Annotated in this window: 56 protein-coding genes and 1 pseudogene (2 of these 57 only partly in view); 24 read left to right on the top strand and 33 right to left on the bottom strand. The window is 73.9% G+C overall.

Going from position 1 to position 54,266, the window contains the following annotated elements; translation table 11 throughout:
* Together ACZ6ZT_RS02885 and ACZ6ZT_RS02880 are read right to left on the bottom strand one after the other, a co-directional pair.
* Positions 1-2,004, bottom strand: partial view of a hypothetical protein gene (locus tag ACZ6ZT_RS02885; protein ID WP_469714888.1) — the 5' portion only. It extends 153 nt beyond the left edge of the window; only the first 2,004 of its 2,157 coding nucleotides appear in the window; the start codon lies at positions 2,002-2,004; its stop codon lies off the left edge, out of view.
* A 409-nt stretch (positions 2,005-2,413) separates the two neighbouring features.
* On the bottom strand, positions 2,414-2,938 hold the full coding sequence (locus ACZ6ZT_RS02880; RefSeq protein ID WP_469714887.1) for a hypothetical protein: 525 nt from the start codon (positions 2,936-2,938) through the stop codon (positions 2,414-2,416).
* A gap of 394 nt (positions 2,939-3,332) precedes the next feature.
* On the opposite strand from ACZ6ZT_RS02880, the gene ACZ6ZT_RS02875 reads away from it, so the two are divergent.
* Genes ACZ6ZT_RS02875 through ACZ6ZT_RS02865 form a run of 3 tightly spaced genes read left to right on the top strand, consistent with a single transcriptional unit; the run spans position 3,333 to position 7,536 of the window.
* Positions 3,333-3,620 (top strand): hypothetical protein, encoded by a 288-nt coding sequence (locus ACZ6ZT_RS02875; RefSeq protein WP_469714885.1) that lies wholly within the window; start codon positions 3,333-3,335, stop codon positions 3,618-3,620.
* Positions 3,617-6,175, top strand: a complete 2,559-nt coding sequence (locus tag ACZ6ZT_RS02870) for an ATP-grasp domain-containing protein (RefSeq protein ID WP_469714884.1) — start codon at positions 3,617-3,619, stop codon at positions 6,173-6,175. The genes ACZ6ZT_RS02875 and ACZ6ZT_RS02870 overlap by 4 nt, the downstream gene beginning before the upstream one ends.
* Positions 6,172-7,536, top strand: a complete 1,365-nt coding sequence (locus ACZ6ZT_RS02865) for an MFS transporter (protein ID WP_469714883.1) — start codon at positions 6,172-6,174, stop codon at positions 7,534-7,536. The genes ACZ6ZT_RS02870 and ACZ6ZT_RS02865 overlap by 4 nt, the downstream gene beginning before the upstream one ends.
* Positions 7,537-7,688: 152 nt before the next feature.
* Here ACZ6ZT_RS02865 and ACZ6ZT_RS02860 read toward each other — a convergent pair whose 3' ends face one another.
* From ACZ6ZT_RS02860 to ACZ6ZT_RS02850, 3 genes are all read right to left on the bottom strand, one after another.
* Positions 7,689-8,822 (bottom strand): DUF7847 domain-containing protein, encoded by a 1,134-nt coding sequence (locus tag ACZ6ZT_RS02860; RefSeq protein ID WP_469714882.1) that lies wholly within the window; start codon positions 8,820-8,822, stop codon positions 7,689-7,691.
* A gap of 227 nt (positions 8,823-9,049) precedes the next feature.
* On the bottom strand, positions 9,050-9,898 hold the full coding sequence (locus ACZ6ZT_RS02855; protein ID WP_469714880.1) for an aldo/keto reductase: 849 nt from the start codon (positions 9,896-9,898) through the stop codon (positions 9,050-9,052).
* Positions 9,899-10,017: 119 nt separating this feature from the next.
* Positions 10,018-10,422, bottom strand: coding sequence for a MerR family transcriptional regulator (locus tag ACZ6ZT_RS02850; RefSeq protein ID WP_469714878.1), 405 nt, complete (start codon positions 10,420-10,422; stop codon positions 10,018-10,020).
* 135 nt (positions 10,423-10,557) lie between these two features.
* Here ACZ6ZT_RS02850 and ACZ6ZT_RS02845 point away from each other — a divergent pair, with 135 nt between their 5' ends.
* Entirely contained in the window at positions 10,558-11,223 is a 666-nt protein-coding gene (locus ACZ6ZT_RS02845; protein ID WP_469714876.1) for a class II aldolase/adducin family protein, read from the top strand.
* Positions 11,220-11,627 carry a carboxymuconolactone decarboxylase family protein gene (locus ACZ6ZT_RS02840; RefSeq protein WP_469714874.1) on the top strand — a complete coding sequence of 136 codons (408 nt, stop codon included), beginning with the start codon at positions 11,220-11,222 and terminating at the stop codon, positions 11,625-11,627. Before ACZ6ZT_RS02845 ends, ACZ6ZT_RS02840 begins: the two co-directional genes overlap by 4 nt.
* Positions 11,628-11,655: 28 nt before the next feature.
* Here the strand turns inward: ACZ6ZT_RS02840 and ACZ6ZT_RS02835 are convergent, their stop codons facing one another.
* Positions 11,656-12,630, bottom strand: a complete 975-nt coding sequence (locus ACZ6ZT_RS02835) for an LLM class flavin-dependent oxidoreductase (protein ID WP_469714873.1) — start codon at positions 12,628-12,630, stop codon at positions 11,656-11,658.
* Positions 12,631-12,827: 197 nt separating this feature from the next.
* Between ACZ6ZT_RS02835 and ACZ6ZT_RS02830 the strand changes: the two genes are divergently transcribed.
* A complete protein-coding gene (locus tag ACZ6ZT_RS02830) occupies positions 12,828-13,565 on the top strand; it encodes a dioxygenase family protein (protein WP_469714871.1) in 738 nt (245 codons plus the stop codon).
* A 9-nt stretch (positions 13,566-13,574) separates the two neighbouring features.
* On the opposite strand, the gene ACZ6ZT_RS02825 is transcribed toward ACZ6ZT_RS02830, so the two are convergent.
* Together ACZ6ZT_RS02825 and ACZ6ZT_RS02820 are read right to left on the bottom strand one after the other, a co-directional pair.
* On the bottom strand, positions 13,575-14,561 hold the full coding sequence (locus ACZ6ZT_RS02825) for an aldo/keto reductase (protein WP_469714869.1): 987 nt from the start codon (positions 14,559-14,561) through the stop codon (positions 13,575-13,577).
* Between the two features lie 62 nt (positions 14,562-14,623).
* A complete protein-coding gene (locus tag ACZ6ZT_RS02820; RefSeq protein WP_469714868.1) occupies positions 14,624-16,849 on the bottom strand; it encodes a PE-PGRS family protein in 2,226 nt (741 codons plus the stop codon).
* A 153-nt stretch (positions 16,850-17,002) separates the two neighbouring features.
* On the opposite strand from ACZ6ZT_RS02820, the gene ACZ6ZT_RS02815 reads away from it, so the two are divergent.
* Positions 17,003-17,542 (top strand): hypothetical protein, encoded by a 540-nt coding sequence (locus ACZ6ZT_RS02815; protein ID WP_469714867.1) that lies wholly within the window; start codon positions 17,003-17,005, stop codon positions 17,540-17,542.
* 45 nt (positions 17,543-17,587) lie between these two features.
* Here ACZ6ZT_RS02815 and ACZ6ZT_RS02810 read toward each other — a convergent pair whose 3' ends face one another.
* From ACZ6ZT_RS02810 to ACZ6ZT_RS02800, 3 genes are all read right to left on the bottom strand, one after another.
* The gene (locus ACZ6ZT_RS02810; protein WP_469714866.1) at positions 17,588-18,166 is read right to left on the bottom strand and encodes a toxin-antitoxin system, toxin component; all 579 of its coding nucleotides are present in this window, start codon (positions 18,164-18,166) and stop codon (positions 17,588-17,590) included.
* 233 nt (positions 18,167-18,399) lie between these two features.
* Positions 18,400-19,410, bottom strand: coding sequence for a chitinase (locus tag ACZ6ZT_RS02805; RefSeq protein WP_469715032.1), 1,011 nt, complete (start codon positions 19,408-19,410; stop codon positions 18,400-18,402).
* A gap of 234 nt (positions 19,411-19,644) precedes the next feature.
* Complete coding sequence (locus ACZ6ZT_RS02800; RefSeq protein WP_469714865.1) at positions 19,645-20,658, bottom strand: SCO4651 family lipoprotein; 1,014 nt, start codon at positions 20,656-20,658, stop codon at positions 19,645-19,647.
* A 14-nt stretch (positions 20,659-20,672) separates the two neighbouring features.
* Between ACZ6ZT_RS02800 and thpR the strand changes: the two genes are divergently transcribed.
* The 3 genes and pseudogenes from thpR to ACZ6ZT_RS02785 all read left to right on the top strand — a co-directional run bounded on the left by thpR (position 20,673) and on the right by ACZ6ZT_RS02785 (position 22,300).
* The gene (thpR, locus tag ACZ6ZT_RS02795; protein ID WP_469714864.1) at positions 20,673-21,296 is read left to right on the top strand and encodes an RNA 2',3'-cyclic phosphodiesterase; all 624 of its coding nucleotides are present in this window, start codon (positions 20,673-20,675) and stop codon (positions 21,294-21,296) included.
* 73 nt (positions 21,297-21,369) lie between these two features.
* Positions 21,370-21,963: pseudogene (locus ACZ6ZT_RS02790) on the top strand (class I SAM-dependent methyltransferase); the annotation flags it as partial.
* A 10-nt stretch (positions 21,964-21,973) separates the two neighbouring features.
* Complete coding sequence (locus tag ACZ6ZT_RS02785) at positions 21,974-22,300, top strand: hypothetical protein (protein ID WP_469714863.1); 327 nt, start codon at positions 21,974-21,976, stop codon at positions 22,298-22,300.
* Between the two features lie 37 nt (positions 22,301-22,337).
* Here ACZ6ZT_RS02785 and ACZ6ZT_RS02780 read toward each other — a convergent pair whose 3' ends face one another.
* The gene (locus ACZ6ZT_RS02780; RefSeq protein WP_469714861.1) at positions 22,338-22,811 is read right to left on the bottom strand and encodes a hypothetical protein; all 474 of its coding nucleotides are present in this window, start codon (positions 22,809-22,811) and stop codon (positions 22,338-22,340) included.
* Between the two features lie 721 nt (positions 22,812-23,532).
* On the opposite strand from ACZ6ZT_RS02780, the gene ACZ6ZT_RS02775 reads away from it, so the two are divergent.
* Both ACZ6ZT_RS02775 and ACZ6ZT_RS02770 read left to right on the top strand, forming a co-directional pair.
* Positions 23,533-23,979, top strand: a complete 447-nt coding sequence (locus ACZ6ZT_RS02775) for a helix-turn-helix domain-containing protein (protein ID WP_469714859.1) — start codon at positions 23,533-23,535, stop codon at positions 23,977-23,979.
* A 44-nt stretch (positions 23,980-24,023) separates the two neighbouring features.
* Positions 24,024-24,392 (top strand): DUF4180 domain-containing protein, encoded by a 369-nt coding sequence (locus tag ACZ6ZT_RS02770; protein ID WP_469714858.1) that lies wholly within the window; start codon positions 24,024-24,026, stop codon positions 24,390-24,392.
* A gap of 74 nt (positions 24,393-24,466) precedes the next feature.
* Here ACZ6ZT_RS02770 and bla read toward each other — a convergent pair whose 3' ends face one another.
* From bla to ACZ6ZT_RS02755, 3 genes are all read right to left on the bottom strand, one after another.
* Entirely contained in the window at positions 24,467-25,390 is a 924-nt protein-coding gene (bla, locus tag ACZ6ZT_RS02765) for a class A beta-lactamase (RefSeq protein WP_469714857.1), read from the bottom strand.
* Between the two features lie 142 nt (positions 25,391-25,532).
* Positions 25,533-26,246 (bottom strand): S1 family peptidase, encoded by a 714-nt coding sequence (locus tag ACZ6ZT_RS02760; protein WP_469714855.1) that lies wholly within the window; start codon positions 26,244-26,246, stop codon positions 25,533-25,535.
* Positions 26,247-26,575: 329 nt separating this feature from the next.
* Positions 26,576-27,037, bottom strand: coding sequence for a DUF6194 family protein (locus tag ACZ6ZT_RS02755; protein ID WP_469715031.1), 462 nt, complete (start codon positions 27,035-27,037; stop codon positions 26,576-26,578).
* 61 nt (positions 27,038-27,098) lie between these two features.
* Between ACZ6ZT_RS02755 and ACZ6ZT_RS02750 the strand changes: the two genes are divergently transcribed.
* Positions 27,099-27,911 carry a MerR family transcriptional regulator gene (locus tag ACZ6ZT_RS02750; protein ID WP_469714853.1) on the top strand — a complete coding sequence of 271 codons (813 nt, stop codon included), beginning with the start codon at positions 27,099-27,101 and terminating at the stop codon, positions 27,909-27,911.
* A 429-nt stretch (positions 27,912-28,340) separates the two neighbouring features.
* Here the strand turns inward: ACZ6ZT_RS02750 and ACZ6ZT_RS02745 are convergent, their stop codons facing one another.
* A complete protein-coding gene (locus ACZ6ZT_RS02745; RefSeq protein ID WP_469714851.1) occupies positions 28,341-28,817 on the bottom strand; it encodes a hypothetical protein in 477 nt (158 codons plus the stop codon).
* A gap of 367 nt (positions 28,818-29,184) precedes the next feature.
* Here ACZ6ZT_RS02745 and ACZ6ZT_RS02740 point away from each other — a divergent pair, with 367 nt between their 5' ends.
* Together ACZ6ZT_RS02740 and ACZ6ZT_RS02735 are read left to right on the top strand one after the other, a co-directional pair.
* Positions 29,185-31,068, top strand: coding sequence for a M1 family metallopeptidase (locus tag ACZ6ZT_RS02740; protein WP_469714849.1), 1,884 nt, complete (start codon positions 29,185-29,187; stop codon positions 31,066-31,068).
* A gap of 129 nt (positions 31,069-31,197) precedes the next feature.
* A complete protein-coding gene (locus ACZ6ZT_RS02735; protein WP_469714848.1) occupies positions 31,198-31,932 on the top strand; it encodes a hypothetical protein in 735 nt (244 codons plus the stop codon).
* Between the two features lie 30 nt (positions 31,933-31,962).
* On the opposite strand, the gene ACZ6ZT_RS02730 is transcribed toward ACZ6ZT_RS02735, so the two are convergent.
* The 6 genes from ACZ6ZT_RS02730 to ACZ6ZT_RS02705 all read right to left on the bottom strand — a co-directional run bounded on the left by ACZ6ZT_RS02730 (position 31,963) and on the right by ACZ6ZT_RS02705 (position 38,669).
* The gene (locus ACZ6ZT_RS02730) at positions 31,963-32,658 is read right to left on the bottom strand and encodes a peptidoglycan recognition protein family protein (protein WP_469714846.1); all 696 of its coding nucleotides are present in this window, start codon (positions 32,656-32,658) and stop codon (positions 31,963-31,965) included.
* Positions 32,659-32,705: 47 nt separating this feature from the next.
* Complete coding sequence (locus ACZ6ZT_RS02725; RefSeq protein WP_469714844.1) at positions 32,706-34,130, bottom strand: GH1 family beta-glucosidase; 1,425 nt, start codon at positions 34,128-34,130, stop codon at positions 32,706-32,708.
* A 54-nt stretch (positions 34,131-34,184) separates the two neighbouring features.
* On the bottom strand, positions 34,185-35,096 hold the full coding sequence (locus tag ACZ6ZT_RS02720) for a carbohydrate ABC transporter permease (RefSeq protein ID WP_469714843.1): 912 nt from the start codon (positions 35,094-35,096) through the stop codon (positions 34,185-34,187).
* The gene (locus ACZ6ZT_RS02715) at positions 35,093-36,055 is read right to left on the bottom strand and encodes a carbohydrate ABC transporter permease (protein ID WP_469714841.1); all 963 of its coding nucleotides are present in this window, start codon (positions 36,053-36,055) and stop codon (positions 35,093-35,095) included. The genes ACZ6ZT_RS02720 and ACZ6ZT_RS02715 overlap by 4 nt, the downstream gene beginning before the upstream one ends.
* Before the next feature lie 69 nt (positions 36,056-36,124).
* Positions 36,125-37,435, bottom strand: a complete 1,311-nt coding sequence (locus ACZ6ZT_RS02710; RefSeq protein WP_469714840.1) for an ABC transporter substrate-binding protein — start codon at positions 37,433-37,435, stop codon at positions 36,125-36,127.
* A gap of 190 nt (positions 37,436-37,625) precedes the next feature.
* Positions 37,626-38,669, bottom strand: a complete 1,044-nt coding sequence (locus tag ACZ6ZT_RS02705; protein ID WP_469714838.1) for a LacI family DNA-binding transcriptional regulator — start codon at positions 38,667-38,669, stop codon at positions 37,626-37,628.
* Positions 38,670-39,163: 494 nt separating this feature from the next.
* On the opposite strand from ACZ6ZT_RS02705, the gene ACZ6ZT_RS02700 reads away from it, so the two are divergent.
* A complete protein-coding gene (locus ACZ6ZT_RS02700) occupies positions 39,164-39,535 on the top strand; it encodes a VOC family protein (protein ID WP_469714836.1) in 372 nt (123 codons plus the stop codon).
* A 28-nt stretch (positions 39,536-39,563) separates the two neighbouring features.
* On the opposite strand, the gene ACZ6ZT_RS02695 is transcribed toward ACZ6ZT_RS02700, so the two are convergent.
* The gene (locus tag ACZ6ZT_RS02695; RefSeq protein ID WP_469714834.1) at positions 39,564-39,974 is read right to left on the bottom strand and encodes a guanyl-specific ribonuclease; all 411 of its coding nucleotides are present in this window, start codon (positions 39,972-39,974) and stop codon (positions 39,564-39,566) included.
* A gap of 208 nt (positions 39,975-40,182) precedes the next feature.
* Between ACZ6ZT_RS02695 and ACZ6ZT_RS02690 the strand changes: the two genes are divergently transcribed.
* Positions 40,183-40,437, top strand: a complete 255-nt coding sequence (locus ACZ6ZT_RS02690; protein ID WP_469714833.1) for a hypothetical protein — start codon at positions 40,183-40,185, stop codon at positions 40,435-40,437.
* Positions 40,438-40,486: 49 nt separating this feature from the next.
* Here ACZ6ZT_RS02690 and ACZ6ZT_RS02685 read toward each other — a convergent pair whose 3' ends face one another.
* On the bottom strand, positions 40,487-40,876 hold the full coding sequence (locus tag ACZ6ZT_RS02685) for a VOC family protein (RefSeq protein ID WP_469714831.1): 390 nt from the start codon (positions 40,874-40,876) through the stop codon (positions 40,487-40,489).
* Positions 40,877-40,948: 72 nt separating this feature from the next.
* On the bottom strand, positions 40,949-41,116 hold the full coding sequence (locus ACZ6ZT_RS02680; protein WP_469714829.1) for a hypothetical protein: 168 nt from the start codon (positions 41,114-41,116) through the stop codon (positions 40,949-40,951).
* Positions 41,117-41,277: 161 nt separating this feature from the next.
* Here ACZ6ZT_RS02680 and ACZ6ZT_RS02675 point away from each other — a divergent pair, with 161 nt between their 5' ends.
* On the top strand, positions 41,278-42,003 hold the full coding sequence (locus ACZ6ZT_RS02675) for a ribonuclease H family protein (protein WP_469714827.1): 726 nt from the start codon (positions 41,278-41,280) through the stop codon (positions 42,001-42,003).
* 57 nt (positions 42,004-42,060) lie between these two features.
* Here ACZ6ZT_RS02675 and ACZ6ZT_RS02670 read toward each other — a convergent pair whose 3' ends face one another.
* The 3 genes from ACZ6ZT_RS02670 to ACZ6ZT_RS02660 all read right to left on the bottom strand — a co-directional run bounded on the left by ACZ6ZT_RS02670 (position 42,061) and on the right by ACZ6ZT_RS02660 (position 44,310).
* Positions 42,061-42,423 (bottom strand): STAS domain-containing protein, encoded by a 363-nt coding sequence (locus ACZ6ZT_RS02670; protein WP_469714825.1) that lies wholly within the window; start codon positions 42,421-42,423, stop codon positions 42,061-42,063.
* A gap of 149 nt (positions 42,424-42,572) precedes the next feature.
* Positions 42,573-43,184, bottom strand: a complete 612-nt coding sequence (locus tag ACZ6ZT_RS02665; RefSeq protein WP_469714823.1) for a nucleoside/nucleotide kinase family protein — start codon at positions 43,182-43,184, stop codon at positions 42,573-42,575.
* 67 nt (positions 43,185-43,251) lie between these two features.
* Positions 43,252-44,310, bottom strand: coding sequence for an NAD(P)-dependent oxidoreductase (locus tag ACZ6ZT_RS02660; protein ID WP_469714821.1), 1,059 nt, complete (start codon positions 44,308-44,310; stop codon positions 43,252-43,254).
* Between the two features lie 204 nt (positions 44,311-44,514).
* Between ACZ6ZT_RS02660 and ACZ6ZT_RS02655 the strand changes: the two genes are divergently transcribed.
* On the top strand, positions 44,515-45,369 hold the full coding sequence (locus tag ACZ6ZT_RS02655; RefSeq protein ID WP_469714819.1) for a GNAT family N-acetyltransferase: 855 nt from the start codon (positions 44,515-44,517) through the stop codon (positions 45,367-45,369).
* Between the two features lie 27 nt (positions 45,370-45,396).
* On the opposite strand, the gene ACZ6ZT_RS02650 is transcribed toward ACZ6ZT_RS02655, so the two are convergent.
* Complete coding sequence (locus ACZ6ZT_RS02650; RefSeq protein WP_469714818.1) at positions 45,397-46,281, bottom strand: MBL fold metallo-hydrolase; 885 nt, start codon at positions 46,279-46,281, stop codon at positions 45,397-45,399.
* A gap of 94 nt (positions 46,282-46,375) precedes the next feature.
* On the opposite strand from ACZ6ZT_RS02650, the gene ACZ6ZT_RS02645 reads away from it, so the two are divergent.
* Together ACZ6ZT_RS02645 and ACZ6ZT_RS02640 are read left to right on the top strand one after the other, a co-directional pair.
* Entirely contained in the window at positions 46,376-46,525 is a 150-nt protein-coding gene (locus tag ACZ6ZT_RS02645; protein ID WP_469714816.1) for a hypothetical protein, read from the top strand.
* Positions 46,526-46,644: 119 nt separating this feature from the next.
* The gene (locus tag ACZ6ZT_RS02640) at positions 46,645-46,959 is read left to right on the top strand and encodes an SHOCT domain-containing protein (protein WP_469714814.1); all 315 of its coding nucleotides are present in this window, start codon (positions 46,645-46,647) and stop codon (positions 46,957-46,959) included.
* 109 nt (positions 46,960-47,068) lie between these two features.
* On the opposite strand, the gene ACZ6ZT_RS02635 is transcribed toward ACZ6ZT_RS02640, so the two are convergent.
* Both ACZ6ZT_RS02635 and ACZ6ZT_RS02630 read right to left on the bottom strand, forming a co-directional pair.
* Complete coding sequence (locus ACZ6ZT_RS02635) at positions 47,069-47,536, bottom strand: DUF6325 family protein (RefSeq protein ID WP_469714812.1); 468 nt, start codon at positions 47,534-47,536, stop codon at positions 47,069-47,071.
* A 77-nt stretch (positions 47,537-47,613) separates the two neighbouring features.
* Positions 47,614-48,588, bottom strand: a complete 975-nt coding sequence (locus tag ACZ6ZT_RS02630; protein WP_469714810.1) for a hypothetical protein — start codon at positions 48,586-48,588, stop codon at positions 47,614-47,616.
* 339 nt (positions 48,589-48,927) lie between these two features.
* Between ACZ6ZT_RS02630 and ACZ6ZT_RS02625 the strand changes: the two genes are divergently transcribed.
* The 3 genes from ACZ6ZT_RS02625 (at position 48,928) to ACZ6ZT_RS02615 (ending at position 52,565) form a co-directional block, all read left to right on the top strand.
* A complete protein-coding gene (locus tag ACZ6ZT_RS02625) occupies positions 48,928-50,085 on the top strand; it encodes a mechanosensitive ion channel family protein (RefSeq protein WP_469714808.1) in 1,158 nt (385 codons plus the stop codon).
* Between the two features lie 131 nt (positions 50,086-50,216).
* Positions 50,217-50,750 carry a hypothetical protein gene (locus ACZ6ZT_RS02620; RefSeq protein WP_469714806.1) on the top strand — a complete coding sequence of 178 codons (534 nt, stop codon included), beginning with the start codon at positions 50,217-50,219 and terminating at the stop codon, positions 50,748-50,750.
* 303 nt (positions 50,751-51,053) lie between these two features.
* Entirely contained in the window at positions 51,054-52,565 is a 1,512-nt protein-coding gene (locus tag ACZ6ZT_RS02615; protein WP_469714804.1) for a glutamate synthase subunit beta, read from the top strand.
* Positions 52,566-52,635: 70 nt separating this feature from the next.
* Here the strand turns inward: ACZ6ZT_RS02615 and ACZ6ZT_RS02610 are convergent, their stop codons facing one another.
* Positions 52,636-53,094, bottom strand: a complete 459-nt coding sequence (locus ACZ6ZT_RS02610; RefSeq protein WP_469714802.1) for a hypothetical protein — start codon at positions 53,092-53,094, stop codon at positions 52,636-52,638.
* Positions 53,095-53,196: 102 nt separating this feature from the next.
* On the bottom strand, positions 53,197-54,266 hold the 3' portion of the coding sequence (locus ACZ6ZT_RS02605; RefSeq protein WP_469714801.1) for a phosphodiester glycosidase family protein. It continues 922 nt past the right edge of the window; 1,070 of the gene's 1,992 nt are visible here — the last part of the coding sequence; the start codon falls outside the window, past its right edge; it ends in the stop codon at positions 53,197-53,199.

Below are 54,266 nucleotides of genomic sequence, written 5' to 3'. Positions count from 1 at the left end.
GGTGAAGGCGAGCGGCGTCCCGGCGGAGGCGGTCCAGCCGGAGAGGTGGCCTGCGTACGGGCTGCCGAAGGCGGCGGTGCCCCGCGTGCTGCCGGCGAGGAGGGTCGCGGGGACCGCGAGGCCGTTCGGGGCCTGGACGGTGACGGTGTCACCGATGCGGTACGCGGTGACCTGGCCGTTGCCCACGGCGGTCTTCCAGGCGGCGCGGCGCTGGAGTTCGGTGCCGGCGTCCCTCATCCGGAGGTTCTCCACGGGGGTGTTGTCCGCGAAGAGGGCGGCGTAGCCGTCGAGGACCCCGTCGAGGACGGGGTAGGCGATGCGCTCCTCGGCCAGGTTCGACTGGTGGATGAAGTGCGGCTTGGGGTCGTTGCCGAGGACGTGGCCCAGGGCGGTGCGCACTTCCTGCGGCACGATGTGGCCGGCGTACCCGGTGGCCGTGTCGAGCGGTGCGGGCAGGCAGGTGGTGGTGTCGGCGTGGTCCTCGCAGACGCCGCTGCCGCCCTGGGAGCGGCGGGTGTAGAGCCAGTTGTACTCGTCGGTCTGCTCGGCGGCCCTGCCCGCGTTGTAGAAGACGTTGACCGGGTAGCGGGCGACGGTGGCGGCCGGGCCGACGGGGCGCTGGTCGGGGTCGCGGGAGTTGTCCGAGGCGAGCCATTTGACGCCGTTGTCGGCGAGGGCGGGCGCCAGGTTGGGGTTGTCCTGCGGCTGCTGCGGGAGGACCTTCATGCCCGAGTGCTCGCCGGTGACCAGCTCGTCGTTCTGGAGCGGCAGTCCGGCGCTCTGGCCCCAGACGCGGTTGAGGGCGATCTCGTCGCTGATGGCGGTGCGGCTGACCCAGGTGGTGGAGCCGCCCGGGTTGGTGGCGCACTTCCAGGGCACCGCGCTGACGTCCTGCACGCAGCCGAGGTAGGCGTGCGTGTACGTGTGGTTGATCCAGCGGAAGCGGTCGCGCTGGGCGATCAGGGTGTCGCCGAGGGCGTCGGCCCCGCCGTTGTCCTCGCGCTGGTCCAGGCTGCCGGCCCCGTTGTAGACCATGTCGAGGGTGAAGTGGTGGGCGCTCTGCCAGTCGGCGGCGTAGGTGGCGTCCGCGGCGGACATCCGGATCGGGTTCGGGGTGCCGGCGCCGTTCGCGCAGTCCACGTCGCCGGGCGTGCAGTTGAGCACGCTGTCCCAGCGGTCGTCGGCGGCGAAGACGTCGTCGACGTGCACGGAGAAGTAGTTGCGGGTGGCGCCCAGGTGCACGCCGCCGGTCATCCACTCGACGATGCCGCGGGCCAGCAGGCGGAACTGCTGCTGGTACTGGTTGTAGACGAAGGTGACGACGAGTTCACGCCGCCCGTCGTGCCGGTACTCGCCGATGAGCGAGCCCCTGCGCGACGTGCCGGGTATGGGGGCGTCGACGTACGGGGTGAAGTCGGCGCCGGGCGCGGGCTGCGCGAGGTAGGCGTAGCTCTCGCCGACGGTGGGCGAGGTGTCCTCGAAGGGGACGGCGCCGTCGAGGTAGTCGAACGGGCCCGTGCCGCCGGCGGCGGTGACCGCGGCCGCCACTCCGTCGAGGCTGCCCGCGTAGCCGCCGGCGGCGAAGTACTGGAGGCCGACCTGGGGCCGGGAGTAGGTGTAGGCGTCGACCTGCGGAATGCCGTAGGTCTGCTCGTAGGCGCTCAGGGCCGCCATTTCGGCCGAACCGGCCGTGAAGGGGTTGTCGTTGGGCAGGACGACGGCCTGGTACTTGGCGCGGGGCCGGCCGTCGACGGTGTCCGCGAGGAAGGAGGCGTCGATGGTGGGCCGTCCCCCTCGGGTGAGGTCGACCGTGGTGTACGGCGTTCCGGCCGAGTCCAGTTCGGCCGCGATGGCCGCGGTGGCCGGGCCGCCGTCGGTCACGACCAGCACCCGCAGGTCGGTGCGGGGTGCGGGGGTGTCGGCGTGGGCCGTCCCGGCCGGTAAGCCGAGCGCGGTGATCAGCGTGCCCACCGTGAGCAGGGCGGTGCGAATGGTCCGCTTCATGCGGTGAAGTCCCCTCCCAAGGCAGGGGTGAGCGCGGCTCCCGTGGAGCGGACCCACCCCTTGCGCGACGCCGGCGCCCCCTCAGAAGCCGGTCGTCGACGCATCCGTCGGGTCACATCGTGATGTCTCTGTGTAGCGTTTGTGATGGTCTCGCGGAAACCGGCGGAAAAGAGCAGGCGCACAACGGGGGCGCGCAACCGGGGTGTTGGTGGGTCCGGTACGGGCCGGACGCGGCGGTGCGGGCGGGGCCCGGCAGCGCGCGGTGCATGCGCGCTGGTCCGGGCCCCGGGCGGAAGTGCGGGCGGAACGGGCCGGTCCGTAGGCCGGACGCCAATGGTCGAGACCATGCGGATGACCGGCCTACGGCTATTTCAAGCCATGGCTTTCGAGGCGGTGGCCGGAGGGCCGGTCAGGCGCAGAGCACACGCGTCTCGGGGGTGTACACCGGGCCGCCGGTGGCGTTGCTGCTGTCGCTGAACTCCGCGTAGTAGTAGCTGTAGAAGCCGATGTTGCCGTTGCAGCCGGAGTCGGCCGCGACCTGGAGGGTCAGCGTGACGGTCCGGCTCTGGCCGGGCGGGATGGTGGCGCCGTAGTTCCCGCCGAGGTTGGCGGGACCGGTGCCGGAACAGGCGGCGGGGCCGGTGGCGGTGGCGACGGAGCAGCCGGTGAAGCCGTACTTCAGGTCGGGGCGCTGGTTGGTCAGCCAGGTGGGGTCGATCGTCTGGTAGACGAACCAGACGTCGTAGCTCTTGTTGTTGGTGAGCGTCATCGACAGCTGCACCGAGCCGCCCGGGGTGGTCGTGGCACTGCTCGTGCTGAACGTCAGCGCGGCCGGCGCCGGGTCGGCGCTCGCGGCGGGGGCGAGGCCGAACACGGCGAGGACGAAGGCGAGGACGGCGGCGAGGCCCAGACGGCCCGTCAGAGGTGATCTCATGGGCCGGGAGGCTAGACAGAACACCCGTACGCCGTCTGCCCCGCGGGGCACGCCCCGGACGGGAATCGGCCGGAAGTGTCCCTCTCGCGCAGGCGCTGCGGGGATCCCGTGAAGGAAGATCACACACCGTATACGGGCAGCACACGGACCGTACCGGAGGCATGGGCCGGGTGCACACTCCCGGCCGGGCGATGGCCCGGCCGTTTGGCGCACACACGACGTCCGCCCCCGCCGGGCCGCGCCGCGCCACCACCGGGGGGACGGCTCGCCCTCAGGCACCGGCGTGCACTCCGCCCGGCGCTCAAGTGCCGTTCGAGTACGGCACCAACGGGGCGCCGGGTCACTCGGATACGTTTCGAACACCGATGGCACGACCGCACGCGAGGAGGAGGAAATGAAGCAGTTCCTCGTCGCCCGCGCCGCCGTCGCGGCCCCCCTCGCCGGTCCGGCCGCGGTGCTCGCCGCCGGACCCGTACGCTCCGCGCTCCCCCGCGCCGCCGACGCGCGGGCGCCCGTACGCGACGCCGCTTCCCACTCCCCCGCCGACACGGCCCCCCGGGCGCGCCCCCGGGGCCCCGCGCCCGCCCTGCGGCCGTGCGGCCACCCCTTCGAATGCTTCCCGACCACCACCCAGTACGAGCCAGAGTTCCCTGCTGACGCAGGGGGAGATGAGAGCGAATGAACCCCGAGCGCACGCTGGTGCTCGTCGGTGCGACCGACGAGACCGTGCGGAAGGCCCACGACCTTGGGCTGAGCGTGCTGTTGCTCCAGCACCCGACCAAGGTGAGCGAGGAGCAGAACCGGCTCGTGGCGGCCGTGGAGGTCGTGGACTACACGGACTGGGCGCTGGTCGAGCCCCTGGTGCGGGCCTGGCACGAGAGCCCCGGTTTCGCCGCGGCCACCTCCCTGACCGAGCCGGGCCTGGAGGCCGCGGGCCGGATCAACGACCTGTTCGGTCTCGGCGGCACCGGCTACGAGGTCACCGCCCGGATCCGGGACAAGGCCGCGATGCGGCGCCACGTCGCCGAGCACGACCCCGAGCACGCGGTGGGCGCCCAGTCCCTGCTGGCCCGCGAGGACCTGGACGCCTTCGGCGCCTCGTACGGCTACCCGTTCATCGTCAAGCCCGTCGACGCGACCGCGAGCATCGGCGTCCAGCGGGTGGAGGGGCCGGCGGACGCCACCCGGGTCTGGGACGAGGTGGCCCGGCTCTCCGGGACCCGTACCGACCGGGTGTCCTCGCTGTTCGTCCTGAAGGACTTCCTGATGGAGGAGTTCCTGGACGGACCCGAGTTCAGCGTCGAGTCGTTCAGCTTCGCCGGGCGCCACGTGGTCGTCACGATCACGGAGAAGTTCACCTCCGACGGCCACTTCGCCGAGCTGGGCCACGCGGTCCCGGCCCGGCTGTCCGCGGCCGACGAGGACGCGGTACGGGACGCGGTGCGCGGCTTCCTCGACGTGATGGGCATGCGCGACGGCGTGTGCCACACCGAGGTGCGCCTGACCGCCAAGGGCCCGCGCGTGATCGAGGGCCACAACCGGATCGCCGGCGACGCCATCCCGGAGCTGGTGCGCAGCGCGTACGGGGTCGACCTGAGCACGCTGGCGCTCGCGCACCCCTTCGGCCTGGCCGAGGAGCTGCCCGACCGGCCGCTCGCGCACGGGGGCGCCTGCGTGCGCACCCTGGTCGGCGCGCCGGGCACCCGGGTGGAGTCCGTCGCCGGGATCGAGGAGGCGCGCGCCGCCGAGGGTGTCATCGACGTACGCGTCAGTGCCAAGCCCGGTGACGAGGTGCGGGCGCTCAAGGACAACTGGGACCGGCTCGGCCTGATCGCCGTCGCGGGCGCCGACGCCACCGACGCGATACGGCACGGGGCCCAGGTGATACGGGAGCACCTGCGGATCACCCTCGCCCGGCCCGACGGCACGACCGTCCTGGCGGAGCCGGCGGAGGTGGAGCGGCCCGCGAACCTGCTGGTTCTGCACCGCAATCCGCTGGGGCCGTTCCCGTACCGGTCCTGGCTGCCGGAGCACACCGGCGACATCGTCGTCCTCGCCGACCGCGGCAAGATCGAGCTGGCCGGGGAGAAGGTGCCCGACGGTCCCCTCGACTACACCCGGCTGGAGGTCTTCGACGACTTCGACGCCGACGAGGTCGATGCCCGCGCCCTCGAACTCGTCGCCGAGCACGGCATCACGGCCGTGACCGCCCTGCACGAGGCGGACACGCTGCGGGCCGCGCGGCTGCGCGAGCGGCTCGGGCTGCCGGGTGCCTGGTACGACGACGTGCTGCCGTTCCGCGACAAGGCGCTGATGAAGACGCGCGCGCAGGAGGCGGGCATCGAGACCGCCGCCTGGGCGCAGGCGCGGACCGCCGACGAGGCCCGCGCGTTCGTCGCCGAGCAGGACTTCCCGGTCGTCTTCAAGCACCGCCACGGCTTCAACTCCGTCGGCCTGCGCATCCTGCGGGACGCGGACTCCTTCGAGGAGTGCCTGACGGAGGTGTACGGCGCGGGCGAGCGGGACGACGTGCTGCTGGAGGCGTTCGTTCCGGGCCGCATGTGCCATGTCGACGGTCTGGTGGTGGACGGGCGCGTGGCGCTGGCCTGGCCCTCGCAGTACCAGTACGACCTGGCCTCCTTCGGTTCCGACCCGGGCCCGCGCATCGACCTCACGCTCGACGTGGACGACCCGCTGACGCCGCGGCTGCTCACTCTCGCCGAGGAGGTCCTCGGCGCGCTGGCCCCCGAGGGCTCCCGGCTGCGCGACTACGCCTTCCACATGGAGGTCTTCCACACGCCGGACGACCGTCTGGTGCTGTGCGAGAGCGCCTGCCGGTCGGGCGGCGCCAAGATCCGCGAGGTGTTCGACGCCCTGTTCGGCGTGCACCTCGGCGAGTACGCCGTGCGCGTCGAAGCCGGCCACGCCCTGCCCGAGGGCGTGGCGAAGCGGGACGGCGCGGCCGGGCTGCCGGCGCCGCGCTGCATGGCGGGCCAGGCGCTGATGATGAAGCAGCCGGGCCTGGTGCGCGCGCTGCCGCCGCGGCCCGAGGAGCCGTGGCTCGCCGGGTTCTGGCTGTACGCCGAGGTGGGCCAGGTCATCGCGCCGGCCGCCGGTTCCGCCGACTTCCTCGCCGCCGCGGTGGGTACGGCGCCGGACCGCACGGAGTGCGAACGGCGGCTGCGCGCGCTCGGGGAGTGGGTCCGCGCACACAGCGAGATCGGGGACGCACCATGACGAAGGGCCGCCTGTCGGCGAAGACGCGGTACATGCTGGGCATGGTGGTCGACGCCACCGGGGCCGGCATGTACCTGCCCCTGTCGCTGCTGTACTTCCACCACGTCACGGGGCTGCCGCTCACCCAGGTCGGCACCCTGATGACCGCCGCCGCCGTGATCGGCCTGGTCAGCAACCCGGCGGCGGGCGTCCTGATCGACCGGTTCGGCGCCCGCGCGGTCGTGACCGGCGGCTACCTGCTGCGGGCCGCGGGGTTCTGCACGTACCCGCTGGTGGACAACGGCGTCACGATGTTCGCCGTGATCCTGCTGGTGGCGCTCGGCGACACCTCGTACCCGCCCGCGATCCAGTCCTTCATCGCGGAGTTCGTCAAGGGCACGGAGCGCGACAAGCTGCTCGCCGCGCAGCGCAGCCTGCGCAACGCCGGTCTGGGCGTGGGCGGTCTGCTCGCGGGCGCCGTGCTGGCGCTCGGCAGCGACGCGTTCTACTACGTGATCGTGCTGTGCGCGGCGGCCGGTTACGTGCTGGCGGCCGTGTGCTTCGGCTCCATCCCGATCCCGAAGGCGACCGGCCCGGCCACCCGCGTCTCCCGCAAGGGCGGCTACCGGCTGGTGGCCCGCAACCGGCCGTTCCTGGGGCTGACCCTGCTCAACGTGCCGACGGCCTTCGGCTACACGGTGCTCGCGGTGGGCATACCGGCGTACGTGACCCAGGACCTGGGGGCGTCGACCTCGCTGGTGGGCGTCCTGTACGCGGTCAACACGGTCGGCATCGCGCTGTTGCAGATCCCGGTCACCCGGGCGCTGGTCGCCTTCCGGCGCACCCGGGCGGTGGCGTTGGGCGCGGTGGTGTTCGCGTCGTCGTTCGTGGCGTTCGCGGTCCTCGCCGCGGTGGGCGACAAGTCGGTCATCCTGATCGGGGTCTTCGTCGCGACGGCGCTGTTCACCGCGGGCGAGCTGATGCACGGGGCCACGGCCTCGGCGCTGTGCGCGCAGGCCGCGCCGGAGGAGACGCGGGGCCGTCACCTCGCGGTCTACCAGCTCTCGTGGGCGGTGCCCAGCGCCCTGGCCCCGGCCGTGCTGACGGCCCTGCTCACCCTGTCGCCGACGGCGATGTGGCTGGTCCTCGCGGCGGGCGCGACGATCTCGGCCCTGGGCGTCCTGCGCCTGGAACCGAAGCTCCCGGCGGAGGCGGTCCACCCGCGGCCGCGTACGGAGGCCGGCGGGCCGGCGACCGAACCGGTACCGGCCCCCGCGACGGCGCCCGTCCCGGCACCGGTGACGGAACCGGTACCGGCTCCCACGGCGTCGCTGGGCGAGCCGGCCACCGGCCCCGGCGCCGCGACACCGGCCCGCACCTGAACCCGGCCGCACCCGCTCCCCAACGGCCCCGCCCCGACCGCCTCGACGCGGCCGGTGCGGGGCCGTGGCGCACCCCTCCCCCTCGACGAGACGCCCCCCGGTACCCGGCCGACCCCCGCGCGCGGCCTCCCCCGTGACCCGCACGGTCCCGGTCAGCGGCCGTCGGCGGGCCCGTCCGGCCTCGGGGGTGCGGGCTGTGCCAGTGGGGCGGGGGTTGGGGGCAGGTCCGTGAGGAGTGCCTGGGCCAGGCCTTCGCGCCGGATCCGCTGGTCCACGTACAGCAGTGCGCTGACCAGCTGGGTGAAGCCGGTCTGGAAGACCTGGGCGATGGCGGCGCCGATGGCGGTGAGGAGGCCGGAGACCACCAGGCCGGCGAGCAGGCCGCCGGACAGCCCTTCGGTGTCCTCGGGCGCGCTCAGCACCCCCGGGAGCACCGCGAACATACCGATGAGGTCGAACGGCAGCTGGATCACCCAGGCGACCGCCGCCGCGATGAGCGAGCCGACGAGGGTGATGCCGAGGATCCGCCACCACCCGCCCCGCACCAGTGCGGCCGAGCGGCGCAGCGCGGTGACCGGACCCGCGTTCTCCATCACCACGGCGGCGGAGGCGAGGCTGAAGCGGACGGTGAGCCAGACCGACGCCGGCACGGCGGCCAGGAGCAGCACCGGCAGGAGAACCAGGAGGGTGATCGTGCCGTCCCGGGAGTCCGTGGCGGCCGTCAGCGGCAGCCACACCGCCAGGACCAGCAGCATCGGGGCGGCGGCGAGCAGGGCGCCGAGGAACACGGCGCCGGCCACGGCGGGGGCCCGCCGCAGGGAGGCGCGCCACAACGGCCGGAAGGTGGTGGGGCGGCCCGCCACGGCCTCCTTGAGGACGGCCGGGCAGAGCGCGCCGATCAGGGCCGTGCCCAGCATGCCGAGGACGACGAGCAGCACGAACACCGTTGCGGCCGCGACGACCAGCGGTACGACGTCCTCGGCCGTCGGGGTCTCGCCGTACGGCGGGTCGAAGACGGGGCCGAAGTGCTGGTGGACCAGGGCTACGGCGATGCCCACGGCGAGGAGCATGACCGGCAGGACGACGGCCTGCACGGCGAGTACGACGCCGAGGACCGTCTTCCAGTGGTGGCGCAGGGTATTGAACGAGCCGCTGAGGATGTCCCCGAGCGTCAGGGGCCGCAGCGGTATCACCCCCGGCTGCGGTGCCGGCGGCACCGGGCTCCCCCACGGCGGGGCCCCGGTCCAGCCGCCCCCGTACGCTTCCGGCCCGCTGGTGTGCGTCATGCGTGTGCTCCGTGTGTCGTTCGTCCCCCGATGGAACGCACAACATATCCCGACTGGTCAGGGACATGGCAGCCGCAGTGGCGGTCACCGCCCCACGGTGTTCATCAGGACGATCGCCGCGATGTTCGCGAGGATGACGGCCACGACGCCGATGATCGCGGCCCAGGCCCGCTGTGATTCGTCCAGCCGCATGCGCGGTCCTCCCGGGTCGTCACGACTGTCACCGTTCACACGTTCAGCGTCACATTGCCGAGCCGACTGACCATGGCCGGATCCCGGTGGTCGAAGAACAGCGACTCTCCGGTGTCGAGGCCGGCGACGGCGTCCATCTCGTCGGACGTGAGCCGGAAATCGAAGACGTCGAGGTTCTCCGCCATGCGCTCGGCCCGCACCGACTTGGGGATCACGACCACGCCGCGCTGTACGAGCCAGCGCAGGACGACCTGGGCCACCGACTTGCCGTGCGCCTCGGCGATCCGGACCAGCACCGGGTGGGTGAAGAGGCCGTTGCGGCCCTCCGCGAAGGGGCCCCACGACTCGATCTGCACCCCGCGCTCGCGCATGAGCTCCTGATCGGCGGTGCGCTGGTGGAAGGGGTGGGTTTCGATCTGGTTGACGGCCGGGGTGATCTCGTTGTGGTCCATCAGGTCCACCAGCCGGTCCGGGTGGAAGTTGGAGACCCCGATGGCGCGGACGCGGCCCTCGCGCTGGAGCGCCTCCATGGCGCGCCAGGAGCCGTACACGTCCCCGTACGGCTGGTGGATGAGGTACAGGTCAAGGCGGTCGAGGCCGAGCTTGCGCAGGGAGGCGTCGAAGGCGCGCCTGGCCCTGTCCTCGCCGGCGTCGGAGATCCAGAGCTTGGTGGTGACGAACAGTTCGTCGCGGGGGATGCCGCTGCTCTTGATCGCGCGCCCGACGGCCTCCTCGTTGCCGTACGCGGCAGCGGTGTCGAGGGACCGGTAACCGGCGGCGAGGGCTTCGCCGACGGCGCGCTCGGTTTCCGCGGGCGGGATCTGGTAGACGCCGAAGCCGAGGACCGGCATGTCGACACCGTTGTTCAGGGTGACGGTCTCCATGGGAGCTCCTTGTTCCGAGTGCGCGGCCCCGGCGGGGGCCTGTGCACTCGTACCCGCCCGGCGGGGGCGCCTCCCGGCGCCTGCTCCATACGGGCCCCCGGGCGTCCGCTCAGCCGCCCTCAGCCGCCCTCAGCCCCCTCCGGCGCCGGCGTGCGCCACGAGGCCATCTGGTCCCGGAACTTCGGGCACCTGACGATGTCCTCCTCACCGCACTGGAGGGCGTGCGTCATCAGCTGGTGGGCGTGGTCGAGATCGACCATCCGCTGTTCGATCTCGGCGACCTTGCCGCGGATCATCGCCTGCCGGCGCGACGGGTCCTGCTGGAACTCGCGGATCTCGACCAGCGTCAGCCCCGCCTGCTGGCACGTGCGCAGCAGCACGATGCGCTGGGCGGCCTCCGGCGGATAGCGCCGCTGGCCACTCTGGCGTTCCGGCTGCGGCAGCAGACCGTGGCGTTCCCAGTAGCGGATGGCGGAAGCCGGCACCCCGGTGATCTCGGCGAGCCGGCCGATGGTGATGCGCACGCCCCACTCCTCCCTCTCGCTCCCGGCCGCCGCGGCCCGGCACTTGACTTGAACCTTAGTTCAAGTTGAAGAGTGGTCCGCATGAGGGCAGCGGCGAACGGACGTCCGCTGCCGAACGAGTTCGGAGAGTGTGCGATGACCGGAGAACACAGGGAAAGCAAGCGGGCCGAGGAGCTGGTGGCGGCCGCCGAAACGCTGTTCGCCGCGGGGGTGATGGCCCACTCCGGGCACGCCAACCTCAGCGCCCGCCTGGACGGCGAACGTTTCCTGCTGACGCCGGGGTTCGTCCGCGGCCTGCGGCCCGGACAGCTGGCGACCGTCGGCATGGACGGACGGGTCCTCGAAGGCGAGCTGCGGTCCGTCAGCGCCGAGATCATCACCATGCACAGCGCCGTCTACCGCGCCCGGCCCGGCGTGGGGGCGGTCATCCACACGCACTCGCCCTCCGCGACCGCCTTCGCGGTGGCCCACAAGCCGCTGCCGTGCCGGACCGAGCCGATGCTCCGCTTCGGACAGGCCGAGGAGATCCCGGTGGTCCCGTGGGGGCCGCGCGGGTCGGACGTATCGGTGCGCGGCGTCGCCGACGTCCTGGAACGGCGTCCGACGACGGCCGCCGTCCTGCTGGCCAACCACGGGCTGCTGGTGTTCGGCCCGGACTCGGCGGCCACCGCCCACCTCGTGGTGGCGATCGAGGAGAGCGCCGAGGCGGAGATCGCGGCCGCGGCGATCGGCGGGGCCGTGGACTTCCCCGAGGGCGCCCTGGAGGCCGTACGCGCCTCGATCGCGCGGGTCGCGTCATGACGGACGCCTCCCCGGCCTCCCGTACGGAGGCCGTACGGGACCGCTACCGCGCCACGCTCGGGGCCGTCCCGGGCGGTGTGGAGGACCGGCTGCGGCTGGCGAAGGCCTTCGACCGGCTCGCCACGGAGGAGGCTCTGGCGGCGCTGCGTCACCTCGTGCTGACCGGCAATCCGCTGGGCGCGCGGGTGCAGCAGCTCGTCCACTTCGGCCAGCTCCTGTCCCTGGGCCGGGCCGATCCGGCCCGTCTGCACGCCCGGGGGGCCCTGCACGCCGGGGCCGCCGTCGCCGACCTCATCGGGGTCGCCGAGACCGCGCTGATCACCACCGGCGTGCCGGCGTACGCCCTCGGTACGGAGATCATCGCCGAACTGGTGGCGGAGAGCGGGGCCGGCCCGGAGGCCTGACGCGGGCCCGGCGCCGGGGCGGGCCGTTCTAGCGCTGCTTGTACTCCTTGACGAGCTCGTGGGAGCGGACGCGGGCGCCGAGGTCGTAGACGGGTGTGGTCAGCATCAGTTCGTCGGCTCCGGTCTCGCGGACGAGCCGGTCGAGGCGGAGTACGACTGTGTCGGGCGTCCCGACGGCCTGCTGGGCGCGGAAGGCGGCCAGTGCCTGCCGCTCGTCCTGCGTGAAGGGGTGGGCGGCCGCCTCGTCGGGCGTCGGGAAGGGGCTCTCGCTCAGCCCCTTGAGGAGCCCGGCCTTGACGACGTCCATCGGCCCGATGCGCCACGCGGCCTCCTCCTCGGTCTCCGCGCACACCGTCTCCACGCACAGCAGCACGCGGGGCCGCTCGCACCACGGGGACGGGGTGAAGTCCGCCCGGTAACGGTCCAGCACCGCGCGGGTGTTGTCGGGGCGGATGTGGTGGGCGACGGCGACCGGCAGGCCGAGTCGCGCGGCGAGCGCGGCGCCGGCGGTGCTGGAGGCCAGCAGCCACGGCTCGGGGAGGCGTCCGAGCGCGACCTCGTCCACCAGGAAGGTCAGGATCGCGGCCACGTCGTCCGCGTACTCGGCGTCGGTCGTCGGCCCGGCTCCGCGGCGCAGCGCGCGTGCGGTGCCCTCGTCGAAGGTGCCGGGACCGCGGCCGATGCCGAGGTCGATGCGGTCGGGGTGCAGGGCGGCCAGGGTGCCGAACTGCTCCGCCAGCATGAGGGGGGCGTGGTTGGGGGCCAGTACCCCGCCCGATCCGAGGCGGATGGCCGAGGTCGTGGCGGCGGCGTGGGCGGTCAGCACGACCGGGGGGAAGGCGCCGATGGCGGGCGAGTGGTGGTGCTCGGCATACCAGATCCGGTGGTAGCCCAGCCGTTCCGCCTCCTGGGCGAAGGCGGTGGTGTCCCGCAGGGTGTCCGCGGCCCGGGTACCGGTCTGGACCATCGCGACTTCGAGTACTGAAAGAGGTATGTCGAGCATGCCGCCAGCATAGGGATCACGCGTACGGGGGCGGCGTGGCGGTGATCGCTTTCGCGCCACGGGGCCGGGCCCCGGCTCGGCCGGGGGAGGTACCGGGGGCGGGGGCGGCGGCGTGTCCGGGCGGACGGGGGGCCGGTTGCGTCACGGTGGGTCCGTGGCTCCCGCCCCGACCCCCATCCCCTCGTGAAAGGCCCGACATGACCGGCGCCGACAGCCCCGCCCGCCCCGACCCCTCCGGCCGCCCCCCGCTCTCCCCCCGGCGCACGCTGCTGCTCGCCGCCGGAACCACCGCCCTCACCGCGCTGGCCTCGGCGTGCGCGGGCCGGCGCACCGGCCCCGAGGCGGCCGGCGAGGCCCTCGCCGTGCGGGCCGCGACGCCCGGGCATTCCGGGCCGTCACCCTCCTGCGTCCTCGCCGCCGAGACCGGGGAGGGCCCGTACTACACGCCGGAGAGCCAGATGCGCTCCGACGTCAGGGAGGACAGGGAAGGGGTTCCGCTGCGGCTCGACCTCCAGGTCGTACGGGCCTCGAAGGGGTGCGCGCCGCTGGCCGGGGCGGTCGTGGACATCTGGCAGGCCGACGCCTCGGGGCTCTACTCGCAGGACGGGGCGAGCTTTCTGCGCGGCACCCAGGCCACCGACGCGCAGGGCCGCCTGACGTTCCGGACCATCGTGCCGGGCTGGTACGCGCACGTCGCCCCGCACGTCCACTTCAAGGTGCGCACCGGCCCGCACTCGGAAGTCACCTCCCAGCTGTTCCTGCCCGAAGATCTGCTCAAAACGATCTACGCGCGCCCCCCGTACGACGGCCGGGAGGCTCCCGAGCACCCCAACACCCGGGACGACCGGTTCACCACCAAGGGCGCCCACCTGACGCTGGCCCCGGTACCGGACGGCGCCGGGTACCGGGCCTCGTTCGTCATCGGCATCGCCTGACGCGGCGGGTCAGTTGTTCACGAAGGTGAGGTTCGTCGCGTCGTAGCGGGTTCCGGCGACCCGCGCGGCGGGGGCGGCGGCCTCGATGGCGGCGAGGTCCTCCGGGGAGAGGTCGACGGTCAGGGCCGCGAGGTTCTCCTCCAGGTATCGCTGCCGCCGGGTGCCGGGGATCGGGACGACGTCCTCGCCCCGCCGTTGGAGCCAGGCCAGGGCGAGCTGGCCGGCGGTGACGCCCTTCGCCGCCGCCAGCTCCTCCAGCCGCGCGACGATCGCCAGGTTGCGTTCGAGGTTGCCGTCGGCGAAGCGCGGCTGGGTGCGGCGTACGTCCGTCTCGGCCAGCGCCTCGACCGAGCGGTACTGCCCGGTCAGGAAGCCGCGCCCGAGCGGGGAGAACGGGACCAGCCCGATGCCCAGTTCACGGCAGACCGGGGCGATCTCCGCCTCCAGGTCGCGGGTCCACAGCGACCACTCGCTCTGCAGCGCGGCGATCGGGTGCACCGCGTGCGCCCGCCGGAGGGTGCCCGCGGAGGCCTCCGAGAGCCCGAGGTGGCGGACCTTCCCGGCCCGCACCAGGTCGGCCATCGCGCCGACGGTCTCCTCGATCGGCACCTGCGGATCGACGCGGTGCTGGTAGTAGAGGTCGATGTGGTCGACTCCGAGCCGGCGCAACGACGCCTCGCAGGCCTGCCGTACGTAGGCGGCGTCGCCCCGGACCCGGGTCGGCTCGCCCAGGCGGTGGGCGAAGCCGAACTTGGTGGCCAGCACCACCTCGTCGCGCCGCCCGACGACGGCGCGCCCGATCAGCTCCTCGTTGTGCCCGGCGCCGTAGAAGTCGGCGGTGTCGAGGAGCGTCACCCCGAGATCGAGGGCACGGTGGAGGGTCGCAACCGACTGCGCGTCGTCGGACTCGCCGTAGCCGTGGCTCATGCCCATGCAGCCCAGCCCCTGGGCGGAGACGGCCAGGGCGCCGAGGTGGCGGGTGGGGACATCGGTCATGGTGCGGCCTCCTTGATCGAGTTCGTATGTCCCGCACGCTAGGTGTTGGAGCGCACTCCATGTCAACGGGGACCGGCCGGGACGTCGTCAGCGGGGTGGCCCGGCGGGCGGTGGCGGCTCGGTGCGGTGCAATGCGGTGCCAGGGCGGTGAGGACGTACGCGGGCAGGTGCGGGTTGCGGGCGGCGTCGGCGGCCGTCTCCGGGGTGCGGAGGTGCTCCGCCAGGAGGCTCGCGGGCAGGCGCCGCGCCCCGAGGACCGTCGCGCGGACGGAGCCGCTCGGGTCCTCGGCCAGCAGCGCCGCCCCGGCGACGGGCAGGCGGGGGTCCTCGGCGGCCCGCCGGCGCACCTCCGGGTCGCGGTCCCGGGCGAACCGGGCGACCAGTGCGGGGGTGGACGCGGGGTCGTCCAGGGCGAGCCGGCGCATCCTCCCGTGGGGGTCGTCGGCGTACCGCAGGAGGCCCGCTCGGGGAAAGTTGGGGTGCGTACGGGGCCGGCCCGGGGAGGACAGGCTGCCGGTCCACCAGGTCCACACCCGCAACAGCATCTCGGCCGGGGCGTCGTCGCAGGACTCGGCGAGGAACAACTGCACGACCCGGTCCGGATCCCAGGCCAGTCGTTCGACCACGTCCGGCGGGAGCCGCCGGGCGCGGGCCACGCTCCTGCGTACCAGGACGTGCGAGGAGGCCGCGAGCACCCGCATGGCCTCCGGGTCCTCGTGGCGTTCCACGACCCAGGGCAGGGCGTGGGCCCTGCCGGACGGGTCGATGTCCACCCGGATCGTGGACAGCCGCTCCTCGGTGAGGTCGGCGCGCAGGGCGACCTCGTACCGGACGCCGTCGTCGGCGTCCTCGGCGAGCCGGGCCATGGCCTGCGCGTCGAGGTGAGGGTTGGCGGCGAGCGCCGCGCGCAGGCGGGCGTCACCGGCGGTGAGAAGGTGCTCGACCAGGTCGGGGCCGAGGCGGCAGGTACGGACGGCCGTTTCGGCCTGCGGTTCGCGGGCGAAGTCCTCCAGGCAGAGCGGCACGTCCTGGTGGTGGAGCAACCGCGCCTCGGCCCGCACCGCCTCGGCCTCGTCGGCGAGCAGAGCCCGGCGGCGCTGCGCCGGGAGGGCGGGCCAGGCCCCCTGGCAGGCCCGCGCCCGGACCCGGGCGTCCGGATCCGCGGTCAGGGCGACGGACTGGTGGGCCGACAGGCCCGGCAACCGGGCGGCCTCGATCCGGACCCGGGCGGACGGGTCGGCGACCAGCAGCGCACGGGCCGGTTCCTCCAGGGTGATCCCGCCGTCTGCGGCGAGCATGGCGAGGAGCCACCGCTCGCGTTCCCCGCCGGCCGCGTGGATCAGCCGGGTCCAGTGGGCGGGGGTCAGGGACCGCTGCATCTCGGCGGCCTGAAGCCTGAGCTTCGGATCGGGCTGCGCCAGCACGGCCTCCACGAGCTCGTCCGGCGGGAGCCGCCACAGCAGCCAGGGCGTGACGGACAGCAGGGCGCGGCGTACGGGTTCGGGCGTGCCCGGGTTCGCGGCGAGACCCTCGGCCCAGGCCTCGCGGAGGCGGGTGTCGGGGCCGGCGGTGGCCAGGGACACGAGGAACCCGTCCCAGACTGCCGCGGCCTCCCGCTCGCTCTCCCGCGCTCCGGCCTCGGCCGCCGCCTCGATCCGCGCGCCGATCCCGGTCAGGACCGCCAGCCCCGGGGCGCCCGGGCGGGGGACCAGCCGGGCGACGGTGTCACCGTCCGTGGTGGCGATGATCAGCCCGCGCGGGTCGGGGTCCGTTCCACGCAGGAGTCCGGCCAGCGCGGAGACGGGGTCGCCGCCGCCCGTTACCCGGACCTGGTGCCAGGCCCTGCCCCGGCACCCACGCGGGGCGTGGGGCCCCTCGAACGCCAGCAGGAACTCGCGCCCCCCTGCGAGGATGAGCCCGGCGGCGGCTTCCGGCTCATGGAGGATTCCTTCGACGGCCGGTTGGGTGGCCGGTTGGGCGGCCGCTCCGCCGAGCTGCTCGCCGACCTCTCCGCCGGTCTCTCCGCCGGTCTCTCCGCCGGCCTCCTGGCCGACCTCTCCGCCGGTCTCTTCGCCGCCGGGCCCGGCCGTCCCGGCGGTGGGGCCGCAGTCCGGCGTCGGCGTCGGCGTCGGCCCCTGGAGCCGTCGGGTCGCCGCCGCGAGCAGGCGGCGGGCCGTGGGCATCTGGCGGACGCCCGGCAGCCACCAGGTGCCCCCCGGGTCCAGTCCCATCGTGGCGAGCAGCGCCTCGTAACCCTCTTGACTGCGCAGCCGGTCGTCGTCACTCACGTCCGCCCCGCCCCCTCCCCCTCGTACGTCCCGCCATCTTCTCCCGGAACCCGCCGGTCAGGACGGGCAGGGGCCGGGCGGGACTCGGGGCCGTCGGGTGGAGGTCCGCAACCGTCTGTCACACACCCGTGCCGGCGCGTAACGTGTCCGGTGATGACCGGGATCACGGATGCCAAGGAACCCCAGGTGCCGCCGACTTACCCGCCGAAGACGCCTCCGCCCCCCAAGCGGCCCGTGGAACCACCGCGTCCGCAGCCGCAGAAGCAGGCCGTGGACCTGCGCAAGCCGCCGCGGATGGTGGTCCGCGACCGCAGGACCGCGGCGCTGACGTTCCGGGCGGACCGGTGGGCGTCCGCGAAGGCGGCCCGGCGGGCCGTGGAGACCGTACGCGCCTGGCGCCTGCCCGTCGCCGACGACGGCGATCTGGCCACGGCCGTACGGCTGTTCGTCGAGAGCGCGGCGAGCGGCGGCGGGAAACGCATCAGCGTGCACCTCGGCGACCAGGACGGCCAGGTGCTCGCGCTGGTCCTCGACCACCGGGCCGGGGCCGCGAGCGCCGGCCGACCGGACGGCGTGCTCGGCGAGGTCGCGGCGATGCGGACGGTCACCGGCTGTGGCACCGACCACGCCGACGACGGCCGCCGACTGTGGGCGGTCATCGACACCGTCCCCCGCCCCGGCACCACGGCCTGAGGCCCCGCCGCCGCCGGGCGCCGACGGGCCGGGGACCGGAGGCGGTCAGCCGCGGTCGCCGCCGAGATGGCCGAGGGCCACCTCGATCCGGCCCGAGGTCGTCTCCCGGTCGAGCGGCGGCGGGGTGGCGCCGGACAGCAGGTGCCGTACGGCATGGGCCAGTTCCAGTCCGTACCGTTCCGCCGCCTCTTCCTGGCGGACGTGGATCTTGGCGGCCGCGCCGTCCTCACCCCGCAGTTCGGGACTCTGGCGGCCCGCCACGGCCAGCACCGATTCCACGACGTGCTGTAAGTCGGCGTCGTGGCGCAGGAGGCGGGTGGCGAGGGAGCGTTCGGCGACCTGCTGGTGGCAGTGCCCCAGTTCCAGGTGGCGCAGCTCGTGGCCGGTGATGATCAGCTGGTGCAGGGGGACGGTCCGCTCCTCCACGACGACGAGGTCCCGCTCGCCGAGGTCCAGGGCGAGCCCGCTGGCGGTGCCGGGCGGGAAGGACGTCGTCCGGAACTCGATCGTCCGCCCACGGCGCTCCCCCATCGCCCGACAGAGCGCACGGCACATCTCTTCGCCCGGTACGGGGGCCTTGAGGTGGCTGACCGCGCCCACCAGGGCGCCTACCGACTGCCGCATCTGCCGCTGTGTGAACACGCCGCCCTCCCCTGTGACCCTGCTCTGCCCTGTCGTGGCCCGCGCGGGGCGTCACAGGGGCCCACCCCCGACCCTGCCACAGTGGGGATGGCCGAGCCGCAAGTACCCGGCCAATCCGCCCCGGTCTTGGCTGATTTCACGCCACTCCGGGGGGGCGGCGCGATGAGGGCCCGGGCCCCCGTGGGGAAGGGCCCGGGCCGGCGGGGTGGGGCGGGTCAGCGGGACTGGAGGGCCTTGACGTTGTCGCCGAAGGTCCAGTTGCGTGATCCGTCCCAGTTCAGGGACCAGGTCATCAGGCCTTTGAGCCGGCCGCCGTAGGAGTTCCAGGCCTGGGAGACCGAGCCGGGCGACATGTATCCGCCGCCCGCGCCGGGCTGGGCCGGCAGGCCGGGGACCTGCTTGTCGTACGGGACCCTGACCGTGGTGTTCTGCACGACCAGGCCGCGGTCGAGGCAGTCGGTCTGCGCCTTGAAGCCGGCGACGGTCCCCGCGGAGTAGGAGTCGCCGGAGCAGCCGTACATGCTGCCGTTGTAGTACTGCATGTTGAGCCACCACAGCCGGCCGTTGTCCGCGTACTTCTTGACGATGGGCAGGTACGCGCCCCAGATCGAGCCGTACGCCACGCTGCCGCCGGTGACGTACGCCGTCTCGGGCGCCATCGTCAGGCCGAAGCCGGCCGGCATCCGGGCGAGGACGCCGTCGATGATGCGGATCAGGTTGGCCTGGGAGGCGGAGAGCTGGGTGATGGAGCCGGAGCCGACGAGGCCCGTCTCGATGTCGATGTCGATGCCGTCGAAGTTGTACTTCTGGAGGAGGGGCACGATCGTCGCCACGAACCGGTCCGCGACGGCGCTGGAGTTGAGGTCGATCCCGGCCGCGGCGCCGCCGATGGACATCAGCAGGGTGAGTCCGTCCTGCTTGGCCTGGCACATCTCGGCGGGGGTGGGCACCTTCACGGTGCTGTCCATCCCGTCCTCCCACAGGACGGTGCCGTCGGAACGGATCACCGGGAAGGCCGCGTTGACGACGTTGTAGCCGTGGGCCCGGATCCGGCTGTCGGTGATCGGTATCCAGCCGAGCGGCGGATGGACGCCGTTGGCGGCGCCGTCCCAGTTCTCCCAATACCCCTGGAGGACCTTGCCGGCGGGCCGGGACTTCAGCGCGCAGGTGTCGGCGGCGGGCGACGGGCGCGCCGCCGTGGCCGGTACGGGGGCGGAGAGCGCCATGGCCAGGCCGAGACCGATGCCGGCGCCGAGCAGGCGGACGGCCCGACGGGCGCCGCCCGTCGTACGTGTTCCACTTCTGCGGATCATGGGGGGATGCTCCCTTCGTGCCGGACGTGCCGTTCACGCCCGGGGGCAGGAGGTGCGCCACAACGTAGGGTTGGTCCAGACCAATAGTCAAGGGTGCCGACATAAGACGGCGGGGGCGGGGTGAGTCTCCGACTCCCGCCTCCCTGGTCAGCCGACGGCCGGTCCGAGGACCACGTCGGACGTCGTGGTCGGGTCGGCGGTGGGAGGCGTCACGGTGACCGTCTTGCCCAGCTCGGTGAAGCCGAGGGTGGTGACGTTCTTGGGCAGGCCCTGGACCTGCAGGCCGACCCGGGCCTGCACCGCGCGGCCCTGCCGGTCCACCCAGACGTCGGCAAGCGCCGGGATCGGCCCGCCGAGCGCCGTCCGCATCTGGGCGGTCCTCTCCTGGGTCTCCTTGGTCATCCGCAGCGTGAGCGCCTCGTCGGGCAGCACTCCGCGGTAGTGCGCGGCCCGGACCCCGTTGACGTCCTCCTCGGCCAGCTTGGCGAACTCCTTGACCATGGAGACCTGCCGCAGCACGTACTCCGGGTCGTTGGCCGGGGGCCGCAGGAGGTAACGGGCCTGCGTCTGGTCCCGGCCGGTCACGAACCAGGCGCCGTCCTGGCCGGCTCCGGCGGCGCGGATGTAGACCTTGCCGTCGGCGAAGACCTCTTCGGTGCGGTTCCCCGCCAGTTCCACCGTGAGGGTCCCCCGGTCGTGGGCGAGGTCGAAGTCTCCCGAGCCGGCGATGGTGTACGTCGTGGTGCCGTCGCCGATCTCCGTCTTGTGCGCCAGGCGGGCGCTGGTCCGGCCGGTGGCCTCGACGGCCGCGCGCACGGTCGCCGCGTGGCTGGACGACGGCGACGGCTCCCCCGCCGCGCCTGCCTTCCCCCCGCCGTCGGCGTGGTCGCCGCCACACCCCGCGGTCAGCAGGACGGCGGAGGCCGAGGCAGCGACGGCCAGGAGGAACGGGGGGCGGCGCATGGTGATCAGGACTCCGGAGACGCGGACGGCGGGGCGGAAGCCCGAGCCGAATCCGCTGGTCGAGCGGGCGCCGGGCAGAACGATGATCGTACGTCCGCGCCGCCTCGCCCCCGACACCGCCCCGCGGGCCGGTAGACTCGGCCGGTCGATCGCGCCGACGGCGCACCACTCGGCCCCGGCCGGACGGTGGCGCGGCACGTACGGAACAGAAGATGACTGAAGCACCCGAGCACGACAGGCCCTCCCCGGTGGACGGGCAGCAGCCGGCCAGGACCGTCCGGCTGTTCATCGCCCTCGCTCCGCCCGACGCGGCGAAGGAGGAGCTGGCGCGGGAGCTGCGTCCCGCGTACGCGGCGCACCCGCGCATGCGGTGGAACCGCATCGAGGACTGGCACATCACCCTGGCGTTCCTCGGAGAGCTGCCGGTGTCCACCGTCGGGCTGCTGCGGCCCCCGCTCGCGGAACTCGCGGCCGCGCGCCGCCCCTTGACGCTGGCGCTGCGCGGCGGCGGGCACTTCGACGAGCGGGTGCTGTGGAGCGGCATCGACGGGGACCTCGACGGGCTGCACCGGCTGGCCGACGAGGTGCGCGCCCTGGTGCGGGAGTGCGGGGTGCCGTTCGAGGGGCGGCCGTTGCGGCCCCACCTGACCTTGGCCCGGTCCCGCCGGGGCGGTGGTCCGTCCTGCGCGGTGGAGGCCGCCGCCGGACTCGACGGGTTCAGCGGCCGCCCCTGGGAGACGGAGCGGCTGCACCTGGTCGGCAGCAACACGGGGCGCGGCCCGGGACCGATCCACTACCGGGACATCGAAGCCTGGCCCTTCACCGGCGGAGCCTGACCCCGTCGGGCCCCCGCTCCTTCCCCTGACGACCGGCCGTTCGAGCCGTGGGGCAGCGGTTCGCCGGGCGGGGGTGGATGGCGGTCTGTCCGAACGGGGCGCCGGCGCGCCACACTGGGGCTCCGGGACGGAGTCGTCCGTCACCGGAGTCCACGGAGGTGGTGGGGCGTTGACGGGTCAGCCTGGGCAGCAGCCCGTACCGGCCGTACGGCCCGCGGTGTGGGAGACGTACGGGCCGGCCGATCTCAGTGCCGTTCCCGTGTTCGCGGGAGGGTTCATCAACTTCGGTTACTGGGAGGCCGTCGACCTCGGGAGACCGCTGTCGGAGGGCGACCGGGTCCGCAGCGAGCAGGACCTCTACCGGCGGGTCCTGGACGCCGCCGAGCCCGGGGGCGGCCGGGCGGTGGAGGTCGGCTGCGGTCTGGGGCTGGGCTGCGCGCTGGCCCTGGAGGAGTACGGGCCCGCGGCGGTCACCGGCGTGGACATCCATCCGCAGCAGCTGGAGCGGGCCCGCGCGGCCAACGCCCCGCTGCTGGCCGCCGGCCCGGACCGGCTGCGCTTCGTCCTGGGCGCCGCCGAGAGCCTGCCTCTCGGGGACGGGGAGTTCGACTGCCTGTACAGCGTCGAGGCCGCCCAGCACTTCCCCGATGTGGCCGCGTTCGCCCGGGAGGCCGCCCGTGTGCTGCGGCCCGGTGGCCGGGTGGCGGTGGGCGAGCTTCTTCACCGTCGACGGCGCCCCGGACCGTGCCGAGCGGCTCTCCGGGCTGCTCGACTCGTTCGCCAGCGGCCTGGACATCGCCCGGCCGGTCTCCCGGCTGGCCGACGCCCTCGCGGACTCCGGTCTCGTCGACGTACGGACGCACTCGATCGGACCGCAGGTGTGGCCCGGCTGGGACCGCTGGCTCTCACGCCTGTGGGAACCGGGCACCTGGCCGCGGAACTTCCTGGCCGCCTGGGAACAGGGGATCCTCGACTACTACCTGGTCACCGCCACCCGGGCGTGACCGCGGCGGCCCCGCCGCCCGGGCGGGGGCGCGGGCGTCAGCGGGCGCGGCGCGGCCCGCCGCGGTGGGGGCGTCGGCGGGCGCCGGCTTCGGGGGCGGCCTCGGGGGACGAGAAACCACCGGCCACGACGACGCGTTCGGGGGCCGCCGGAGCCGCGGCGGCCGCCGGCGCGGAGGCGGCCGGGCCGGTACGCGCCTCCGACGGCCCCTGGGCGCGCCCCAGGACGGCGATGTGCGGGATCAGCTTGGCGCAGGCCTGGCAGACCTCGGCGAGCGTCCAGACCTGGCCCACGGCCGGGTTGTGGACGAGGACGAGCAGAGGCGCGCCGGTGCAGGAGGCCCTGGTGTCCTCGTGGAAGGCGCACTCGGCGGCCCGGCAGGCGCATGCGGCGTGGGGACGGACGGTGGCGAGCCGGGCGTGCGCCCTGCTGTGCTCGGCGGCGAAGCGCCGCATGGCGGCGGTGTCCTTGGAGCGGGGCGGCATCCGGCAGGCCCCGGTGCTGCAGGTCACGGAGACGGTGTGGTCCGCGTGGCCCGTCAGGCGGACCGTCCAGGTCCGTCCGGGGACACGCGACGCGGGAAGCAAGGTCATGGAGGAGCCGTTCGTTCACGGGATGCGGTGGCGTGCCCCGTACGGCGGTCAGGTGCGGGGACGATGGTTCGGACGCGGCACACTCGGCACGCTCGGCGGGCCCGGCGCGGTGGCGAGCGGGATCGAGGTGGAGGTCGTACGCCGAAAAAGGGGGCACGTGGCCAAGTTGGCCTACTGCTGTTTTCGCACGTGCCCGGTGCACTGTCAACGGAGCTGCGCCGTGACGTGCGGGGCGGTCACCCACGCACCGCACCGCACCCCCGGCAGCCCCGTCGGCAACACCGGCCACGGGCCGGGCCGTTGACCACCGGGGGCAGCGACGCGAACATTCCGCCCCGGCCCGAGCGTCCGTAACCCGTACGCCCGTACATCCGTACGTCCATCGAGAAGAGGAACGAGCCATGCAGCAGATGTGGACCACCATCGAGGCGCCCGCCAGGACCTTCACACAGCGCGCCGACGAGCGCGGCCTGTCGCAGGAGGAACAGTGGACCCTGCGAGTCCTCAAGACCGGCGAGGACTTCGGAGCACCCTCGCCTACCCTAACTTTCCTCTTCCGTCCCTCAATGGGGTAACTTTAGGGAAGTCCAGGGTCTAGGCAGCACCGCACCATGCAATCGGAACGGCGTAGGTGAACCACGTGGCAGCACGGCAGCTCTACTACTCGGTGGACCAGGTGGCGGACCAGCTCGGGCTGCACGTCCGGACCGTCCGGGGCTACGTACGGGACGGACGGCTGAAGGCGACCCGCGTCGGCCGGCAGTACCGGATCACGCACGAGGACCTGGAGGCCTTCACGGGTCTCCCGGCTCCCTCGCCCGCCCGCCGCACGCGCCACACCGAGGTGTCCGGCATCGTCCAGATCGACGCGATCGAACCCGAAGCGGTGGGCCGCCTGACCAACCTGCTCATGGCCGCCGCCACCGGTCGGCACGGCAACGTGCCGGGGCGCGGGGACGCGGACCGGCTCCGCGTCGAGACCGTCCACGACGCCGAACGGGCCACCCTGAAGATCATCATCCTGGGCGGCCTCGACACCACGGCCGAACTCCTGCGCCTCATCGACGCGGTGGTCGAGGACCTGTGACGTACGGCCGCCCCTCCGACCTCCGCCGAAAGGAACCGACCGCCATGCCCGACACCATCGAGACCCTGGCCGGTACGCCCGTCCTCGTCCGCCCGCCCGACGGCGCCCCCGTCCGCGACGAGCGCGACGCGACCGACCTCATCGGCGAGGGCTGGTACCGGGGCGCGGAGTGGGTGGCCCTGCCGGCCGCGTGCCTCACGGAGGACTTCTTCAGGCTGCGCACCCGCCTGGCCGGAGACATCGTGCAGAAGTTCGGCACCTACCGGATGGGGCTGGCCATCGTCGGCGACATCTCGCACCACGTGGAAGCCAGCGACGCCCTGCGGGACTTCGTCCGCGAGAGCAACCGGGGTACGCAGCTGTGGTTCCTGCCGGACACCGAAGCCCTCCGGGCCCGGCTCACGCGCTCCTAGGCGAAGATGACGCGCCCCCAAGGCGGCGGCTGAGGCGCTCCCAAGGCGGAGGGAGCCGCCCCCGCACCCCGGAGTCAGGAGAGTGCGGACGCCAGCAGTGCGGCGGTCTTGGCCACGAGCGGGTTGTCGGCGGTGGCATCGGGGCTGTCGTGGGTGGTCAGGACGACCATGACGACGGGCGGGCGGTGCGGGGGCCAGGTGATCCCGGCGTCGTTGTTGGTGCCGTAGTCACCCCCGCCGGTCTTGTCGGCCAGGATCCAGTCGGCGGGCAGGCCCTTGCGGAAGCGTTCCGTGCTGGTCGTGTTGGCCAGCAGCCACCCCGTCAGCCGTTCCCGGTCGCGCGGCGCCAGCGCGCTGCCGAGGGCCAGCGCGGCATAGGTCCCGCCGATCGCCCGGGGGCTCGTGGTGTCCGTCAGCCGGCCGGGCTCCGCCGTGTTCAGCTCGGGTTCCCAGCGGTCGAGCCGGGTGGTCCGGTCCCCCAGCGACCGGCAGAAGCGGGTCACGGCCTGCGGGCCGCCGAGTTCCCGCAGCAGGAGGTTGGCCGCCGCGTTGTCGCTCTGGCAGATCGCCGCGGCGCAGAGCTGCTCCACCGTCAGGCCGCCCGCCAGGTTCTCGGGCAGGCCGGTGACGGGCCCGAATCCGGAGTCCTTCACCTCCTGTTCGGTGTAGAAGACGCGTCGGGCGAGGACCTCGCCGTCGCGGTCGAGGTCGCGCAGGACGGCGGCCACCGCCAGCGTCTTGAAGACCGAGCACATCGGGAAGAGTTCGTCAGCCCGGTGGAGCACCGTCCGGCCGCTGCGCGTGTCCCGCGCGAACACCCCCAGGCGGGCGCCGTGCTCCCGCTCCAGGGCGCGCAGCCGGCGCACGACCTCGGCGGCGTCCCCGGCGGGGGCAGCCGATGCCGACGCACTCCACGGAACCCCGGCCAGTACGACTCCCGCCCCCACTCCCGCGGTCAGCACGGCACGGCGGGTGGGTCGATCCCCTGCGGTCCACACGATCCGGTCTCCCCTTCGGTCTGCGTCCTGCGTCCTGCGTCCTTCTGCCTCTCTCAAGATCAGGACGTTCCGGACGCCACGGGAGTTCCCGGTCCGCGGGACGAACCCGCCGCGCGCCTTGCGGGAAGAAGCGGAGTACGTCTCAGTGGTGGGCGGCGGCGGCCGTCGTCGCGGAGATCCAGCCCTTGTACGCGGACACGGAGGTCCAGATGCCCGGCCCGTCCGCGCACTTCGGGTCGACGTCGAAGTCGCCGTCGCCGGCGGTGGCGCCGACGAGCGTCCAGCGGCCGCCGACCCGCTGGATCTGCGGACCGCCGGAGTCCCCGTTGCACGCCATCGCCCCCGGAGCGCGGCTGAAGGTGCACAGCTCGCCCGGGGCCTTGACCCCCAGACAGTCGTCAGCGGCGGCCACGCGGGTGTTCAGCTCCTGGAGGCGCTCGGAGAACATCCAGTCCTCGACATCCCGGGTATCCACCACGATGCCGAAGCCGAGGACCCGGGTGGCGGCGCCGGTTGCGGGTGCGCGGTCCGCGATCCGGATCGGCCGCTGGGGCACCGGGCGGTCCAGCCGGAGCAGGGCGATGTCGTCGTGCGAGCGGCTGTCCCGCCCGTCGTAGCGGGGGTGGACGACCGTCTCGGCGATGCCGCGCACCGAGCCGCCGGAGTGCCGGTTCGCGCTGCCGACGCGGACCGTCCCGGTGGGGTGTGTGGCCGGTCCGTCCTGCGCGCAGTGCGCGGCGGTCACCACCCAGTCGGGGGCGATCAGCGCGCCGCCGCACACGCCGTCGACCGCCTCCTTGCCGCCGCCGAAGCTCATCGGGATCGACACCATGAAAGGGGTAGGGCTGGCCGGCATCGCTCCCGCCGACGATGGCGTGGGCGGCTCCGGTGCTAGTCGCCGCCGCGCACAGGACGGTGGCCGCGCCCAGCGCCGCCGCCCGCGCCCTGAGCCGCTTACCGGTACGCGTACGGGCCCGCGAACCGGAAGCAGGACGGGAAGAGGAACCGGAACGGGTACGCGTAATGGTTCCGGCGGGCGGGGAGGCGGGTGCTGGCATGGGGCGTGCCGTTCGGGGAGGTGGTGTACGCCGGTCCACCGGCCATCGGAGCCGGTTCCGCGGCGCGTGTACCCCTCCCCAGCTTGGCCCTCGCCCCTCGGAGTCGGCCACCGGGCCACCGCGCCCCCTACGCCGTCCCGTGCCGGCGCTCGAAGCGGGTGCGGGCGGCGGTGTGGGCCTCGTGCAGCAGCCTCAGGACCGTGGCCGTCGTCCGCTCGGCGGGGTTGATCACCGCGATCCAGCCGTACGGGCCGTACATCGGGTGCGGCAGCACGCGGTCGGCGGCCGCGTGGTCGCGGGGCCGGGTGAGAGCGGCCGGTTCCTCACCCGTGAGCTCCCGGAAGCTCGCGCGGTCGACGTGGATGTTGACGCGCCAGCGGCCCGGCGGGGCGAGGTCGCCAGCGGTGTCGTCGGGATAGTCCTTGGTGACGATGGTCGCGTAGGGCTGGACGTTGCCCGGCGGCTGCCCGTCGGGGGCGTAGAAGAAGAACACATCCCCCCAGGCCACCTCCGGCGACCCGTCACCCCGCTCGGGCCGGCTCACGTACGCCCCGGCGAAGCCGCGCACGGCCTCGACGATCTGCTCCATACTCGTATGCGTACTCATGGTTCAAGGATCACCTTCAAGTGCTTCTGTGGGGTTGGCGCCGATGGACGAGCGGGCGAGCGGTACGGGCCCGGGCCCCGGTTCGCGTCTCCTGCGCACCGTCGACGTGGCCCGCGCGTCGGGATACTCGGTGCAGCAGGTACGTGACCTGGAGCGGCTCGGCGTCATCCCACCGGCCGCCCGCTCGGGCAACGGTTACCGGTCCTACGCGGCCCTCCACGTGCACGCCCTGCACGCCTACCGGGGTCTCGCCGCGGCCGCCGGGCCCGTCGAGGCCCGCCGGACGCTGGCGGGGCTGCGCGGCGGAACGCTCACGGAGGCGGCCACCCTTGTCAATGAGGTCCACGTCCGGCTCGCGCGGGAGCGCGAGGAGGCCCTGCGCGCCCTGGAGGCCCTGCGCGCGATCCGGGCCGAGGAGGAAGACGAAGGCGGAGCCGGAACCGGCAGGGCGGAAGCCGGGTCCGAGCGGGACGGCGACGCGATGACGATCACCGAGCTGGCCGGGGCACTGGGCGTCCGTACGTCGACCCTGCGGTTCTGGGAACAGGAGGGCCTGGTCCTGCCCGAGCGGGTGACCTCGCTGCGCGCCCGCCGCTACGGGCCGCGGGCCATCGCCGCGGCCCGTATCGTCACGGCCCTGCGCGGCTGCGGATACGGCGTTCCCGCGGTGCGGGAGGTGATGGGGTCCCTGGACCGGTCGGGCGGCCTGGCGGAGACGGAGCGCGTCCTGGGGGGCCGGCTGGAGCAGATCGCCGCCCGGACGGTGGCGCTCCTGTACGCGTGCGCCGACCTCGCGGCCGTCGTCGCCTCGACGGAAGGCGGGGTTCTGGAAGCACCCGCTGAACCAGCGCCCTGACACCCACGCCCACGGCCGCCCGCGTACCCGTCGCAACCGCCACCCGAACCGGCCGGCCCGTACACCGCGAAGGCACCATCCGTTCACCGGCCGGGATCAGGATCGGCTCCGAGCGGTGGGCCGGGCGGCCGTGCGGCTCCGCTCCACTGTCGATCACCCCGCTCGGACGGCGCCCCACGCGCCGGCCCGGGAAGCAACGCCGAACGGACCCCTCCCCATGGCCACCTCCTCCCCCCTCGCTCCCGTACGCCGCCCCCTGCGCCGGGCCCGCATCAGCGCGGCGGCGGCCGCGGCGGCGCTCGTGAGCCGGCTCGCGGGATCCCCGGCGTGACCCCGCCGCCGGACGCTCGTTGAACCCGGCGGTCAGCGAAGTGCACGAGGCCCCGGGACGGTCGAGTCCCGGGGCCTCGTGGTGTCCTGCGCGGAGCCTCAGTAGACGAGCGGGTAGGTGACGTCCTTCGCGACGGGCTCCGGCGCGGTGTGGGTGTAGAGGAGCCTGATCATCGTGAAGCGGCGCAGGTCCGGTGTGGCGGGCCAGCTCTCGGGGTGGCTCAGGGTGACCGTCACCGGATAGGCGCGGAAGCGGCCGGCCGCGCAGTTGGGGCGGCAGTCGTTGACCATGTCCGTGCCGGTGGCCGTGGCCTTGCGCTGCCCCCAGCTGTGCCACCGCAGGTCGACGAGCCGGTTGTTGCCGTCCCCGCAGGCCAGCAGGTACTCCTCGGGGCGCACCTGCGCCTTCGAGAAGCAGTCGACCACCACGACGGGGCGGGACGGCGGGTCGGCCGGAGTGCGCGCCGAGGCCGGAACGGCCGCCGCGAGCAGCGCCGCCGCCGTACACAGCAGTCCTGCGGTCCGTATCCCGCGCCGGGGGGCGCCACGGCGTCGGCCGTGTCCTGAAGCGTCCACTGGACCCTCCCTCAGCCTCGCGTTCACCGTCCCCAGCTTCCCCCACTCGGACGCGGGACGCACCCGCAGGGGCGACGCCGACCCTCCGACGCCGACTCTTCCCATCGACCGCAACCCTGCGCAGCAACCCCGTCCCCGGAGAGGGCGAACACTTTACCCACCCTTGATGGCATGCTCCCGTCAAATCCGAAATGCTGCCCCCAGCCGCGCCGTGCCGCCCTGACCCCAGTGCGGCACCCGCGGCCATCTCACCTCCGCCAGCGCGCGCACCCTACGCGCCCAGCCCGCGGCTGCCCTCGGCGCACCCTGGCCGGCCGGGTGGCCGCCGAGCAGGCCGGCAACCCCGGCCGCCCCGAAGGAGTTACGCGTGAGATCCACCCCCCACAAGGCCCTCGCCGCGACCGTGTGCGCCGTCGCCGCGCTGGCCGCCGCCGCGCTGCCCGCCGTCCAGGCCTCGGCCGCGACCGGTACCGGTACCGGTACCGCCGCAACCGCCTCCCGTACCGCCGCGGCCTGCACCCCGGCCCAGGTCGTCGCCAACGGTGACTTCGAGAGCGGCACTTCGCCCTGGACCCAGTCGCAGACCAGCGTCATCACCGACCGCACGGGCCAGAGTGCCCACGGCGGCACCCACTTCGCCTGGCTGGACGGCGTCGGCAGCACCCACACCGACACGCTCACCCAGAGCGTCACGATCCCGGCCGGATGCAGCTCCGCGACGCTCACCTTCTGGCTGCACGTCGACACCACCGAGACGACCACGTCCACCCCGTACGACAAGCTGACGGCGAAGATCGGTACGACGACGCTGGCGACGTACTCGAACCTCGACAAGAACACCGGCTACGTCCGCAAGTCCTTCGACGTGTCGGCGTTCGCGGGCCAGACCGTGCCCGTGGCCTTCACCGGTACCGAGGACTCCAGCCTCAGGACGAACTTCGTCGTCGACGACGTCGCCCTCGACGCCTCCGGCGGCACGACCCCGCCCGGGGACACCACCCGCACCCCGGCCGCGCCCTCCTACACCGTCAGCCTCAGCAGCAACGCGAGCGGAACGGTCTGGACCGGCCACGAGAGCGCCACCTTCACCAACGCCTCCGCCACCGCGCTGAGCGAGGTGTACCTGAGGCTGTGGGACAACTACCACGGCACCTGCTCCGCCATGCCGATCGCGGTCGGCAACGTCACCGGCGGCACCGCGGGCTCCCCCACCGTCGGCTGCACCGCGCTCAAGATCGACCTGCCCGCCCCGCTGACCCAGGGGCAGAGCGCCACGATCGGCTTCGACCTGGGCATCACCGTACCCAGCGGCGCCGACCGCTTCGGCTACGACGGGGCCTTCAGCATGCTCGGCAACGCCCTGCCCGTGCTGGCGGTCAGGGACGGATCGGGCTGGCACCTGGACCCGTACACGAACAACGGGGAGTCCTTCTACTCGCTGGCCGCCGACTTCAAGGTGACCCTGGACCACCCGAGCACCCTGCTCGTCCCGGCCACCGGCGCCTCGGTCGACACCCCCGGCACCAGCGGCCGTACGGTCACCACCGCCACCGCCTCCAAGGTCCGCGACTTCGCCTGGGCGGCGGGTCCGTTCACCAAGATCTCCGGCACCTCGGCCGCCGGGACCCCGGTCAACATCTACTCCGTCTCGGGCATCAGCGCCTCCGACGCCCAGTCGATGCTCAGCACCGCCAAGTCCGCCGTGGACGCGCACTCCGGCCGCTTCGGCGCCTACCCGTACGGCGAGCTGGACGCGGTCATCGACAACAACTACTGGTTCGGCGGCATGGAGTACCCCGGCTTCGTCCTCGACCTGGTGAGCACCACCGCCCTCACCCACGAGATCGGCCACCAGTGGTGGTACGGCATCGTCGGTGACGACGAGTACACCAGCCCCTGGCTGGACGAGGCGTTCACGGACTACGCCACCGACCTGGCGCTGAACAAGACCGGCGCGAGCTGCTGGAACAGCGTCTCGTGGGCCTCGTCCGCCGAGAAGATCACCAACTCGATGGGGTACTGGGACGCCCACTCCTCGCGGTACTCCACCGTCGTGTACGGCTACGGGAAGTGCGCCCTGCACGACCTGCGGCGGGTGCTCGGGGACACCGCGATGGCCAAGCTCCTGAAGGACTACGCCACGGCGCACTGGTACGGGGTCTCGACCACGGCCGAGTTCAAGGCGGCCGCCCAGGCCGCGACGACCACGGACCTGACCTCCTTCTGGACCCAGCACCGCATCGACGGCTGACGCACGCCCGCCACCGGTCCGCCGCCGTGGACGCCGCCGCCGCGCGGCGGCGCGGCGGACCGGTGGCGGCCGCGTTCCCCCCGCGTGTGAACATGACCCCGTCACACACGCACCTCACGGGGGACCACCATGCGCATGCGTACGCGCGCCACCACCACCGGGGCCGGACTCGCCGCCGCGCTCACGGCGCTGTTCGTCCTGGCCGGCTGCACCTCACCGGCCCCGGGCCCGGCTCCGCGCGGCACGGCGAGCCCCCCGGCCACGCCCGTCACCCCGCCCGCACCCGCGCAGGACGGCGGCCCGGGCTTCCAGGGCCCCCGCCCCCAGGACCAGAACCTCCTCGCCTGGACCGGCGACCCGGGCGACGCGGGCCACGTCACCGCCCAGTCGGCCGCGGGCGTCGCCGGACGGATCACCCTGGTGCGGCTCGTGCTGCGCGAGCGGATCACCTGGTCCACCATCTGGCTGGGCCTCGCGGGCGTCGACCCGAACGCCCAGCTCTCCCACTGCCACCTCGGCGTGTACGGAGCGGACGGCACCCGCCTCGCGGCCACCGAGGACATCTCGCCCCAGCTGATGACCGACGCGGTGGCGAAGCCGCTGCCCCTCACCAAGCCGTTCACCGCCGACCCCGGGACGTACTTCATCGCGCTCCTGCTCAACGGCACCTGGGCCACCAACGCGCTCACCCTGAAGTCCACCGGCGCCGGCATCTCCGTCAACGCCGGCCTGACCCCGCCGAACCTCCGCTACAGCACGGTCCTGACGGGCCAGACCTCCCTCCCGGACAAACTCAACCTCTCCGAACAGTCCACCACCACCATCAACACCGGCTGGGCCAGCCAGTGGTACGCGGTCTCCTAGCCGCCGGACGGCCCGCTGACGGCTGCTGCGTCACCTGCCAATTCGCCACATGTCGTGCCGGCAGCGGGCGGTGACGTCGTCCCGCAGGCGCGGGAGGAGGGCGTAGAGGCGGTCGCCGGGGCAGGCCGTGGCGTTGTGGTCGCGGTGGCCGTCGATCGCCGACGGGGGCATGCCGTACTGCTCGCAGATGTGGGCGCACAGGTCGGCCAGGGCCTCGTACTGGCCGCGGGGCGGGGCCGTGTGGGTGTAGGTGCCCTCGACCTCGATGCCGATGGCCACGTCGTTCTGGCCGACGCAGTGGGAGGCGCGCACCTGGCGTTGGCCCGCGGCGAGTTCCGCGAGGGTGCGGTGGCGGCCCTCGGTGGTGTGGCCGCCGCGGCTCACGGTGAAGTGCTGACCGGTGTCGATCCAGCCCCGGGCGTCCATGTGCTGGGCCTGCACCGCCCGCGCCAGCGCGAAGGCGTGCTCGCGGGAGAAGTCGTCGCCGTTGGCGGTGGCCGTGTGGTGCACCACGATCCGCCGGGGCGGTGCGTCCAGGACGGTGACCGGGCCGGCGGGCGGACGGGCACCCCACTCCTCGCAGCCGAAGATCTCCGGGTGCCACGGGGCCGCCGCGGCGGCGCGCCCCGCCGGTCCCCAGAACAGCTGCCCCAGCCCGAGCGCGGCGCCGAGCAGCGCCCGCCGGGGCACGCGCGCCGGCGGCCGCGCCTCATCGTTTCTTCTCATACGCCCCCCAACGAACGGGCGAGCGGGAGGGAACGCCGCAGCGCCGGTCAGGCGTCCGCCACACCGGTGCCCGGGCCGGGCAGGCCGCCGCGGGCGATGACGTCCGCGTACCAGTGCGCGCTGTCCTTCGGGGTCCTGCGCTGGGTCGCGAAGTCGACGTGGACGATGCCGAACCTCTTGCTGTAGCCGTACGCCCATTCGAAGTTGTCCAGCAGCGACCACAGGAAGTATCCGCGGACATCGGCCCCCCGCGCGATCGCCCGGTGTACGGCGCCCAGGTGGGCCCGCAGGTAGGCGATCCGCTCCGGGTCGCGCACCCGCCCCTGCGCGTCCACGTGGTCCTCGTACGCGGCCCCGTTCTCGGTGACCAGCAGCGGGACGCCCGGGAGCTGTTCGCCCAAGTCGGTCAGGAGCCCGTACAGCCCTTCGGCGTCGACCGGCCAGTCCATGGCGGTGCGCGGGCCGGGCAGGCGCGGGAAGCGGACGTGCCCCTCGGCCCCGGGCCACGGGGAGGGCGCCGGGCAGCTGCCGGCCGCGACGACGGCCGGCGCGTAGTAGTTCACCCCGAGGGAGTCGATGGGGGCGCAGGCCGTCCGCAGGTCGCCGTCGTGGACGAACGACCAGTCGGTGAGCGGCGCGGTGTCGCGGACCAGGTCCTCCGGCAGCCGGGCGTGGAACACGGGGTCGAGGAAGATCCGGTTGCCGAGCGCGTCGATCCGGCGGGTCGCGTCCCGGTCGGCGGCGGAGTCCGTCAGCGGACGGACGGCGTGCGGGTTGAGGGTGAGGGAGATCTCGGCCGACGGCGGCACAGCGGTGCGCAGCGCCTGCACGGCCCGTCCGTGGGCGAGGTTGAGGTGGTGTGCGGCGCGCAGGGAGGCGGCCGGCTCGGTGCGGCCCGGGGCGTGCTCCCCCGAGGCGTAGCCCAGGAAGGCCGCGCACCAGGGTTCGTTGAGGGTGGTCCAGGTCGCGACGCGGTCGCCGAGCGCCTCCGCGGTGAGCTGCGCGTACCGGGCGAAGTGGTCGGCGGTCTCGCGCCGGGGCCAGCCGCCCGCGTCCTCCAGCTCCTGGGGCAGGTCCCAGTGGTAGAGGGTGGCGACCGGCCGGATCCCGGCGTCGAGCAGCTCGTCGACGAGTCGGCGGTAGAAGTCCAGCCCCTTCTGGTGGGCGGGGCCGCGCCCGGTGGGCTGGACACGTGACCAGGCCACGGAGAAGCGGTAGTCGCTCACCCCGAGGCGCTTCATGAGGGCGACGTCCTCGCGCATGCGGTGGTAGTGGTCGGCGGCGACGTCTCCGGTGTCGCCGGCCCGGACCCGGCCCGGGGTGTGGCTGAAGGTGTCCCAGATGGACGGCGTACGGCCGTCCTCGGTGGCGGCTCCCTCGATCTGGTAGGCGGCGGTGGCCGTGCCCCAGCGGAATCCGGCGGGGAAGCGCGGGGGTGTCGTCGTCCCGGTGCGGGCGTCGAGGGCGGTCATCTGTGGGGGCTCCTGGAGGTGAGGGGATCAGGGCGGGGCGGGGCGGGCGGCGGGTCAGCCCTTGACGGCGCCCCGCATGATCCCGCCGACGATCTGCCGGCCGAGGAGGCCGAAGACGAGCAGTACGGGAAGGGTGCCCAGCAGGGCGCCCGCCATGATCACGGACTGGTCGTGGACGTAGCCGCCGCCGAGCTGGCGCAGTGCGACCTGGACGGTCGGCTCCTGCGAGGAGAGGGCGATCACGGGCCAGAAGAAGTCGTTCCAGGCCGTCATGAAGGTGAGCAGGCCGAGCACGGCCATGCCGGGCCGGGCGATCGGTATGACGACGGACCAGAAGATGCGGGCCGTGGAGGCGCCGTCGATGCGGGCCGCCTCGATGAGCTCGTCGGGCAGCGACTGGATGAGGATCTGGCGCATGAAGAAGACGCCGAACGCCGATACGAGGCCGGGCAGCACGACGGCCTGGAGCTGGTTGACCCACTGGAGCCGGGCGATCAGCATGAACAGCGGGATCACCGCGAGCTGCGGCGGGATCATCATGGTGGAGACGGTGACGGCGAGCAGCAGTCCGCGGCCCCGGAAGCGCAGTTTGGCGAAGGCGAATCCGGCGAGCGTGGAGCAGAGCACGGTACCGACGGTGATCGAGCCGGCCACGATCAGGGAGTTGAGCAGCGCCTTGCCGATGTCGGCCTCGGCCACGACCTGCTGGAAGTTGTGCAGCAGGTTCGGGCCGGGCAGCAGGGAGGGCGGCGTCCGGGCGAGGTCGGCGTTGGAGCGGCTGGCCGCGACGATCGTCCAGTAGAACGGGAACGCCGAGACGAGGACGGCGACGGTGAGGACCGCGTACACGAGCCGTCCGCCGCGCCGGGTGCCGCCGGCCCGGCCCCGCCCGCGCCGGCGGCCTCGTACGGGGGCGGTGGGCGGGCCGGCCGCCGGCTCGTGCGGCGGCGCCGCGAGGGCGGTCATCGGGCGGCCTCCTGGCGGGAGCGGCGGCGCGCGAACAGGGCGTTGGCCCCGACCAGCGCGAGGATCAGCAGGAAGGTCACCCAGGCGACGGCGGCGGCCCGGCCGAGGTGGAAGAAGCCCCAGCCCTGCTCGTACATGTAGAGGCCGAGCGTCTGGTACTGGTGCGAGATGCCGCCCGATACGGAGCCCTCGAAGAGCAGCGGTTCGCCGAAGAGCTGGGTGGCGCCGATGGTCGAGACGACGGTGGTGAAGAGGATGGTCGGGCGCAGTCCGGGGAGCGTGACGTGCAGGAACTGCCGCCACCGGGAGGCGCCGTCGACCTCGGCGGCCTCGTAGAGCTCGGTGGGGATGGTCTGCAGGCCGGCCAGGTAGATGAGGGCGTTGTAGCCGGTCCAGCGCCAGATGACGATCGAGGAGACGGCGAGCTGGGAGGCGACGGTGCCGGTCTGCCAGTCCACCGGCCCGATGCCGGCGAGGCCGAGCAGGTAGTTGACGACGCCGAAGTCGCGGCCGAAGAGCTGGGCGAAGACGAGGGTGGCGGCGGCGACGGAGGTGGCGTACGGGAGCAGCATCGCGGTACGGAAGAAGGTGCGGGCGCGGAGCCGGTAGTTGAGCAGGTGCGCCAGGCCGAGGGCCATGGCGAGCTGCGGGACGGTGGACAGCACGCCGATGGTGAACGTGTTGCGCAGCGCGGTCCAGAAGTAGGAGTCGGAGAGGAGGGCGGTGTAGTTGCCCAGCCCCCGCCACTCCATCTGTCCGGGGGTCTGGAGTTCGACGCGGTAGAGGGAGACGAAGGCGGTGTAGAGGAGCGGGAAGAGGCCGAAGGCGGCGAAGAGGGTGAAGAAGGGGGCGACGTAGGCGTACGGGGTAAGGGCGCGCCAGGTCCGGCGGGCCGCGGTGGGGCGGGAGGCCGGGGGCGGCGCGGGGGGCGGGGCGGTGGTGGTGCTGAGGACGGTCATGCGGCGGGGGCCCTTCGGGGGCGACGGCTTGCGGGGGGGGAGTTGGGCGGTGACTGGGCGGGTCGCCGGTCAGCCCGTGGCGTTGCGTACGCCCTTCTTCGCGGTCTCCCACGCCGTGTCCGGCGCGGTCCCCTTGCACTCGACCTCGCTCAGCGCGTTGGTGATCTGGTCGGCGATGGTCTTGTCGGCGACTCCGAGCACCTGGACGGGCGCGGCCTTCGCGGCGTCACCGAAGATGCTTCCGATCGGGGCGTCCGAGAAGTACGGGTCCTTGACGTCGGCGACCTTGCCGATCGCGGCGGTCGAGGAGGGGAACGAGCCCTGCTTCTCGAAGAGCCGGGCCTGCTGTTCCGGGGCGGTGAGCCACTGGATCAGCGCGTAGGCCTCCTTCTTGTGCTGGGCCGCGCGCGGGACGGCCAGGTAGGAGCCGCCCCAGTTCCCCGCGCCGCCGGGCAGCCGGGCGACGTCCCACTTGCCCCGGCCCGCGTCCCCCGCCTGCCCCTTGATGTAGCCGAGCATCCAGGCGGGGCACGGCAGGGTGGCGAAGGAACCGGCGGCGAAGGCCTGGTTCCAGGGCGGGGACCACTGGTCGAGCTTGGCGCTCAGCCCGTCCTCGGCGGCGCGTACGGAGGTGTTCCAGGCGTTCCTGACGGCCGGGTTCGTCTCGTACACCAGCTTCCCGGAGGCGTCGTAGTACCGCTCCTTCTGCTGGCCGGTGATGACGGCGTAGAGGCTGCCGACGCTGTCCAGCCAGGCGCTCTTCTCGGGGGCGTTCTTCTTGTACTGGCGGCCCAGCTCCAGGTAGCCGTCCCAGGTGGACCACTTCGCGGCGAGCTCGTCGCGCCCGGTCGGCAGCCCGGCCTTCTCGAACAGGTCGCGGCGGTAGCACATGGCCTCGGGGCCGACGTCGGTGCCCAGGGCCAGCACCTTGCCGTCCCCGGTGGTGGCGGCCGACCATTTGGCCTCGGCGAAGGAGCCCTTGAGCCCGGCCGCCCCGTAGGCCGTGAGGTCCTCGAACTTGTCCGCCTGCTGCCGGGTGACGGCGGCGATCCGGCCCACCTCGATGCCCTGGACGTCGGCGAGGCCGCCGCCGCCCGCGAGCCGGGTCTGCAGGGACTTCCAGTAGTCCTGCTCGTCCTCGGTGTCCGTCTGCTTGACGGTGACGCCGGGGTGCAGCTTCTCGTACTCCGCGTAGAGCCCGGCCTCCTTGTAGCCGAAGGACCCGAAGAGGTCGACGGTCACCGTGACCTTGCCTCCCGCGCCGTCCGCGGAGCCCTGCGGGGTGCCGGATCCGCAGGCGGCCAGCAGCGTCCCGGCGAGGGCGGCCGCGCCGAGGCGGACGGCGGCGCGCGCGACGGTGGCGGCTCGGGCTGTGGGCATGAGTGGTCTCCCCTTGGCTTGGCTTCGGCGTGGGACGGGTCGCTTGAGAGCGCTCTCAAGCCCTGGGTCTGGAGCGTGCCCCCGGCCGTATCGCCCGTCAAGCCCTCGGAGCGTAACAGCGTCGCATGGACGCGGAGTTGGCGCGCGAACGGCGGACGCGGGGGGCGCCGCGGGCCGGTCCGCCGCCGCCTCAGGCCGAGGCGCGCCGCACCAGCCGGGTGGGCGTGATCAGCGCGGTCGGGACGGCCGGGCCGGTGCGTTCCCGGTCCAGGGCGTCCAGCAGCAGCCGGGCCATCATCCGGCCCATGCCCTCGATGTCCTGGTGGACGGTGGTCAGCGGCGGGTCGGCGTGTTCGGCCACGGACGGCATGTCGTCGAAGCCGACCACGGCGACGTCCTCCGGGACACCGCGGCCCCGCTCCCGCAGGACGCGCAGCGCACCGACCGCCATCTGGTCGCTGGCGGCGAACACGGCGTCGACGTCGGGATACCGGTCCAGCAGGCGCGCCATGGCCCGCGCGCCGCCCTCCACCGTGAAGTCCCCGTCGGCCACCATCGCCGGGTGGCCCTCGGGCAGGGCGTCGCGGTAGCCGTCGAGGCGGTCGGTCGCCGACGTCTGGTCGTCCGGGCCGGAGATGTGCGCGACGCGGGAGCGGCCCTCGGCCATGAGGTGGCGTACGGCTTCCCGCGCACCGCCGCGGTTGTCGGCGTCGACGTACGTCACCTCGGACGGCCCGCCGGGCGCGGGGGTCCAGGCCGGGCGGCCGCCGTACACGGTGGGCAGGCCTATCCGGCTCGCGATGGCGGGCAACGGGTCGTCGGTGTGGAGGGAGAAGGCGAGCGCGCCGTCGACGTGGCCGCCGGCGAGGTACCGGGCGATCCGGTCGTAGTCGTCCGGGCCCTCCACCAGGAGCAGCACCAACTGGTTGTCGCTCGACGTCAGTTCCTTGCTGATGCCGCGGATCTGCTGGGAGAAGAACGGGTCGGAGAAGATGCGGACCTCCGGCTCGGCGATGATGACCGCCACCGCGCCGGTGCGCCGGGTGACGAGGGTCCGGGCCGCGGGGTTGGGTACGTAGCCCAGCTCGGCCACGGCTTCGCGCACCTTCTCCGCCACGGGCCGGCGGACCCCCGCCCCGCCGTTGACCACCCGTGAGACCGTCGCCCGGGAGACGCCGGCGCGGGCGGCGACGGCTTCCAGGGTGGGGCGGTGTCCATGGGGATGCTCGGGCACGGCGGGGCTCCTCGTCTCTCACGGTCGGCAACGGGGCGGCTGCGTCGAAACTGCAGGGTATCCCGGTGGCCGCGCGCCGGGAGAGCGCTCCCGCGACAACAGTGCCTCGCCTTCCGGCCACTTGGCGGGCGCCGGGCGTCCGGAGCGGGCCGGGCTCAGCCGTTGGGGATGGCGTCCTGGAAGGCGGTTCCGGCCGAACGGAGGGCGGCGAGCGGCGGGGGCGGCTGCGTCCGTGCGCCCATGGCGGCGGACGGCCGGGCCACCATCCGGGGATCCCCCCCCCGGGCGGAACTGCGTCGCCGGGGCATCACCACGTCCACCAACTACCGGCGGCGTGCACTCGGACGGCTGAGCCGTCCCCCGTGGGGCGCTGCGCCCAACGGGGGAATCCGGGGCGCGCACCGGTCCGGAGCCGGAGCCCGGGCGCCCGCCGGGCCGACACTCGGAGCGGCCGTCCGAGGGGGCGGTGCGACGGGCGAGGAGAGGACGGGCGCGTGTTCACCGACACCAAGGCGTTCAGCGGTTTCGCCGTGGACGACATCCAGCGGGCGAAGGAGTTCTACGGGGAGACCCTCGGTCTGCGGGTCAGCGAGGAGAACGGCCTGCTGAGGCTGCACCTGGCGGGCGGCACGGACATCCTCGTGTACCCGAAGGAGGACCACACTCCGGCCGGGTTCACCCTGCTCAACTTCCCCGTCGACGACATCGACGCGGCGGTCGACGAGCTGGCGAAGCGCGGGATCCGCTTCGAGCGGTACCCCGGCTTCACGCACGACGGCAAGGGCGTCGTGCGTGAAGCGGGCGGACCGCAGATCGCGTGGTTCACCGACCCGGCGGGCAACATCCTCTCCGTTCTCCAGGGCTGAGGGTCACAGGGGGAGCCGCCGTCGCCGGTCAGCAGGCGAAGTCGACCCGGCGGAACGAGGCGTAGTGGTCGGCGGTGTAGTAGTCCTCCCGGACCTGGTGGCCGGTGATGATCCGGCGTGCCCCGCGCGTGGGCGCGCCCGGGGTGATGACCGTGTACTCGTGGTAGTAGCCGGTGCTCTGGGCGGGCAGCAGCCGCTCGCGGTTCTGGAAGACGACGCCGTCCTGGGGATACGGGAACGGGCCGCCGCGGTCGATGAGGCCGAGGGTGTCGTGCGCCTGGGAGGGCAGGGCGGAGTAACAGACTCTGCCCACCGCCCGTACCGCGACGGTGGATGCCGTGGGGGCGGTGGTGGCCGCCGAGGCGGCGGGTCCGGCCAGCAGGGTGGCGGCGACGGCGGCGGCGCCGACGAGGGCGAAGATGCGCGGGGGGAGGGTCATGCCGTCATGATGACGCGCGTAGAGATGGACCCGTCAACGCCAACTGAGCGTATTTTTCCGGCTGTTCAGCGGTCCGGCACCTGGCGGAACGCGGATGCCGCCGGACCGTCACACCACCGCAACCCGGGCCGGGACCGGGGGCCGGCTCGTGGTCGGCGCGCCGCTCCCCCGGGATGCCGTCGCGGCGGGTCTCGGGCAGGCTGGGGCCATGGAGCACGCGCCGATCGTCGTACACCGGATCTCACCGGCGGGGGGCCGTCGGGTGTCGATCCGCGTCCAGGGCCACGAGACGGTCCTCGGGGTCGCCCGTTCGGACGCGGAGGTGATCGAGTTCCTACGGCGCATCGAGGTGCCCGACCCGGACGAGGTGCTCCTCGGCGGCCCGGGGGTGATCGAGTGGCAGGGCGACGGCCCGCACCAGTACGAGCCCGAGGCGGAGCCGCCGCCGCCGGACCTGCCGTAGGCCGCCGTACGGGTTACGGCGGCGGGTCCGGCGCGTGGCGCCGGGTCCCTCAGACGGCCCAGGTGGCCGCCGCGATGCTGAAGGAGTGGCCGGCCGGGTCGCTGAAGAGGCGGACCGTGCTCGGACCGGCCTCCGCGTCGGACTCCATCGGCACCGCGCCGAGCGAGACCGCTTCGCGTTCGGCCTCGTCCAGGTCGGCGATGTCGACGAGGATCCGCAGGTGTGCCTGGAGCGAGTGTTCCGGGCGGGGCCAGCTCGGCGGCGCATAACCGTGGTCCCTGCGGATCGCAAGGTGGACCCCGGCGCCGCCGACGACCTCCACCAGGTCGGGCTCGTGGCCGACCTGGGCGTCGGCCCCGAGGAGCTGGGCGTAGAAGCGCGCCAGCTCGTGGGGCTCGGCGCAGTCCAGTACGAGAACGCTTGTCTTCTTCACCGTCATGGCTCGCTCGTACCCCTCCCGGGCCCCCGCATGCCCGGTCGAACGGGCGTGCCGGGCCCCGGCGGGGTGCGGTCAGTGCTCCATACGGTGGCGGCCCCGGCGCTGGGCGGGCACGGTCGTCAGGCGGGTGCCGGTGCGACGGATGGACGGGTTGCGCCGCGCCGGGATGACCGGGCCGGCGGCGATGAGGGCGATGACCACGACGACCACAGCCAGGATGAGGAGGGCGATCAGGTTCATGTTCCTGCCTTCCGTGCTGTCCTGATGACTTGCCACTACTTCGTGTCACCGAATTCGGGCGGGATAAACACGCCGGGTGAGGAAAAGGTGGCTGCGACGCCTGTGCGCACCTTCACCGCACCGGGTCGGAGACCGCCGCTCCGGTGGGGCATGATCGGGGCATGTCTGATCGCATCATTGCCGCCTGCGACGGGGCGGCGAAGGGGAATCCCGGTCCTGCCGGATGGGCGTGGGTCATCGCCGACCCCGCGGGTCGCGCGCAGCGCTGGGAGGCCGGCCCGCTGGGCCGCGCCACCAACAACGTGGGCGAACTCACCGCTCTGGAACGGCTGCTGGAGGCGCTCGCGCCCGGGACGGCCGTCGAGGTGCGGATGGATTCGCAGTACGCCATGAAGGCGGTGACGCAGTGGCTGCCCGCCTGGAAGCGCAACGGCTGGAAGACGGCCGCGGGCAAGCCGGTGGCCAACCGGGAGCTGGTCGAGCGCATCGACGCGCTGCTGGGCGAGCGGGACGTGGAGTTCCGCTACGTCCCGGCCCACCGGGAGGACGGCGACCACCTCAACGCCATCGCCGACCAGGCCGCCAGTGACGCCGCGCTCACCCAGCAGGCCGCCGGCACCACTCTGGGCGACGCGGAACTGCCGGTGCCCGCTCCCGCCCGCAGCACCCCGGCCCGCACCGGCTCCCCCCGCCGGGCCGCGGCGGGCACTGCGGCGAAGGGCGCGACGGCCGGGCGGACGGGCGGTGGCTCCGCGCGGGGGCGGGCCTCCGTCAAGGCGAAGTTCCCCGGCAGCTGCCCCTGCGGGAAGCCGTACGCGGCCGGGGAGACCATCGTCAAGCTGGCCTCCCGCTGGGGCCACCCGGACTGCGCCACGTCCGAGGACTGAGCCGAAGCGGGAGCCGGAGCCGGAGCCCGGACGCCCTGAGGGGCGGCCGGGGTCACCTCACGCCCGGCCCGCGCGCGGCGGCACCACCATCACCCGGGCCTGCTCCACGGAGGGCGCCAGCGTGAACACCTGGTCAGCGCCGGTCAGTTCGAGGAGCCGGGACAGGTGCCGGGGCAGCGGGCCGGCCAGGATCACCGGCCGGGTCAGCGCGGGTTGCAGCATCAGGCTCAGGGCGGTCGAGTCGGTGAAGGTGACCCCGGAGACGTCGAGGACGTAGCGGTTCACGCCGGGGGCCAGCGGGTCGAGGGCTTCGCGCAGCCCGTTGAGGTGGTCGATGTCGAACTCGCCCGTCATCACGACGACGCGCGCGTCGTCGTGCGCGAGCACCTCGACACGGCAGGGCCCCGGGTTCGCATCCATCTGTTCCTCCATGATCGCTCCGATTCGCAAGCCGTGGCCGAAGGTCGTGGTCTCAAGCCGTGATGACCGACCGCTCATCGACCGCTCAGGCCCGGCGTGGCCCGTGGCGGTGGGGGTGGCCGGTGCCGGGCGGGCCCCGGTGGCGCGGCTCATTCCACCACCAGGTCCGCGCGGTCGCGCCCCGGAGCGACGACGCGGGCGTTGGCCTCGTCGGAGCGGGACACCCAGCGGGCCGCCTCCGCCTCCGTCCGGCCGTGGCTGACGTGCCGGGCCACGAGGCGGCGTACGCGCTCGGCGTCGTCGGGGGCCAGGTACCAGGCCTCGTCCAGCAGGGGGCGCAGCGACGCCCACTCCCCCGCCTCGTACAGCAGGTAGTTGCCCTCGGTGATGACCAGCGGTACGCCGGGCGCCACCGCGATGCTCCCCGCGACGGGCTCCTCCAGCGAGCGGTCGAAGGCCGGCGCGTAGACCGTCTCGGGGCCCGCCGCGCGCAGTCGCCGCAGGAGCGCCAGGTAGCCGGCGGCGTCGAAGGTGTCCGGTGCGCCCTTGCGGTCGGCCCGGCCGAGCCGCACCAGTTCGGCCTGCGCCAGGTGGAAGCCGTCCATGGGAACGACGACGGCCAGTTCGGGCCCGAGGGCCCGTGCCAGGTGCGCCGCCAGGGTCGACTTGCCCGCGCCCGGCGGCCCCGCGATGCCGAGGACGCGTCGGCCGCCCGCGCGCGCCAGCGTCCGGGCCCGGTCTTCCAGTTCCGCCCACTCCATCACCGTATGGTGCCATCCCGGCCCGGTCGCGCACCGCACCCCCTCCCGTCGCGGAGGCTGCCGTCCGTTACGCCGCCACCACCGGTATGCCGTCGGGGCGGTCGGCGAGCAGGGCCGCGATGTGGTCCGCGCAGTCGAGGGCCGCCGTACGCATGGCGCTGCGGGTCATCCCGGCGACGTGCGGGGTGAGCAGTGCGTTCGGCAGGCCGAACAGCGGGGAGGCGAAGGCCGCGTGCTCGTGCGCGAAGGTGTCGACGGCCGCGGCGGCGAGCGGGTGCCCCGGATCGCGCAGCGCGTCGGCCAGGGCCCGTTCGTCGACGATCCCGCCCCGGGCGGTGTTCAGCAGGACCGACCCGGGGCGCATCAGCGCCAGTTCGGGCCGCCCGACCGTGTGGCGGGTGGGTGCGGTGAGCGGCAGGTGCAGGGAGACCGCGTCGCTGGTGGCGAGCAGGGCGGCGAGGGAGCGGGCCGGGCGTACCGGCGCCGGGGCCGGGCGGCGGGAGAGGCTCTGCACGTCCATGCCGAGGGCGGCCGCCCGCCGGGCCAGCGCCGAGCCGGTGCGGCCCAGGCCCACGATGCCCAGGGTCAGCTCCGACAGCTGCCGGGCGGGGGCCGTCCGGGCCCGCCAGACGCCCCGGTGGGCGGTCGCGTTGTGCGCGGGCAGGTCCCGGGTCAGGGCGAGGAGCTGGGCCAGGGCGAACTCGGCGACGGCGTCCGCGTTCGAGCCGGGGGTGTGCGTGACGGTGACGCCGTGGCGGGTGGCGGCGGGCAGGTCGACGTGGTCGGAGCCCGCGCCGGCCCGGCCGATCACGCGGAGCCCGCGGCGGGGCGCGCCGCCGGTCGCCGCGGCGAGGAAGGCGGCGCGCAGCGGCACGCCGGACCGGGACTTGACGGCGTCGTAGCCGGCGCCGCCGCGGAGCGTCTCGGCGATCAGGGCCGCCTCGTCGAAGGGGTCGAAGTCCGCGAGCTCCACCCGGCCGCCCCAGGCCTCGCGCACCGCCGTGCGATCGGCCACCCGGCGGAGGTTCAGGGTGACCGCGTGGCCGTGGCCGAGGAACCGTTCAAGTTCGCGAGCGAGCAGGTCGCCGGGGGCCGCGTCGAGCAGCAGGATCCGAGGCTGGTTCACGTAATAATCCCTTCCGCCTTACGCACCTTACATCGGGCGGCGGTGGCCGTGAGCGGGCTCGTGCTGTACTTCGTACCCGAACCGGCCCGGGCCGCCGCCGAGTTGGTCCGCGCGGTCCGCCCCGGGGCCGGCGGCCGGCGGGTAGGTGGCCTTCCCCGTGGTCCTGTCAGTGGCTCTGTCAGTGGCCCTGCCTAGGCTGGGCGGATGGACGAGATGCGGATCGTGGCGGACCGGGCCGAGTGGCGGCGGGGGTTCGAGGAGCGGGTGCTGGCGGGCTACCGGGGTGCGGGGTGTGGGGATCCGCTGGCCCGGGCGCTGCTGGAGCGGACGGTGGAGGGGATCGACGGGTGGACGGTGGCCACGGACGGCACCGGGTGGATCGCGGTCGGGGTGACGGAGACCAACGGGACGACGGTGGGCCGGATCCACGAGCTGACGGCGCCGACGGGGCGCGCCTGGGCCGAGCGGTGGTGCGCCGAGCACGGGGCGCGGCGGGTGGAGGTCCGGCTCACCGGCGCGGCGGGCGCCTTCGCCGACTACCCCGTACGCGGCCAGAACCGTATGCGCGTCACTCCCGAACGGCCTGTGCAACCATCCGGCCTGACGGCCCGTCCGCTCTCCGAGGACGAGTACCCGCTGTGGTACGCCGGTGAGGAGGCCGCGTACATCGCGGACATCGTCCGGGCCGGGGCCCTCACCCCGGAGCAGGCCAAGGAGAAGTCCGACCGGGACTTCGCCGAGCACCTTCCCCAGGGGTACCGGACCCCGGGGCATGCCTTCTACGCCCTGGAGGCCGACGGCCAGATGGTCGGCACCTGCTGGCTGCAGCACGGTTTCCTGCCGGGCGTGACCTTCGGCTTCTCGCTGAACGTGTTCCCGGAACATCGCGGCCGCGGCTACGGCCGGGCCGCGATGGCCGTCGGGGAGTGGGCCACCCGGCAGGGCGGTGACGAGGCGCTGATGTTCAACGTCTTCGGCGGCAACGAGGTCGCGATGAACCTGTACGACAGCACCGGCTTCGCCGTCCTGGACGAGTACCGCTCCATCGACCTCGGCTAGCCGACGGAGCGTCGGGCGGCCCGGGGGTCAGGCGTCCACGGGCCGCCAGGCGGGGCCGTCCCCGTCCTGGCGGACGTGCCCGAACACCACGTCGGCGAAGTGGACGCCGAAACCGAGCGTGCCGGGTTCCGCGAGCTCGGCGACGAGGCGGCGGCGGTGGCCGGCGGTCAGGGCGGGCTCGTGGTCGAAGGCCGAGGACCATGCGGGGTGGTCGATCTGGATCGGCGAGTGCAGGGCGTCGCCGAAGGCGATCAGCCGCCGCCCGCCGCCGGTGATGACGTACTCGGTGTGGCCGGCCGTGTGCCCGGGGGTGATCCGGACGCGCACACCGGGGAAGACCTCCTCCCCCTCCGTGACCGTCCGCACGCGCGGCGCGAGGGCTGCGGCCCGCTCGCCCAGGCCCTCCGCCTCCAGGAGGTCGCGCCGGTCCCACTCCGGGGCCGAGATCAGGTACTCGGCACGGGTGAACACGGGCCGGTCGCCGCCGGGGGCGGGCAGGGTGGCCCAGCCGATGTGGTCGACGTGGAGGTGGGTGAAGGCCACCGCCTCGATCTCCTCGGGACGGCGGCCGAGTGCGGCCAGGCCGTCCGTGAGCGCGCCTCCGTGGACCGTGTGGAGGGGGCCGTCGGGAGCGCTGTACGTCCGCGGGCCGAAGCCGGTGTCGATCAGCAGGGCGCGGTCGCCGTGCTCCACCAGCAGCGCGCCGATGCTCCCCACCAGGTGGCCCGTGGCGTCCAGGTACTCCGGGTGGGCGGCCCAGACCTCGGCGGTGGTGTCCGGGAGCACGGCCAGCGGGCGCAGCCGCACGTCGCCGTCCGGCACGTACGAGACCTTCGTGTCGCCCAGCCGTAGCGAGCGGATCCCCGCCGGGCGGCGCAGTCGCCCGTCCTGGCCTAACGTCACATCAGACATGTGTCTTCTCCCTTGCCGGCCGTCAGGTGCCACCGCGGCGTGTCCGGCGGTGACGGGGCCAACCGTAAGCAGCAAACCGCCCCACACCACCTTCGTGGTGGACGAGCTGGAGAAGCAGGGCCTGGCCGGGCGCCGCCCACACCCCACCGACCGCCGCGCCAAGCACCTCGTCCTCACCGGCGAGGCACGGTCGCTGCGCGAGCGCCTCCACGGCCCGGAGCGGGCCGTCGCCTCCCCCCGCTGATCCGCTCGGGAGGGCCCCGGCACCACCGGGGAGCGGCAGCCTCCCGTGGTCGGTGCCATGCTGGAAGCAGTGGAGGGCCGGCGGCTCCCGTGGCCGGCCCCGTCCGAAGGGAGGATGCCGTGCCTGGTCTTCTTCGAGGAGTCGCGCGCACCGCGGTGGTCGCGGGTACCGCGACGGCCGTGTCGAACCGGGTCTCGCGACGCCAGGCCGGCCGGTGGGCCGCGCAGGGTGGTCAGGCCCAGGAGCAGCAGTACGCGGAGCCAGCCCAGCAGCACGCGGCTCCCGCGGCGGCACCGCCGCCGCCTCCCCCGGCCCCGGCCGATGACATGAGCAGCAAGATCGACCAGCTGACGAAGCTGGCCGCGCTGAAGGAGCAGGGAATCCTCACCGACGAGGAGATGGCCGAACAGAAGAGCCGGATCCTCGGCAGCTGATCCGGCACCCGCCGGCCCGGCATCGAGGTCCGCCCCCTGTCATCCGGCTCGGCCGGGGACAGGGGGCGGACCTGTTGGCTTCTGCCGGGTTCACCGGATCCGGCCGGGTTCACTGGGGCGGCTGATCCCCTTCGGCGGCCACTTCCGCGTCGAGGGCGGCGAGGATGGCCTGGACGGGAATCCGGCCGCTCGCGACCATCTGCGCACCGCTGCGTCGCAGGGCCCGGGCGAAGGGGGCGGCCCAGCTGTTCTCGTACACCAGGATCGCGGCCGCGTTGCCGGGCTCCAGGGCGCTGCCGGCTTCGTCGAGATCGTCCTGGTCCAGGAGGTCGGAGGACACGCCGTCGAAGACGGACAGGGCGAAGGAGTCGGCGTCGGCGTCGTCCAGTTCCGTGATTTCCAGGGCGGTGACACGGCCGTCCGCGTCCTTCTGCACGAAACGGAGGTCGAGCAACCGGATGAGCCCCTTGTCCACCAGATCGACCAGCAGGGGGAAGGCCTCGCCCGTCATCCGGTTGCCGGGGAATTCCACGACCAGATAGTCGACGGGACCCATGTCCTCGATGTCGTTGCTCATGAGCACTCCTCAAGACACGGCTCGGGTCTCCATTGCAGCATCCGGCACGGAACCCCGCACCTTCGTGTTCGGCCTGCTCAGGGGCAACCGGTCGCCGGGTCGTCGTGGGTGAGCGCGCACACCATCCGCTCGCCGCGCCGGTGTTCCGGGTAGGTGGCGACGAGGTCCGCGGAGAAGTCGTTCCATTGCCGGGTGATCTCCCGCGCGGCGAGGTCGGCCGCTCGCCGGAAGTTGCCGTTCTGCGCGCGTCTGGAGGCTTCGGTGTCCTTGTTGAGCGTTCCGTTGTGCTGGATGCGCCCGGCGCATCCGACCGCTTTGATGCCCGTCGAATCGAAGTCGGGGTAACAGCCGGTGGCCAGGTCCTCGGGGATGAGCGCGGCGGCCTCCCCGGTCCAGGCGCGGTCGTCCATGGTGCTGTAGCGGCGGATGTCGAAGAAGGGCGCCGTCGTCGTGCGGTCCAGACCCGGTGGGTTGGTGATGCCGATCGGTCCGCTGTCGGCCCGGTCGGCCCAGTTGCTGTGGGAGTAGAAGTCCTCGATCGGATGCCATCCGCGTCCGAGGTCTTCGAGGACCTCGCACTTGGCGCGCCGGTCCCTTCCGTTCCACGCGCAGGGCGTGGCCAGGTCGCTCTCGCCGGGGATGACGCGGCCCCGGACGTCGACCAGCCCGTCGGCGGCGCGGACGGCCGCTCTCAGCCGGGCGACGGAGCCGCGGACGCACGCGAGCAGCTCGGTGGTCGCCTCGTCGCGCGTACGCGGGTAGGCGGGAGAGCCGGAGAGATGGCGCGGGGCGAGGTAGTCGGCGTTGTCACAGTGCAGGATGCCGAGGTCGAAGGAGGTGCCCTCGTCGTTGGCGACGATCGCCCCGTGGCGGGAGTCGGCCATCGCCGCCAGCGAGACGGGCTCCCAGCGCAGTGCGGCGCGTGTGATCTTCTCGTGGTGGGCGCCGCTGTACGCCCGCGCCGGGCCCGGGGCCAGGACGCTCAGGCAGGTCCCGTAGGCGAGCACGGTGACGGCCAGCCCGCGTAGGCCCCCCACGGCGGTGTGCGACACGGGACCTCCACGGGACGACCGTGCCGGGTCGGGGCGTCGCACGGGCGGCTGCCGAGAACCGGCCTTCTCCACCACCGTCGCAGGCGGACCGGCCGTGCGCGAGCCGGGCGGCCCCAGCCGGCCGTCGGGGGCCGGGGCCCCGGCCCACCTGCGACGTCGTGTCCGGCGTAAGGGAGGATGGCACTCCGCTCCGGTCGCGTACGCACGCGCGGGCGGGGCTCGTACGCAAGACGACCCGACAGGTGGCATGGTGACGACACAACACATACGGCGACCGGCGGCGGCCCCCCTCTCCGCCGCCCCGGCCCCGGCCCCGGCTCCCGCCACGGAGGCGGTCCGTTGACCCGGGGGCTCGTCCTGCACGACTGGCTGGTCGCCGCCATCGCGCTGGTCTCGGGCGGCGTCGCGGCGCTGCTGCTGCGCGCCCTGCTGAAGTGGCTGGCCAAGCACGCGCTCCGGACGCGCTGGACCGGGGACGACCTCATCGTCGACTCGCTGCGCACCGTCGCCCCGTGGGCCGCCGTCCTCGCGGGCATGGCGGCGGCGGTCGCGGCGCTGCCCCTCACGCAGCGGCTCGCCGGGATCGTGAACCAGTCGCTGACCGCCGTACTCATCCTCATCGCCACCGTCACGGCGGCCCGGGTCGTCGCGGGCCTGGTCCAGTCGCTGGCGCAGTCCCGGACGGGCGTGGCCGCCTCCGCGAGCATCTTCGTCAACATCACCCGGATCGTGGTGCTGACGATGGGCGTGCTGGTCGCGCTGGAGACCGTCGGGGTGTCCATCGCACCGCTGGTCACCGCGCTCGGCGTGGGCGGTCTCGCGGTCGCCCTGGCCCTCCAGGACACCTTGGCCAACCTCTTCGCCGGGGTGCACATCCTCGCCTCGAAGACCGTCCAGCCGGGTGACTACATCCGGCTGAGCAGCGGCGAGGAGGGTTACGTCGTCGACATCAACTGGCGCAACAGCGTGGTGCGCAACCTGTCGAACAACCTGGTGATCATCCCCAACGGGCGCCTGGCGCGGACGAACATGACGAACTACACGCAGCCCGATCAGAAGCTCTCGATCCTCGTGCAGGTCGGGGTGGGCTACGAGAGCGACCTGGAGCACGTCGAGCGGGTGACCCTCGACGTGGTGGACAGCGTGATGGCCGACATCAGCGGCGGTGTCCCCGATCACGAGGCGGCCGTCCGCTTCCACACCTTCGCGGACTCCCGGATCAACTTCACGGTCATCCTGGGCGTGGGCGAGTTCAGCGACCAGTACCGGATCAAGCACGAGTTCATCAAGCGCCTGCACCAGCGCTACCGCGCAGAGGGCATCTCCATCCCCGCCCCCGCGCGGACGGTGTCCCTCCAGCGGGAACAGCCGGAGGGCGGGCATGACCGGCACGACCGGCACGAGGGGGCGCGGACGGGCTCCGTGCCGGCTTCCTCGCTCCCCCACCAACGCGACGCGTCGTCGGCCGCGGGCATCCTGGCGGACCGTCAGCGCTGAGCCGGGCGCCCGCCGGAAGCGGAGTCACGGCGCACCGGCTCCATGGGCACGGGAGTCCGGATTTCCCCCCGCATGACGAATATCCGTTCGTATGATGTTGCTTCTTTAACCACATCCTGGTGGGGGTAACGATGTACAGCGCGAACAGGGGCGACGGGGCGGGGAACGGCCGCAGACGGGGGCGGGGGGCCGGGCGCGTCCGGCTGGCGCTCGTCGGGTTGCTGGCGGCGGGCGTCGCCGTCGCCTGCGGACCGGCGGAAGGAAACGGACCGGCCGTCGCGCCCCCGTCGGCTCTGGCGTCGGTGGCCCCGACGCCGGCCGCCGCCTCCCCCACGCCCACCCCGTCGGTGACGGCGACGGCGGTCCCGACCCCGTCCGTGTCGGTCACCGCGGAGACCGACGCGAAGGCGTCCGCCGCCGCTCAGCCGACCCGGCCCGCGACCACCAGGCCCGCGCCGAAGCCGACGACGCAGGCCCCGACGACCGAGCCGGACGAGCCCGAAGAGCCCGCGAAGGCCGACTGCGAGATCGTCTCCAACGCGGGCAACTGCTACAACGCGGGCCAGTTCTGCCGCAAGGCCGACGTGGGCCGCTCCACGCACGCGGGCAACGGCCGGATGATCCACTGCCGTCAGGACGGCAGCCAGGCCCGCTGGGGCTACTGACCCGCGACGGCGGCGGTCGGTACGGGTGCGGGGGCGGTACGGGGAGCGGTTCCCCGTACCGCCCCCCTCCGGTTCGCCCTCAGACGAGGTCCGCCCGCTCATGGCGATCCCGGATGCGGGCGATCACCCGCTCCGAGCGCCCCGGGCCGCGGCGCGGGCGGGGCGTTCCCCGAGGTCGGCCCCACCGCGCGCCCCCACCCGTACGGCGTAATCTGGTCGAAAGGTCGCATACGGCGGGCTGCGGGCATCGCGCGCGCCGGAGCGCACCCGCACCCCGTGCGGACGCGGGACTGGAGGCGGCGCGTGACCGATCCGTTCGGCTTCCTCAGGATCCCCCGCGAGCCCGTCGCGGCCCGCCCCGTCGACGAGCGGCTCGGCGACTGGCGCGAGGTGTACGCCGGGCAGGCGCTGCTGCCGCTCGTCTCCCAGCAGGCCGGCCGCTGTATGGACTGCGGCATCCCGTTCTGCCACACCGGGTGCCCGCTGGGGAACCTCATCCCGGAGTGGAACGCCTACGCCGCGCGCGGCGACTGGAGCGCCGCGTACGAGCGGCTGCACGCCACCAACAACTTCCCCGACTTCACCGGGCGGCTCTGCCCGGCGCCCTGCGAGGACGCCTGCGTCCTGACGATCAACGCCGATCCGGTGACCATCAAGAACGTCGAGCAGACCATCGCCGACGAGGGGCTGCGGCGCGGGTACATGGGCCCGCGCCCACCGGAGCGGCGGAGCGCCACCTCGGTGGCCGTGATCGGCTCGGGCCCGGCCGGGCTGGCCGCCGCCCAGCAGCTGACCCGGGCCGGGCACGCCGTCGTCGTCCACGAGCGGGCCGACCGGATCGGCGGGCTGCTGCGCTACGGCATCCCCGAGTTCAAGATGGAGAAGGCGCACCTCGACCGGCGGATCCGGCAGATGCGCGACGAGGGGACCGACTTCGTCACGGGCGCGGACGTCGGCGGGGCGCAGCGGGCGGACGAGCTGCGCGGGCGTTACGACGCCGTCGTCGTCGCGGTCGGCGCCGGGGAACGCCGGGAGCTCCCGGTCCCGGGGCGCGCCCTGCACGGCATCCACCAGGCCATGGAGTACCTGACCTGCGCGAACCGGGTCCGCGAGGGCGATTACGCGGTCTCACCGGTGTCCGCGGAGGGCAGCCATGTGGTGATCGTCGGCGGCGGCGACACCGGGTCGGACTGCCTCGGCACGGCGCTGCGGCAGGGCGCGCTCTCGGTGGTCCAGCTGGACGTCAATCCGGAACCGGGGCCCGGGCGGCACGAGGGCGAGCCCTGGCCGGTGTACCCGAAGGTCTACCGGATCTCCCACGCCCACGAGGAGGCCCGGGGGCGGGCGGGCGCCGACCCGCGGCTCTTCTCCAGCGCCACCCTGCACTTCGAGGGGGACCCGGCCGGGTGGGTGCGGGCGCTGCGGCTGAGCGCCGTCGAGCCGGGGGCCCGCAGGCCGCTGCCGGGCACCGAGCGGGTGATCCCGGCCGGGCTGGTCCTGCTGGCCCTGGGGTTCTCGGGTCCCGAACGGGCGGGCGGCCTGGGCGAGCAGCTGGGGCTCGAACGCGACGACCGGGGCGGTTACGCCCGTGGCGCGGACTTCGCGGCGGCCGGCGGGCGGGCTCCGGGGGTGTTCGTGGCCGGGGACGCGGGGCGGGGCCAGTCGCTGGTGGTGTGGGCCATCGCCGAGGGCCGGTCGGCGGCCTCGGCGGTCGACCGTTACCTGACCGGATCCACCGCCCTGCCCGCCCCGGTCGCCGCCCACGACCTGCCGTTGACGGCGCTGGGGCGCATGCGGTACGGGGACGACGCGTAGGGAGTGGCGGGCGCGGTCGCCGCGCACGCCGTCGGTCCGTACGGGGGGCGGTGCGGTCCGTCTTCAGGCCTCAGTCCGTACCGGGGGACGGCGACGGGGCGGACGGCGCGCGCCTGCCGTCGCAGACCAGGGTGATCCCGACCGGTTCGGCGAGGACGTCACCGGGTGCGGAGGCGGCATCGATCCGGGTCGTCGCCGTCCAGTTCCCCTTGCTGATGCTGAGGTACCCCTCCCCCGGGCCACGCGCGTCCTGCCAGCCGTACGCGGACCGGGCGCGGGCGAAGCCCGCCCGCACCGCCTCCCGCGCCGTCGCCGGTGGGTGTGGGTCGCCCAGGCTCTCGTGGCATCCGGCCCCGTGCGGGTCCACCGGATACCGCTGGAGCCGCACGCCCTCGGCGGCCATCGAGGTCGTCAGCTCGGCCACCACCACATCCGGGGGAAGCACCGGGCCCGTGTAGCGCGGGGGCAGCGGGCCCAGGTCCGTCAGGGGAGACGTGCAACCGGTGACCAGGGCGGCGACCGCGGTCATCGCCCCGAGCCATGCCGCGGACCTGCGGTTTCGGACCGTTCTCTGCGTACCGTTCACAGCCGGTCAGTCTCGCACCGGCTGCCCCGCCCCGTTCCACCGGGCTCAGTCCGACGAGACGCCGCCGCTCCCGGCGATGATCGCGATGCCGTTCGGAACCCGACGTTCCGCCCCCTGCTGGAGGTGGTTGCGTACGGAGACCAACCCGGTCTCGGGGTCGCGGGTGGCCAGGGTGGAGGAGGCACCGCCGTCCATGTAGAGGCCCTCGGCGCAGCCCAGCGAGTGCAGGACGGAGGCGAGTTCACGCACCGTCAGGCCGGTGGAGGTGCCTTCGCGGCCATCGGTGGCCAGCAGGAAGAGGGTGTCCCCGTCATCGGCGATGCCGACGGCCGTACGGGGCTCCGCGGTGCGCGCGTCGAGGCCGGACAGCACCCGGCCGCCGCGGAGCACGGCGTGGGCGCCCAGGGCGAACCGGAACGGCACCTCCGCGCCGGCGTCCAGGCCGTAGTCGATCCGTACGCGCGTCCCCCGGGCCAGCCCGCGCAGGAGGCGCGCGCCGGCGTCGCGGCCGAGCAGGACCTGGGTGTCGGCGTCGAGGGGCCCGCTGCCGGGGGCCTCGGAGCCGGAGACGACCTCGCCCCGGCGGACGGTCACCTCGTAGACCTCGGTGGAACAGGGCCCCGCGCGATCGCTGTCGGTACCGCACACCGCCCGCGCACGGGACGCGGAGCCCCACCGGGGGGTGAACAGTCCCACGGAACCCTCCGGCAGCGCGTACTGGTTGAGGCCGCCGAGCCGGAAGGTACCGGCCGGGGTCTCGACGCGGCCCGCGAGCCTGAGCCGGGCGGTGCGCGCCTTGCCGTCCGTGCCCACGCCGACCACGTCCTCGGCACTGTCCTCCGGGAGCGGCTTCCAGCCGAACCGCTGCCCTTCGGGGACCGCTGCCTTGAGGGGGCGGCCGTCCATGACCTCCGGGCCGGAGGCGGAGCCGGTGGCGGGGACGCCGGGGTGCTGGGTCTCCATCATGTGGAAGAAGTCTCCGTTGACGGCGGCGACGGCGCCCTGGCCGCGGGCCATCTGGGAGACGGGGGCCCGGTCGGTGACCGAGCCCGGGTAGAGCAGGTCGGCTCGCAGGCCGGGGCCGCTCAGATCGGCTTGGACGAGGTGGACGCGGG

It is taken from the genome of Streptomyces sp. NPDC102258 (assembly GCF_055584685.1).
Note: the sequence above shows the minus strand (reverse complement) of the source record. Positions and strands in the feature narration are given on the sequence as shown.

Bases quoted from the DNA above. Each gene is read 5' to 3' on its own strand.
- ACZ6ZT_RS02855 (WP_469714880.1), bottom strand. From the start codon at position 9,898: ATGGAGACCGTCACCCTGAACAACGGTGTCGACATGCCGGTCCTCGGC.
- ACZ6ZT_RS02870 (WP_469714884.1), top strand. From the start codon at position 3,617: ATGAACCCCGAGCGCACGCTGGTGCTCGTCGGTGCGACCGACGAGACC.
- ACZ6ZT_RS02690 (WP_469714833.1), top strand. From the start codon at position 40,183: ATGGAGCACGCGCCGATCGTCGTACACCGGATCTCACCGGCGGGGGGC.
- ACZ6ZT_RS02805 (WP_469715032.1), bottom strand. From the start codon at position 19,410: ATGGCGCTCTCCGCCCCCGTACCGGCCACGGCGGCGCGCCCGTCGCCC.
- ACZ6ZT_RS02760 (WP_469714855.1), bottom strand. From the start codon at position 26,246: ATGCCGGCCAGCCCTACCCCTTTCATGGTGTCGATCCCGATGAGCTTC.
- ACZ6ZT_RS02695 (WP_469714834.1), bottom strand. From the start codon at position 39,974: ATGACCCTCCCCCCGCGCATCTTCGCCCTCGTCGGCGCCGCCGCCGTC.
- ACZ6ZT_RS02680 (WP_469714829.1), bottom strand. From the start codon at position 41,116: ATGAACCTGATCGCCCTCCTCATCCTGGCTGTGGTCGTCGTGGTCATC.
- ACZ6ZT_RS02665 (WP_469714823.1), bottom strand. From the start codon at position 43,184: ATGGAGTGGGCGGAACTGGAAGACCGGGCCCGGACGCTGGCGCGCGCG.
- ACZ6ZT_RS02840 (WP_469714874.1), top strand. From the start codon at position 11,220: ATGACGGACGCCTCCCCGGCCTCCCGTACGGAGGCCGTACGGGACCGC.
- ACZ6ZT_RS02865 (WP_469714883.1), top strand. From the start codon at position 6,172: ATGACGAAGGGCCGCCTGTCGGCGAAGACGCGGTACATGCTGGGCATG.
- ACZ6ZT_RS02770 (WP_469714858.1), top strand. From the start codon at position 24,024: ATGCCCGACACCATCGAGACCCTGGCCGGTACGCCCGTCCTCGTCCGC.
- ACZ6ZT_RS02825 (WP_469714869.1), bottom strand. From the start codon at position 14,561: ATGACCGATGTCCCCACCCGCCACCTCGGCGCCCTGGCCGTCTCCGCC.
- ACZ6ZT_RS02610 (WP_469714802.1), bottom strand. From the start codon at position 53,094: ATGACCGCGGTCGCCGCCCTGGTCACCGGTTGCACGTCTCCCCTGACG.
- ACZ6ZT_RS02755 (WP_469715031.1), bottom strand. From the start codon at position 27,037: ATGGAGCAGATCGTCGAGGCCGTGCGCGGCTTCGCCGGGGCGTACGTG.
- ACZ6ZT_RS02635 (WP_469714812.1), bottom strand. From the start codon at position 47,536: ATGAGCAACGACATCGAGGACATGGGTCCCGTCGACTATCTGGTCGTG.
- ACZ6ZT_RS02845 (WP_469714876.1), top strand. From the start codon at position 10,558: ATGACCGGAGAACACAGGGAAAGCAAGCGGGCCGAGGAGCTGGTGGCG.
- ACZ6ZT_RS02650 (WP_469714818.1), bottom strand. From the start codon at position 46,281: ATGTCTGATGTGACGTTAGGCCAGGACGGGCGACTGCGCCGCCCGGCG.
- ACZ6ZT_RS02875 (WP_469714885.1), top strand. From the start codon at position 3,333: ATGAAGCAGTTCCTCGTCGCCCGCGCCGCCGTCGCGGCCCCCCTCGCC.
- ACZ6ZT_RS02670 (WP_469714825.1), bottom strand. From the start codon at position 42,423: ATGGATGCGAACCCGGGGCCCTGCCGTGTCGAGGTGCTCGCGCACGAC.
- ACZ6ZT_RS02815 (WP_469714867.1), top strand. From the start codon at position 17,003: ATGACCGGGATCACGGATGCCAAGGAACCCCAGGTGCCGCCGACTTAC.
- ACZ6ZT_RS02675 (WP_469714827.1), top strand. From the start codon at position 41,278: ATGTCTGATCGCATCATTGCCGCCTGCGACGGGGCGGCGAAGGGGAAT.
- ACZ6ZT_RS02735 (WP_469714848.1), top strand. From the start codon at position 31,198: ATGCGCATGCGTACGCGCGCCACCACCACCGGGGCCGGACTCGCCGCC.
- ACZ6ZT_RS02725 (WP_469714844.1), bottom strand. From the start codon at position 34,130: ATGACCGCCCTCGACGCCCGCACCGGGACGACGACACCCCCGCGCTTC.
- ACZ6ZT_RS02750 (WP_469714853.1), top strand. From the start codon at position 27,099: ATGGACGAGCGGGCGAGCGGTACGGGCCCGGGCCCCGGTTCGCGTCTC.
- ACZ6ZT_RS02685 (WP_469714831.1), bottom strand. From the start codon at position 40,876: ATGACGGTGAAGAAGACAAGCGTTCTCGTACTGGACTGCGCCGAGCCC.
- ACZ6ZT_RS02620 (WP_469714806.1), top strand. From the start codon at position 50,217: ATGTACAGCGCGAACAGGGGCGACGGGGCGGGGAACGGCCGCAGACGG.
- ACZ6ZT_RS02830 (WP_469714871.1), top strand. From the start codon at position 12,828: ATGACCGGCGCCGACAGCCCCGCCCGCCCCGACCCCTCCGGCCGCCCC.
- ACZ6ZT_RS02710 (WP_469714840.1), bottom strand. From the start codon at position 37,435: ATGCCCACAGCCCGAGCCGCCACCGTCGCGCGCGCCGCCGTCCGCCTC.
- ACZ6ZT_RS02720 (WP_469714843.1), bottom strand. From the start codon at position 35,096: ATGACCGCCCTCGCGGCGCCGCCGCACGAGCCGGCGGCCGGCCCGCCC.
- ACZ6ZT_RS02715 (WP_469714841.1), bottom strand. From the start codon at position 36,055: ATGACCGTCCTCAGCACCACCACCGCCCCGCCCCCCGCGCCGCCCCCG.
- ACZ6ZT_RS02655 (WP_469714819.1), top strand. From the start codon at position 44,515: ATGGACGAGATGCGGATCGTGGCGGACCGGGCCGAGTGGCGGCGGGGG.
- thpR (WP_469714864.1), top strand. From the start codon at position 20,673: ATGACTGAAGCACCCGAGCACGACAGGCCCTCCCCGGTGGACGGGCAG.
- ACZ6ZT_RS02835 (WP_469714873.1), bottom strand. From the start codon at position 12,630: ATGCTCGACATACCTCTTTCAGTACTCGAAGTCGCGATGGTCCAGACC.
- ACZ6ZT_RS02730 (WP_469714846.1), bottom strand. From the start codon at position 32,658: ATGAGAAGAAACGATGAGGCGCGGCCGCCGGCGCGCGTGCCCCGGCGG.
- ACZ6ZT_RS02810 (WP_469714866.1), bottom strand. From the start codon at position 18,166: ATGCGGCAGTCGGTAGGCGCCCTGGTGGGCGCGGTCAGCCACCTCAAG.
- ACZ6ZT_RS02860 (WP_469714882.1), bottom strand. From the start codon at position 8,822: ATGACGCACACCAGCGGGCCGGAAGCGTACGGGGGCGGCTGGACCGGG.
- ACZ6ZT_RS02880 (WP_469714887.1), bottom strand. From the start codon at position 2,938: ATGAGATCACCTCTGACGGGCCGTCTGGGCCTCGCCGCCGTCCTCGCC.